The 57,671-nt window shown below is 71.2% G+C and carries 30 protein-coding genes (1 of these 30 running past the window's edge); 21 read left to right on the top strand and 9 right to left on the bottom strand.

Going from position 1 to position 57,671, the window contains the following annotated elements; genetic code table 11:
* The 3 genes from dxs to JN22_RS30250 form a co-directional block, all read left to right on the top strand.
* Positions 1-340, top strand: the end of a protein-coding gene (gene dxs / locus JN22_RS30260) for a 1-deoxy-D-xylulose-5-phosphate synthase (RefSeq protein ID WP_085557639.1). The gene continues 1,574 nt to the left of window position 1, outside the view; 340 of the gene's 1,914 nt are visible here — the last part of the coding sequence; its start codon lies beyond the left edge, outside the window; the stop codon is at positions 338-340.
* Between the two features lie 219 nt (positions 341-559).
* The gene (locus tag JN22_RS30255; RefSeq protein ID WP_085557638.1) at positions 560-1,591 is read left to right on the top strand and encodes a sensor histidine kinase; all 1,032 of its coding nucleotides are present in this window, start codon (positions 560-562) and stop codon (positions 1,589-1,591) included.
* A 93-nt stretch (positions 1,592-1,684) separates the two neighbouring features.
* Complete coding sequence (locus JN22_RS30250) at positions 1,685-2,464, top strand: TlyA family RNA methyltransferase (protein WP_085557637.1); 780 nt, start codon at positions 1,685-1,687, stop codon at positions 2,462-2,464.
* Between the two features lie 112 nt (positions 2,465-2,576).
* Here JN22_RS30250 and JN22_RS30245 read toward each other — a convergent pair whose 3' ends face one another.
* On the bottom strand, positions 2,577-3,725 hold the full coding sequence (locus JN22_RS30245) for a glycosyltransferase family 4 protein (protein WP_223677983.1): 1,149 nt from the start codon (positions 3,723-3,725) through the stop codon (positions 2,577-2,579).
* A 146-nt stretch (positions 3,726-3,871) separates the two neighbouring features.
* Here JN22_RS30245 and JN22_RS30240 point away from each other — a divergent pair, with 146 nt between their 5' ends.
* A complete protein-coding gene (locus JN22_RS30240) occupies positions 3,872-7,708 on the top strand; it encodes a glycosyltransferase (RefSeq protein WP_085557636.1) in 3,837 nt (1,278 codons plus the stop codon).
* Here JN22_RS30240 and JN22_RS30235 read toward each other — a convergent pair.
* Positions 7,689-9,077, bottom strand: a complete 1,389-nt coding sequence (locus tag JN22_RS30235) for a tetratricopeptide repeat protein (RefSeq protein WP_085557635.1) — start codon at positions 9,075-9,077, stop codon at positions 7,689-7,691. The two genes, JN22_RS30240 and JN22_RS30235, sit on opposite strands and share 20 nt — an antisense overlap.
* Positions 9,078-9,373: 296 nt before the next feature.
* Here JN22_RS30235 and JN22_RS30230 point away from each other — a divergent pair, with 296 nt between their 5' ends.
* Together JN22_RS30230 and JN22_RS30225 are read left to right on the top strand one after the other, a co-directional pair.
* On the top strand, positions 9,374-12,091 hold the full coding sequence (locus JN22_RS30230; RefSeq protein WP_085557998.1) for a glycosyltransferase: 2,718 nt from the start codon (positions 9,374-9,376) through the stop codon (positions 12,089-12,091).
* A complete protein-coding gene (locus tag JN22_RS30225; protein WP_085557634.1) occupies positions 12,091-13,863 on the top strand; it encodes a tetratricopeptide repeat protein in 1,773 nt (590 codons plus the stop codon). The genes JN22_RS30230 and JN22_RS30225 overlap by 1 nt, the downstream gene beginning before the upstream one ends.
* Before the next feature lie 2 nt (positions 13,864-13,865).
* Here the strand turns inward: JN22_RS30225 and JN22_RS30220 are convergent, their stop codons facing one another.
* Both JN22_RS30220 and JN22_RS30215 read right to left on the bottom strand, forming a co-directional pair.
* Complete coding sequence (locus JN22_RS30220; protein ID WP_085557633.1) at positions 13,866-15,746, bottom strand: tetratricopeptide repeat protein; 1,881 nt, start codon at positions 15,744-15,746, stop codon at positions 13,866-13,868.
* 34 nt (positions 15,747-15,780) lie between these two features.
* The gene (locus tag JN22_RS30215; protein ID WP_223677982.1) at positions 15,781-18,543 is read right to left on the bottom strand and encodes an O-linked N-acetylglucosamine transferase, SPINDLY family protein; all 2,763 of its coding nucleotides are present in this window, start codon (positions 18,541-18,543) and stop codon (positions 15,781-15,783) included.
* 303 nt (positions 18,544-18,846) lie between these two features.
* Here JN22_RS30215 and JN22_RS30210 point away from each other — a divergent pair, with 303 nt between their 5' ends.
* The 4 genes from JN22_RS30210 (at position 18,847) to JN22_RS30195 (ending at position 39,242) form a co-directional block, all read left to right on the top strand.
* Positions 18,847-20,334 (top strand): tetratricopeptide repeat protein, encoded by a 1,488-nt coding sequence (locus JN22_RS30210; protein WP_179166309.1) that lies wholly within the window; start codon positions 18,847-18,849, stop codon positions 20,332-20,334.
* Positions 20,321-22,111: a tetratricopeptide repeat protein gene (locus JN22_RS30205; protein ID WP_179166308.1), complete on the top strand. Its 1,791-nt coding sequence runs from the start codon at positions 20,321-20,323 to the stop codon at positions 22,109-22,111. The genes JN22_RS30210 and JN22_RS30205 overlap by 14 nt, the downstream gene beginning before the upstream one ends.
* On the top strand, positions 22,111-23,988 hold the full coding sequence (locus tag JN22_RS30200; protein WP_085557630.1) for an O-linked N-acetylglucosamine transferase, SPINDLY family protein: 1,878 nt from the start codon (positions 22,111-22,113) through the stop codon (positions 23,986-23,988). The genes JN22_RS30205 and JN22_RS30200 overlap by 1 nt, the downstream gene beginning before the upstream one ends.
* A 449-nt stretch (positions 23,989-24,437) precedes the next feature.
* Positions 24,438-39,242: an Ig-like domain-containing protein gene (locus JN22_RS30195; protein WP_085557629.1), complete on the top strand. Its 14,805-nt coding sequence runs from the start codon at positions 24,438-24,440 to the stop codon at positions 39,240-39,242.
* Positions 39,243-39,341: 99 nt separating this feature from the next.
* On the opposite strand, the gene JN22_RS30190 is transcribed toward JN22_RS30195, so the two are convergent.
* Positions 39,342-41,102 (bottom strand): tetratricopeptide repeat protein, encoded by a 1,761-nt coding sequence (locus tag JN22_RS30190; protein ID WP_179166307.1) that lies wholly within the window; start codon positions 41,100-41,102, stop codon positions 39,342-39,344.
* Between the two features lie 719 nt (positions 41,103-41,821).
* Positions 41,822-42,292: an Lrp/AsnC family transcriptional regulator gene (locus JN22_RS30185; protein ID WP_137143125.1), complete on the bottom strand. Its 471-nt coding sequence runs from the start codon at positions 42,290-42,292 to the stop codon at positions 41,822-41,824.
* A gap of 180 nt (positions 42,293-42,472) precedes the next feature.
* On the opposite strand from JN22_RS30185, the gene JN22_RS30180 reads away from it, so the two are divergent.
* The 11 genes from JN22_RS30180 (at position 42,473) to JN22_RS30130 (ending at position 52,453) form a co-directional block, all read left to right on the top strand.
* Complete coding sequence (locus tag JN22_RS30180) at positions 42,473-42,853, top strand: Rid family detoxifying hydrolase (RefSeq protein WP_085557627.1); 381 nt, start codon at positions 42,473-42,475, stop codon at positions 42,851-42,853.
* A gap of 7 nt (positions 42,854-42,860) precedes the next feature.
* The gene (locus JN22_RS30175) at positions 42,861-44,012 is read left to right on the top strand and encodes a PLP-dependent cysteine synthase family protein (protein ID WP_085557626.1); all 1,152 of its coding nucleotides are present in this window, start codon (positions 42,861-42,863) and stop codon (positions 44,010-44,012) included.
* Between the two features lie 70 nt (positions 44,013-44,082).
* Entirely contained in the window at positions 44,083-44,580 is a 498-nt protein-coding gene (locus tag JN22_RS30170) for an L-2-amino-thiazoline-4-carboxylic acid hydrolase (RefSeq protein ID WP_085557625.1), read from the top strand.
* A gap of 32 nt (positions 44,581-44,612) precedes the next feature.
* Positions 44,613-45,737 (top strand): ABC transporter substrate-binding protein, encoded by a 1,125-nt coding sequence (locus JN22_RS30165; protein ID WP_085557624.1) that lies wholly within the window; start codon positions 44,613-44,615, stop codon positions 45,735-45,737.
* Positions 45,738-45,886: 149 nt separating this feature from the next.
* Entirely contained in the window at positions 45,887-46,804 is a 918-nt protein-coding gene (locus tag JN22_RS30160) for a branched-chain amino acid ABC transporter permease (RefSeq protein ID WP_085557623.1), read from the top strand.
* The gene (locus tag JN22_RS30155) at positions 46,785-47,852 is read left to right on the top strand and encodes a branched-chain amino acid ABC transporter permease (protein WP_085557622.1); all 1,068 of its coding nucleotides are present in this window, start codon (positions 46,785-46,787) and stop codon (positions 47,850-47,852) included. Before JN22_RS30160 ends, JN22_RS30155 begins: the two co-directional genes overlap by 20 nt.
* An 8-nt stretch (positions 47,853-47,860) precedes the next feature.
* Positions 47,861-48,628: an ABC transporter ATP-binding protein gene (locus JN22_RS30150; protein WP_085557621.1), complete on the top strand. Its 768-nt coding sequence runs from the start codon at positions 47,861-47,863 to the stop codon at positions 48,626-48,628.
* The gene (locus JN22_RS30145) at positions 48,618-49,367 is read left to right on the top strand and encodes an ABC transporter ATP-binding protein (protein ID WP_085557620.1); all 750 of its coding nucleotides are present in this window, start codon (positions 48,618-48,620) and stop codon (positions 49,365-49,367) included. Before JN22_RS30150 ends, JN22_RS30145 begins: the two co-directional genes overlap by 11 nt.
* A gap of 19 nt (positions 49,368-49,386) precedes the next feature.
* Positions 49,387-49,956 carry an L-2-amino-thiazoline-4-carboxylic acid hydrolase gene (locus JN22_RS30140; protein WP_085557619.1) on the top strand — a complete coding sequence of 190 codons (570 nt, stop codon included), beginning with the start codon at positions 49,387-49,389 and terminating at the stop codon, positions 49,954-49,956.
* Entirely contained in the window at positions 49,953-51,152 is a 1,200-nt protein-coding gene (locus tag JN22_RS30135; RefSeq protein ID WP_085557618.1) for a M20 aminoacylase family protein, read from the top strand. Before JN22_RS30140 ends, JN22_RS30135 begins: the two co-directional genes overlap by 4 nt.
* Positions 51,149-52,453, top strand: coding sequence for an NAD(P)/FAD-dependent oxidoreductase (locus tag JN22_RS30130; protein WP_085557617.1), 1,305 nt, complete (start codon positions 51,149-51,151; stop codon positions 52,451-52,453). Before JN22_RS30135 ends, JN22_RS30130 begins: the two co-directional genes overlap by 4 nt.
* Positions 52,454-52,740: 287 nt before the next feature.
* Here JN22_RS30130 and JN22_RS30125 read toward each other — a convergent pair whose 3' ends face one another.
* From JN22_RS30125 to JN22_RS30115, 3 genes are all read right to left on the bottom strand, one after another.
* Entirely contained in the window at positions 52,741-53,916 is a 1,176-nt protein-coding gene (locus JN22_RS30125) for a benzoate/H(+) symporter BenE family transporter (RefSeq protein ID WP_449658118.1), read from the bottom strand.
* 337 nt (positions 53,917-54,253) lie between these two features.
* The gene (locus tag JN22_RS30120) at positions 54,254-55,027 is read right to left on the bottom strand and encodes a response regulator transcription factor (RefSeq protein ID WP_223677981.1); all 774 of its coding nucleotides are present in this window, start codon (positions 55,025-55,027) and stop codon (positions 54,254-54,256) included.
* The gene (locus JN22_RS30115; RefSeq protein WP_143268884.1) at positions 55,024-57,282 is read right to left on the bottom strand and encodes a sensor histidine kinase; all 2,259 of its coding nucleotides are present in this window, start codon (positions 57,280-57,282) and stop codon (positions 55,024-55,026) included. Before JN22_RS30115 ends, JN22_RS30120 begins: the two co-directional genes overlap by 4 nt.
* Positions 57,283-57,671: the final 389 nt, after the last annotated feature.

Below are 57,671 nucleotides of genomic sequence, written 5' to 3'. Positions count from 1 at the left end.
CGAGCTGGGCGCCCGCGGCCTGTCGACCACGCTGGCCGACGCCCGCTTCGCCAAGCCGCTCGACGAGGATCTGGTCCGCCGCCTCGCGCTGGAGCACGAGGTGCTGATCACCATCGAGGAAGGGTCGGTCGGCGGCTTCGGCAGCTTCGTCCTGCAATTCCTGGCGACCTCCGGCCTGCTGGACGGCGGGCTGAAGATCCGGCCGTTGGTCCTACCCGATGTTTACCTCGACCATGATTCGCCGGCCAAACAGTATGAGACCGCCGGGTTGAGCGCGCGGCACATCGTCGCGACCGCGTTGCAGGCCCTCGGAATCGAAAGCGCCGCGGCGCGAGCATAACCGGCCCGTCCGCTCTCCCGATTTCTCGCATCGGCCCCCGCGTCCTCTCCGGACGCGGGGGTTTCCTTTTGGCGAATCGCCTTTTCACGCGAACGAATGTCGTACCCCGATTTGTCTAGCGATGCTTCGGGTTGTTCGACTGGTGTCGGCGCGGTTGCTCGGCTTACAATTTGGACACATAAGGATGCATGCACCGGACAGGTGGAAGGAACGGGCGACATGGCGCATATGGTCGTGCTCAACACGGTTCGTGACGCCGATCCGGAAGGGAGCGGCGGCTCGTTCGGTGCTGGTTTCGGCGCCGCCGCGGCCGAACCTCCAGGGCTGAACCTGAACGATCCGGCGGTCCTGCGCTGCCTGCTGGAACAGACCCCGACCCCGACCGCGCTGCTCGAGGGCGAGGCCGGGCTGTGCAGCTTTTCCAACGCCGCCTTCCGTGCCCTGGGCGTGGTGGCCGGAGCGCCGCTGACCTCCCAGTTTCCGGCGGTTTCGTCTTCCCTGCTCGCCGCCGCCCGGCGCGGCGGCGCCCAGCGCGAGGCGGCGGCCCGCGACGGCGACCGTTTCTGGGAGGTCCGGGCCACGCCGATGATGGGCGTCAACGGGCTGGTGCGCGCCCTGATCGTCACCGTCGAGGAGACCCCGGACAGCGCCGCCGAGCAGGAACGGCACATGCGCGAGCTGAGTCACCGGGTGAAGAACACGTTGCAGCTCGTCTCCAGCCTGCTGACGCTGCAAACGCTGGGGTCCAAGGATCCCGAGGTGCGGCGCGCCCTGCAAAGCGCCGGGGGACGGATCGGCATCGTCACCCAGGCCCACCAGCGCACGCACGCCGCCCTGCGCGGCGACGACCTCGACGTGGCCGGCCATCTGCGCGATCTGTGCGGCGAGCTGGAGGCGACGCTTCCCGGTGCCCGCCGCATCCGGGTGGAGGCCGAGCCGACCAGCCTTCCGGTGGACAGCGTGATTCCGCTGAGCCTGATCGTCAACGAGCTGGTCGGCAACGCCGCGAAGCACGCCTATGGTCCCGATGAGCCGGGCGGAATCGAGGTCAGCCTCGGCCGTGCCGCCGACGGCCGCCGACGGCTGGTGGTGTCCGACCAGGGGCGCGGACTGCCGGACGGGCTCGACGTCGCCCGCGCGGCGACGCTGGGGCTGAAGATGGTGCGCGCCTTCGCCGGCCAGTTGAAGGGAGTCTTGCGCGCCGAAACCGGCCAAGCCGGCACCCGGCTGATTGTCGAACTTCCTGGTTGAGCGGCCTTTGCGCCACGGCGCGCTTGCCCTCGCCGCCGTTCCGGGTCAGGAATGCGCCCCTTGGCCGGAACGGGACGGATCGGAGGATCGGGCATGGCGCGGGTGCGGGCGGACGTGGCTCTGGTGGAGCGCGGCTTGGCGGAAAGCCGGGCCAAGGCGCAGGCTCTGATCCTTGCCGGGCTGGTCTATTCCGACACCAAGCGCATCGGCAAGGCCGGCGATCTGCTGACCGAGGACGCCCCGCTGTCTGTGAAGGGGCAGGACCACCCCTGGGTGTCGCGCGGCGGGCTGAAACTGGTCAAGGGGCTGGACGTCTTCGGCATCGACCCCGCCGGCCTGACCGCCCTCGATGTCGGGGCATCGACCGGCGGCTTCACCGACGTGCTGCTGACGCGCGGGGCCGCGAAGGTCTACGCGGTCGACGTCGGGCATGGACAGCTGGCGTGGAAGCTGCGCAACGACCCGCGCGTCGTGGTGCTGGAGAAGACCAACGCCCGCCATCTGACCACGGCCGAGATTCCCGATCCGGTCGATCTGGTGGTGTGCGACGCCAGTTTCATCGGGCTGGAGGTCGTGCTGCCGGCGGCGCTTGGGCTGGTGGTGCCGGGCGGGCGGCTGGTCGCCTTGATCAAGCCGCAGTTCGAGGTCGGCAAGGGCCGCGTCGGCAAGGGCGGCGTCGTGCGCGAACCGGAACTGCACCAGGAGGTCTGCGACCGTGTCCGCTCCTGGATCGACGGGCTTGCCGGCTGGCGGGTCCTGGACATCACCGAAAGCCCGATCACCGGCCCGGAGGGCAACAAGGAGTTCTTGATCGGAGCGGCGTTCGGGACGGATCCGGATGGAGCCACAGACTGTCACGGGAACCCCCACTGAACCGCCCTGGATTTTCCGGACAGCCCGTCTTCCCGGAAATTTATCCGATCATGTCAGCCAGCCTTATGCGCCCCCCTCAACGAATCGGGATTTCCGCTCGCCGGCATCACACTCAAGCGGCGGCCCGTGCGAAGGATTCGGCGAAGGCGCGCCAACTCCGCTCCCCGCGCATGAAGACCCGCCCCTTCTCGGCGCAGGCCCGTGCGGCGGCCCTGTCGGTGTAGACGCGCTCCAACCGCTCGACCACCTCCTCCACGGCGGATTCGCCCCAGCCCCGGCGGGCGCCCGTGGGATCGGCCACCGGGGTCTGATCGCGAAGCGGCAGGCAATTGCCTTCGCGGATCAGGTCGAGATGCCCGGTGTTGGCCGACAGGATCACGGGCACGCCGCAGGCCATCGCCTCCATGGCGACAAGGTTGGTGGCGCCTTCGCAGCGGTTGGGGAAAACGGCGGCGTGACAGTCGGCCAGGATCGCCGCGATCTCGTGCCTTGCGATGAACCCCATGTCGACGAAGCCCTCCGGCGGCACGCCGTGCGCCATCGCCCACTCCACGATCCGCAGCTTCCCGTTCTCCCCGATCATCGGGGGCTCGGGCGTCAACGGGGATTCGGCGATCGTTCCGGAGGTGTGCGGCCAGTAATTGTGCCAGGCGGTGACCAGCAGCGCGTCGGGATGCCGCTCGTGGAAACGGCGAAACGCGGCGAGCACGATGTCCTGGCCCTTGCGGAACTCCAGCTTGCCGCCGGAGAAGACGACGAAACGGTCCCCGAAGCGGCCGGTGGGAGGCCGCGCGGGCAATTCGCCCGGATCGATGCCCTGGAACGCGCAGCCGACGTCCGGAACTCCCTGCTCCAGAAGCAAATCCCGGTTGTAGGTCGAATGCACCACGATCCTGTCGTAACCGCGCGCGCGCTCCAGGGTCTCGGTGTCGAACCGGCTGTCCTCGAAGGCGATCACGCCGACGTTGCGGCTGCCACGGAAGCGCTCGGATGCCGGCCCCTCCACGAAGCCGTTGGCGAGCGCGTGCAGCAGCGTCCAGCCCTTGATGACCACCACCTGGCCCGGAACCCGATCGGCGATGGCGCCGATGCGCTCATACCCGATCATCAGGGGCGCCAGCTTCTCCCGGTTCTCCGGCCGCAAGGTGGCCAGCAACGGCTGTTCCAGCAAAAGCGGCGGGCGGCCTTGGTCCAGCAGGTAAAGCGCCGTGTGCACGCCGACCAGACCCCAGCCATGGATTTCCGAAAGCTGCCAAGTCAAAGCAAAATTCTGTTCCACGCACAGCCTTTCGACGCGCACCGCGAATGCCGGTTGACCTTCCCGCGGCAGGCTGATGCTATGCGGCAGGATGTGCCGGCATCCAGCCGGCCCATTATTTAGCGTCGGCCCACCCCGACCTTCAAGACATGACCATCAAGATCGCGTTCATAGACCCGACGAAGGGCGATTACACCCCCGAGACGCCGCGCCTCCAGCCGCTTGGCGGTTCGCAATCGGCGCTCTGCTACCTGGGGGAGGAGCTGGCCGCCGCCGGCCATGCGATCACGCTGGTCAACGGCACGCGCGCGGCCGCCACCGTGCGCGGGGTGCGCTGCCTGCCCATGGCTTCGATGAGCCTTGAGGATCTGTGCGCTTTCGACGCCGTGGTTTTTCTGAATGGATGCGATCGGGAGCTGCTGCTGCGCCTGCGCGGCAGGATGGGCGGCGGGCGCAAGCTGATCCTCTGGACGCAGCACGCCGCCGACCAGCCGGCGGTGGCGAACTTGGCCGAGCCCGAACTGCGCGACTGCCTGGACGGTGTCGCCTTCGTCAGCCAATGGCAGATGGATGGGTATCTGGACGCCTTCCGCCTCGATCCGGCGCGCTGCCGGGTGATGCGCAACGGGATTGCGCCGGCCTTTGCCGGCCTGTTCGGGCCGAACGAGGATATCCGGGCGGCGACCCCCTGGCCGCCGGTTCTGGCCTACACCAGCACGCCGTTCCGTGGCCTCGACGTGCTGCTGGACAGCTTTCCGTCGATACGGGCGGCGATTCCCGGAACCCGGCTGCGCGTCTGTTCGAGCCTCGAAGGTTATCAGGTCGCCGCCGGACAGGATCCCTTCACCGCCTTGTACCAGCGTTGCCGCGAGACGGAGGGGGTGGAGTATCTCGGCGGCCTCGGTCAGGTGGCGCTGGCCGGGATGCTGCGGAAGGCGACCTGCCTCGCCTATCCCAACCGCTTCGCCGAGACCTCCTGCATCGCCGTGCTGGAGGCGCTGGCGGCCGGCTGCCTGGTGGTGTCGAGCCAATTGGGCGCCCTGCCGGAAAGCGGGGCCGGCTTCGCGCGGCTCATCCCCGTGCCGGAGGATCCGCGGGAACACGCGCAACGCTACGCCGAGGCGGCGGTGGCCGCCCTGACCGACCTGCGGACGGATCCCGGCGCCGGCCTCCGGCTCCGCGCCCAGGTCGACCACGCCAACGCCGAGACGTCCTGGCCGGTGCGGGCGCAAGGCTGGATCGCCTGGTTCGAGGAGTTGCGCAGGCCGGCTCCGGTGAGGGCCGATACGGCGGACAGTGCCACGGCGATCACCGCCAGGATCGTCTCCGCCCAGCAGCAGCTCATGGAGGCGTTGGGCGCCCATCTGAATTCCGGGCCGACCCGCCGGCTGGCCGACCCGGCCTGGCGGGCCGAGGCGCGCGCGATGATCGATCTGGTGGAACGGTCGCTCCGCCTCGATCACAACGACGAGGAAGCGCGCACCGGCGTCTGGTCGGCGCTGCGCGGCTACGACGCCTGGCTTTCGTACCACAGCGCGCTGCCGGAGCTGCCGCCGCCGTCCCCGCTGCCGCCCGGCGGGCGCCGGATCTTCGACTGCTTCCAGTTCCACAACGAGCTGGATCTGCTGGAGGTCCGGCTGGCCGAACTCCATCCCGTGGTGGACCGTTTCGTCCTGGTCGAGGCGACCTACACCCACGCCGGCGCCGCCAAGCCTCTGCACTACGCCGACAACCGGGCGCGTTTCGCCGCCTACGCGGACAAGATCATCCACATCGTGGTCGCCGAGGATCCGGGCGGATTCGCCTGGAACCGCGAGGCGTACCAGAGGGACGCGATCCTGCGCGGCCTCGGGGAGTGCCGGCCCAGCGACATGATCCTCATTTCCGACGCCGACGAGATCCTGCGCGCGCCGGTCGTCGAGCGGCTGCGCCGGGAGCCGGACGATGGCGCCACGCTCTTCAGTCCCCATCTCGACATCTTCCTCTATTTCCTCGACCTGAAGGCGCCCGATCCCTGGGTCTCGGTGGCCGCCGCCCCCTGGGAGCTGATCCGCCGCATCGGCGCCAACCGCGCCCGCTATCTGGCCAAGCAGGGGATCGGGCGGGTCGTTCCGGACGCCGGCTGGCACTTCACCTGGATGGGGGGCACCGACCGTTTCCGCGCGAAGCTGGAGGCTTTCGCGCACCGGGAGATGATCGCCGGCTTCGACCGCGATCCGCAGGCCAACCGGGCTAAGCTCGACCGCTTCTACGCCACCGGCCGCTTCGACGGGGACGCGCCGCCCGGCATGTGGACGGACCTCCAGCCTGTTCCCGTCGACGAGCGCTATCCGGCCCGCATCCGGGAAACGCTCTCCCGCTTCCGCCATCTCGGCTGGCTCATCCCGCAGGCGGAACCCGCGCCGGAGGCCCTGCTCGAGGAAGGCTGGCTGCGGGAGGGGAATGGGGACGGAGCGGCGGCCGAGGCGCTCTGGCGCCGGGCCGCGGCCCTCGATCCCACCGACATCCAGGTCTTCCACGCGCTTGCCGAACGGCTGCTGGCGCGCAACGCAACGGCCGAGGCGCTCCGCCCCCTGCGCTGCTGCACCCGGCTGGATCCCAAGGGGAGCTTCCATCTTTTCAAGCTCGCCCACAGCCTGCTCCTGCTCCGCCGGTACGGGGAGAGCGCAACGGTCCTGAGGGCGCTGATCCCCCGCGAGCCGGAGGAGCATCGCGCCTACGGCAATCTCGCGGTCGCGCTGAAGAATCTCGGTCTTCACGAGCAGGCGGTGGCGGTCGGCCGCCAGGCGCTGGCGCTGGCGCCGGCCGACGCCGGCCTGCTGGGCAACCTGGGTCTCGCCCTGTCGATGCTGATCGGAGAAGACGAGGCGGCGGCCGGCGCCCTGTCGCGCGCCATGGTCCTGGAGCCGGACCACGCCGAGACGCGGATGAACCGCGCGCTGGTCCTGCGCAACCTGCACCGGCTGGACGAGGCGGAGGCCGAGTGCCGCAGCCTCGTCGCGGAGCGGCCGGACGACGCCCGCGCCCACACGCTCCTGGCGACCTGCCTGCTGATGCGGGGCGATCTGGTGGCGGGGTTCCGCGCGTATGAATGGCGCACCCGGCTGGCCGATGGGCAGGTGGAGGCGCGAGGCCTGCCGACGCCGCTGTGGGACGGCGGCGATCCCGATGGCCGGCGCATCCTGCTGCACGACGAGCAGGGGCTCGGTGACGGGATCCAGTTCGCGCGCTACGCGACGCTGCTGGCGCGGCGCGGCGCCCATGTGATCGTGGAGTGCAACGACGCGCTGGCTCGACTCCTCGCCACGCTGCCGGGCGTGGCGACGGTCGTCGGACGCTCCGCGCCGCCGCCGGCGCACGATGCCCACGCGGCCCTGATGAGCCTGCCGCATCTCCTTGGCACGACCCTCGCGACGGTCCCGTCGGAGGTGCCGTACCTTGCGGCCGAACCCTCCCTCGTCGCGCGGTGGCGCGACCGGCTGGAGCCGGTGCGGGCGGGGCTGCGGGGCGGGCTGGTCGTCGGGCTGGTCTGGGCCGGCAACGCGGATCTTCCCGACGATCCCAAGCGCTCGCCGGGGCTGGAACCCCTGCTGCCGTTGCTCGGCCTTCCCGGACTCGTCTTCGTCTCCCTTCAGAAGGGCGCCGGGCGGGCGGAACTGGAGCGGTTGGGCGATCGGCTTCCCGAGGGCTTCCGCGATGTCGGCGACGCGTTGGAGGATCTCGCCGACACCGCGGCCGTCGTGGCACAGCTCGATCTGGTCATCTCCGTGGACAGCGCGGTCGCCCACCTCGCCGGGGCGCTGGGACGGAAGGTCTGGACCATGGTGCGCGCGGAGTCCGAGTGGCGATGGATGCTGGAGCGCACCGACAGCCCCTGGTACCCGACCATGCGGCTGTTCCGGCAGAAACGGGCGGGCGACTGGAGCGACGTCGTGGCGGCGCTGCGCAGCGCGCTGCACCAAGCGGTCAGGACGGCTCCCCGGTAGGGGCGCCATGCACGGCGCGGCGCCGAACCTCGTCGTGCAGAGCCTCGCGGACGCGCGCGAAGACGGGCGCCCAGTCCAGATCCGGCCCCTGGCGGAACAGGCGCATCGACGGGTACCAGGGCGTCCGCTCCCCGGTGAAGCCGTAGATCCAGTAGGGCACATGCTGAACGAGGTTCCAGACCGGCGTTCCGAGGGAGCCGGTGAGGTGGGCGACCGAGCTGTCGGTCATGACGACCAGATCCAGCCGCTCGATCATCGCCGCGGTGTCGGCGAAATCCTCCATGTGGGGACCGAGCGGCACCACCAGCCGGCCGGCCGGGCCGAGCGCGTCCAGCTCGGCCTCTGGCGGGCCTTTCTGGAGGCTGTAAAGCCGTACCCCCGGGATTTCGGCGAGACCCAGGAACGGCGTCAGCCTCGTGGCCCGCCGGGCGTTGTCGGCGAAGCTGGAGCGGCCCGACCAGACGATGCCCACGCGCAGGGTTCCCGGCTCCCGCACCCCCAGCCGCCACGTGGCCTTATCCCGAGCCTCGGCCGGAACGGTGAGCGGCACCGGCGGCGGGACGGAGGCGAGCGTCGTGCGGAACAGCATCGGCAGGGCCATCTGCGACACCTCGACGTCGCAGGGCGGTGCCGGGGCTCCCCACGCCATCCATTCGTCCGGGACGAGACCGGACAGCACACGCCGCAATTCCGAATGGCATTCGTAGATCAGCCGGCCGCCAGCCGCCCTGACCATCGGCAGATAGCGGGCCACCAGCAGGGCGTCGCCGAAGCCCTGTTCGGTCGTCACGAAGACGCGGCGCCCGTCCAGGGGCTGCCCGTCCCACGGCGGCGCCGAGGGCGGTCGCGCGTGATAGGACGGTATCTGCCGCCGCGCCTCGTAATCGTCGAAGCCGTGGACGTAATCGCCGATCTGCAACCGCGTCAGCGCCCGTTCCCACCGCAGGAGCGGCGTCGGTCCGCCATTCCCGCCGATGGCGAGGTCGATCGCCGCCAGGGCGTCGGCGTACCGTCCCGCCTTGCGGAAGGCGACCACGCGGTTGAACAGGACCGTCCGGTTGCCGGGCGCGCGCCGGAAGGCCTCCTCCTGCGCCGCGACCCCCTCGGCGAGGCGTCCGGCTTCGGTCAGCGCGTTGCCGAGATTGGTCCAGAGGTTGCCGCAGAGGCCGCCGTTATCGGGTGCATGCTCCAGCCCGCGCCGGTGGCAGGCGATGGCCTCCTCCAGCTTTCCGGCGCGGCGCAGCAGGATGCCCAGGATGCTCCACGCCTTCGCGTCGGAGGGATCGGCGTCGAGCGCCGCCTCCGCGGATCGGCGCAGCCGCTCATCCTCGTCGTGCGCCGTGTCGGCATCCTTCGCTTCGACATGCATGCCGGACCGTTCCACGGGGCCAAGCCGCTCAACGCCCGCGCGGAGGAGCGGTCGTGACGATCCCGGCTTGAAGGCCGGGGGGCGTGGACGCTAGATACATGCGCGATGGAACCTTTTGGCCAGCAAGCCCATACCATAGCACCTCGCCACCACCGGCATGAAGGTCGTAATCTATTGCAAAGCAAGATCAACGCTGCCGGCGGCACCATCCGGGGCGTCGATCCCCGGAACATCCTGCGTGGCAAGCGGACGTGGCGCGCCTTTGCGGCCTCCCGCGCGCGGGGGCGGTCGGGCCGATGACGGGCGCTTCCGACGTGGTGAGGGCGCATCGGCGGGTGCTGGCCACCGATCCGGCGGAGGCCATGGCCTGGCAGCGCCTGGCGTTGGAGGCGTATCAGGCCGGGAAAGCGCCGCAGGCCCTGTCGCTTTTCGTCCGCGCCGCCTGGCTGCACGGTGACGGCGCCGTTCTGGAGCGGCAGATCGAAGGGGTGATCGTCCCCGCCCTCAACCAGGCCGTGGCGCTGGTACGGGACGGGCGGATCGACGAGGCGGCCGCGATCGTCGATCCCTTGGCCGAGGTCATCGGGCCTCGCGGCCATTTCGCGCATGTTCTGGGAGCCGTGCGCCTGATTCAGGGGCGCGACGACGAAGCGGCGCGCTTCCACGCCGCCTCCCACATGGACGGCAACGGCCTCGGCGTCGCCCTGGCCGGGATCGCCCGCCACCGTGCCGACTACGCCTTCATCGGCACGGTCGTGATCCCCGTCTACCGGATGGAGGACATGATCGAGCGGGCCCTCGACAGCGTCCTGGCGGCGGTCCGCTATCACCGCGCGGCGTCCGGCGAGGCCGACGCGCAAATCCATGTCTGCGTCGTGGACGACGCCTCCCCCGACGACAGCGTGGGACGGGCGCTGCGCTGGGCGCGGGCGCATCCGGACCAGAGCGTCGCGGTCATCGCCAACAACCGCAACCGGGGGGCCGGGCGAACGCGCAACGCGGGCGCCGCCGCCTCGCTGGGCCGCTATCTCTGGTTCCTCGATGCCGACGACTATTATCTGGAACAGCACTTTTTCCTGACGATCCGGGCCTTGGACGCGGCTCCCGAGCTGGGCTTCGCCCGCACCGGCATCGTCTTCGACGGGATCGACGCCGAGGTCACCCGGGATTGGCGGGAGGCATCGGAAAACTGCTACCCGGGCAATCTCTGCGTCCGGCGGGAGTGCCACGACCGGATCGGCGGGTTTCCGGAGGAGGCGCCGTTCCACCCGGCGGTGGCGGACGACGTGGCCTACAGCCGCGCCCTGCACAGCCGGTTCGGTGGGGTGAAGCTCTCCGAGAAGACCGTCCGCTACACGATGCGGCCGGGCAACGCGCTGGAGCGGCAGCGGGCCGAGATGATCGGCGGCCCCCCTTCGGCGGAGCGCCAGCGGCCGGACAGCCGCTTCGTGGCCATCGAACTCCTGACCCAGCGCCGCCTCTACGGCCTGGCGGCCGACCCGGCACACAGGCCACCGCCACCGCCGATGGACGCCGCCGTCTGGCTGGAGAAGGGGAAGGACCTGGCCCGGAGCCAGCAGCCGGAGCCGGCCGTCGCCGTGCTGCTCCGGGCGGCGGCCCTCGATCCCGCCGACGCGGCGATCTGGTTCGAGCTGGGGTTGGCGGCGAGCGGGATCCGGCGTGAAGCCCTGGCGCTCCGCGCCTTCCAGGTGGTGGCGAGCCTTCACCCGGACGCGGGAGGCGCGCGCTTCAACCTCGCCTCCCTGCGGTTCGAACAGGGAGGCCTCGATCCGGCCGCCCGCCATCTGCGGGAGGCGCTGGCGCTCCGGCCGGGGCACGGCGCTTCCCTGTTCCTGTTGGGGCGGACGGAGCGGCGTCGCGGACAGGCGGGAGTCGCCCGCGGAATTCTAAGCCGCGCCGCGCGGGTCGAACCGGATCGGGGGGAGATCCACGCGGAGCGGGCGGAGGCGGCTCTCAGCCTCGGCCACGAGGCGGCGGCCGCGGAGCACGCACGGCGCGCGCTGGCCCTTGTGCCCGCCCTGTTCGACGGCCACACCGCCCTTGCCGGCGCCCTGGAGGCGCTCGGCCGGTCCGACGCGGCGCTGTCGGGCTGGGAGCGGGCGATCCGCTGCAATCCGGGCCGTGCGGAGGCGTTCACCCGGCGCGCCGTCAACCTGCTCGTCCGCCGCCTTGGGCCGCCGCCGGCACCGGCGTCGAGGGCGGGGGCGGGGCGCCGGCTCGCCTCCACCCTGCTCGGCTGGCATGGCCGGTTCGGCAACCAGCTTCTGCAATATGGGGTGCTGCGCCTCTACGCCGCGTGGCATGGCCTGACCCTGGAGGTGCCGCCCTGGCCGGGGCGGCATCTCTACGGGCTGGACGATCCGCTTCCCGGCCCGCCCTTGCCCCGCCTGCCGGAGCGGGAGGCCGAGGCCAGCGTCATGGCGTCGCTCGGCGGCACAAGCGACGAGGTGCTGGCCGACCGGGACGTCACCGCCTATTTCTGCGGCGACACCCGCTTCCTGGCACGGCACCGGGAGACCTTCCGCGCCTTCTTCACGCCGGGGCCGCACATCCGGCCCTGGACGGACGCGCTGACCGCCCGCCTGCGCGCGGCCGGGGGGACGCTGGTGGCCCTGCACATCCGGCGCGGCGACTTCGGCTGGGGCCCTTTCTGGATGGCGCCGGAATCCTGGTACCTGCGTTGGCTGGAAACGGTCTGGACCGGCCTGGACCGGCCGGTCCTCTACGTCGCGACGGACGACCCGCGCTGTCTCTCCGCCTTCGCCGCCTACCGACCGCTTTGCGCGCGGGATCTGGCGGAGCCGATCCCCGGAGCCGAGTTCCTCACCGATTTCCATGTCCTGTGCGAGGCCGATCTGGTGGCGGTGTCCAACAGCAGCTTCTCCTTCGTGGCGACCATGCTGAACCGCCGCGCCCGAAGCACCGTCCGTCCCGACCGGACCCGGCAGGCGCTTCGTCCCTACGACCCCTGGTCCAGCCCGGTCCTGCTGTGATGACGGAAACCACCCCCCCCGATTCGCCGCTGCACGTCGCGATGGCCCACCATGCCGCCGGCCGCGCGGCGGAGGCGGAGCGCGCGTACCGGGCGGTGCTGGCCGCCGATCCCGGCCATCCCGGCGCCCTGCATCTGCTGGGGATGCTGGCGCTCCAGCATGGCCGGCCGGCGATCGCGGCGCAGCTCATCGGGGAGGCCGTCCGTCGCAACCCCGGCAACCCGGCCGGCTTTTCCAGCCTTGCCCAGGCCTTGCACCGGCTCGGCCAGCTCGGCAAGGCGCGGACGAGCGCACGTCTGGCGGTGGCGCTGGATCCCGGCTTTCTCGACGGCCTCGACATCCTCGCCGACATCCTGTCCGACCGGGGGGAGCATGGCACGCTGGCGGACACGCTCGGCCGCCGGCTGGCGCTCACCCCATGGGTGACGGAACCGAGGATGAGGCAGGCCCACGCGCTGCTCTTCGCCGGACGGAACGAGGAGGCGCGCGAGGCGCTGATGACGCTGCTCGGCATGACCCCTCTGTCGGTGGCGGGATACACCAACCTCGGCGTGGCGCTGCGCCGGCTCGGGCGGACGGAGGAGGCGATCGCCGCCTACCGCAGCGCGCTGGGCTTCGCGTCCGGAGAGCCGGGAACCCTCAACAACCTTGGCATCTCCCTTCAGGATCTCGGCCGCTACGAGGAGGCCGCCGCCTGTTTCCGCCTCTCCATCGCGGAACAGCCGGACGGCTCCCACGCCTATCTCAACCTCGGCCTCGTCGCGCGCGACGAGATGCGGGTGGACAACTCCATCCGTCTGGCGCGCCGCGCCGCCACGCTGGCTCCGGCCCTGGCCGAGGCGCACACGGCCCTGGGCCACGGCCTCCTGATCAAGGGCGAGTTCCGCGAGGGGTTCGCGGAGTATGAATGGCGGTCGCGCATGGCGGACTTCGCCTCGCCGCGCCGCGACTTCGCCTCGCCCGTCTGGGACGGCTCCCCCATCGCGGGCCGCACGCTGCTCGTTCATGACGAGCAGGGGATGGGGGACACGATCATGTTCGCGCGCTACGCCGCGCTGCTCCAGGCGCAGGGTGCACGGGTGTACCTGGATTGCGGGGGGCCGCTCGTCCGGCTGCTTTCGTCGATGCCGGGGATCGCCGGCGTCGTGTCCCGCCAGGATCCCGCGCCGCCGCACGATTTCCACGTGTCGCTGGCGAGCCTGCCGCACCGGCTGCGCGCCACCCTCTACACCATCCCCGCGCCGGTCGCCTATCTGCGGGCCGAACCGGCGCTGGTGGAGAGCTGGGGGGCGCGGCTTGGTCCACGGCGCGATCTCCGCATCGGGCTGGTCTGGGCCGGCAATCCGGAATTCAGGGGCGACCGGCTGCGTTCCCCCGGACTGGCGGCTTTCCGGCCCCTGCTCGATCTGCCGGGCGTCTCGGTCTACGGCCTTCAGAAGGGAGCGGGGCGGGACGATCTGGATCGGTGCGGGCCGCTGCCGGCGAACTTCGTCGACCTCGGCGCGGACATCGCCGACCTCGCCGACACGGCGGCGATCATGGACAATCTGGATCTCGTCGTCAGCTCCTGCACCGGCCCGGCCCATCTCGCCGGGGCGCTGGGCCGGCCGGTCTGGACCCTGCTGCCCTTCGCGCCGGACTGGCGGTGGCTGGAGCACGGCGTCTGCACGCCCTGGTACCCGACCATGCGCCTGTTCCGGCAGGAGCGGCGCGGCGACTGGAGCGCGGTCGTGGCGCGGCTGCGCGGGGTGCTGGAAAGCATTGCCGGCTGAGGTCAGGGCGTCCAGGGCCGGTACGGGCGGATGCATCGCGCCGCCATGTCCGGCTCGACGAAGATCCGGGCACGCCGGTTGAGCCGGGCGGCGAGCTGGCTGAAGCCGCTGGCGGCGCTGATGCCGACCACATCGGCCTGGGTCAGCACATGGAAGTCCTGGAGATACTCCAGGTTGGGCCAGTCCGGCGCCACGTCCTCACGGGCCAGCGGACGGAACTCGGCGAAATCCCGGCGCACCGCCGGCAGGTCGTCGCTGGCGAGATAGAGCACCGGCCGGTCGAGCCGGGGCCACAGCGCGCGCAGCCACTCCACATACCAGGCCGTGTCGGTGATGGGGTAGCCGAGCGGAACGAAGTCGCCGCGCCGCAGGTGCAGCGCCACCACCGTGGCGCCCCCGGCCCGGAGCCGCTCGACCGCCGGGTCGAGCCAGGGCGCCCAGACCGGACGCGGCCGCAGCCAGGACTGCACCCGCTCGCGCTGGCTCTCCTTGTGGTCGAAGAGGAACAGGGGGGAGAGGATGTCGCGGTCGAGAACGGGCGCCGCCGGGGCCGTGCCGCCGGCCACCAGCCCGTTGAGGAGGTTGCGGGCGAAGGGCAGGGGCGGCAGCGGCCTGCTTTGAGGCGGGTCGTCGAGCGTGAAGAAGGCGCCGCCCACCCAGTCCGGGGTTTCCAGCACGAGGCCGTGCGTCTCGGCGTAGAGCCGCAGGAGGATGTATTCGAGAACGTTGTGGGCGAAGCGGCCCCGGCTGGCCAGGGAGGAGGAGGTGATGCGCGGAAGGGGCCGGCTGTCCGGGGCCGGCCGTCTCAGCCGCAGCCCCTGGCCCGCCAGCGTGGCCCGGAGCCTGGCCAGCGACCGGATCGTGAAGAACCAGCCCTGGTCGCCCTCGATCCGGGCCAGACGCGCGGCGGCCGCCTCGGGCGCGTTCTCCTGGAGATCCAGCGCGGCCAGCGCCGTCAGGCACTCGGTGCGGTGGGTGTGACCCGCCAGCGGCCTGTCCATGAGGCGGGTGAACAGCTCGCGCGCCGGCGCCAGCGCGCCGCGCCGGATGAGCAGCCCGCTCAGATGCTCGATGGCGGAGACGGCATCGGTTCCCGGCTGGGACAGGCTGTCGAACAGGAGCTCCTCCGCCTCGCCCGGCCGGCCGCGCGCGTCCAGCATGTCGGCGACGCGCGTGCGGGCCAGCCCGAGCCCGAGCCGTGCCGCGCGCCCGTAGGCCCGGAGCGCTCCCTCGGGATCGTGGCCCTGGCTGGCGTTGCCGAGATTGTACCAGCATTCCGGCGTTGCCGGCCCGAGCGCCAGCGCCCGCTCCAGCCGCGCCCGCGCCTGTGCGTGGGCTCCCTCGTCGAGGAGGCCGTTGCCCAGGTTCATGTGGGCGGGCAGAAAGTCGGGCTCGGCCCGGATGGCCCGGCGCAGGCTGTCCTGCGCTTCCCCGAGCCGCCCGGCCCGGCGCAGGGCCAGCCCCAGCGCGTGATGGGCTTCGGCGGAACCGGGAGCCAGCCGGGCGGCGCGCTCCAGCGCCGCGACGGACGCGGCTGCGTCCAGGCCGGACGCGAGGGCCGACCACGCCGCCGGATGGTCGGGGGCGAGCGAAGGAAGACGCCGCCGCTGCGCCGTGGCCTCGCCGCTCCGCCCGGCATCCTCCAGGGCATCGGCCAGATCGATCCGCGCCCGGACGAGGACGGGATCGAGCCGCAGCACCCGCTTGAGCGCAGTCGCAAACGCGTCGGGCACGCCGCCGTGCCGACCGGCCAGGGCGAGCAGATGCAGGGCCGTCGCATCGGCGGGATCGGATTCCAGCACCCGCCGGTACCCCCTTGCCGCCTCGTCGAGGCGGCCGGCGCGGTGGTGGTCGAACGCGCGCGCGAGGCGCTCGCCGGTCATGCTCCAGGCCTCGCCGGCTTGTGCCCGGCGCTCGTCATGACGGCTCCACCGTGAAGGCTTCCGGCGGCAGGCCGGCCGCGTGGCGGTCCCACATGGCCCGGTAGGCGCGCTCCAGGTTCCGCGTGAAGCGCGGGCTGTCGAACAGCGGCGCCGTGGCGCGCCCGGACTCCAGCCGGCGGCGGTAGGCGGCCAGCGTCGCCGGTTCCCCGGCCAGCCGGACCGCCCGTTCCTCATACTCGGCGAAGGAGCGGGTGACCGTCTCCGGCAGGCCGGCCGCGTGCAGCAGGCTGGCCGCGACGCTGGAGGCGAAGGTCTCCCCCCGCGTCGTGAGGACCGGCACCCCCATCCACAGGGCGTCGGAGGTGGTGGTGTGCCCGGTGTAGGGGAAGCTGTCGAGCGCCAGATCGGCAAGCCGGTAGCGGGCGAGATGCTCGGCCTGCGGGCGGTGCGGGGCGAAGACCAGCCGTGACGGCGCAACGCCGCGGCGAGCCGCCTCCATCCGCAGGTTGGCGGCGGCGTCCCGTCCCGCCTCCAGGAGCCAGAGCGTGCTGCCCGGCACGCGGCCGAGGATGCGCATCCACAGGCCGAACAGGGCCGGGTCGATCTTGAAGGCGGCGTGGAAGGCGCAGAAGACGACGCCTTGGGCGGGCAGGCCGCAGGCCGCGCGCGTCGGCACGGGAGCGTCGGCCGGCCGGCGGCGGTCGTTGACCTGATAGCTGTCGGGCATGCGCACCAGCCGCTCGCGGTAGAAGGGCTGGTGCTCGGGCGGCGTGACGAAGCGGTCGCCGATCGCGTAGTCCAGCAGATCCGCGCCCAGGGTTCCCGGATAGCCCAGATAGGCCACCTGGACGGGCGCCAGACGCCGCGCCAGCAGCGTCGGCCGGGCGTCCCGGGTGTAGCCCTTGAGGTCCACGAGAATGTGCACGTCGTCCTCGGCGCACAGCGCCGCGACCTCGTCGGGGCCGGCGTGCCGCAGGTCGCGGAAGCGGTCGAAGCCCGCCTCCAGCCGACGCCGCATCGGACCTCCGTCATCCTCGCCATAGGAATAGCCGAACACGCCGAAGCGCGTCCGGTCGTGCAGTTCGAAGAGTTCCGCCGTCAGATAGGCGGTGGCGTGTTCCTGGAAGTCGGCGGAGAGATAAGCGATGTTCAGCCGCCCCCCGGAGGAGGCGGGCCGCGGTACGGGCGCCGCCGCCGAGGCCGGCCCGACGGCCGTGCGGTGGAATCGGCGTGCCGCGCGGTCCTGCTGCGCCGGGCTTGTGCCGATGAGCAGGCTCAGCAGCGGCAGCACGACTCCCTGGTCGCGGTCGATCGTCTCCACCAGCCGGCGGCAGGTCTCCCCGTGGCTTCGCCAGTCGCAGAGGGACAGGCTCGCGAACAGGCGGTCGCAGAGGAACTCCGTCCGGTCCGGGGCAAGCCGGTGGGCGTGGTCGTAGCCCCGAACGGCCTGCGCCGGCCGGTTCGCCGCACGCAGGCTGTGGGCCCTCTCGTGCCACGCGTCGGCCGAATCCGGCTGGAGCGCCAGCGCCCGCCTGTGGGCCTCCAACGCCTCGCCGTCCCGCCGCTCGTCCCGGAGCAGGGTGCCGAGCCGGGTGAAGATCAGGGCCTCCGGCTGAAGGCGCAGCGCGCGTCTGGTCAGGGCCGCGGCGCGGCCGGGACGGGCTTGGTGTTCGAGCAGGGCGAGGTTGTTGAAGGCGTCCGCGAGATCGGGTTGCAGCGCGAGGGCGAGAGCGAAGCAGCGCCGCGATTCCTCCGGCCGCCCCAGCGCGAATTCCACCGCCCCCAGCAGGAAGGCGGCCGCCGGCTGGTCGGGCGAAGCGGCGAGGATCGCCCGGCACAGCGTGCCGCTCTCCTCCGCCTTCCCTTGCTGGTAGAGGGCGAAGGCCCTGCCCAGCGCCTCCTCCGGCCGCTCCGTGGGCACGGAGGCCGGTGTTCCAGGCGGCGGTTCGTAACTGAGTCGGCGCATGACCCGGCCGCCGCCGGGGGTGGAGAGGGTGTGCGGGTCCCGCTTGCGGGGCAGGGGATAGCCCGCCAGATGCAGGATGCCGATGGGGGCGTGGGGAAGCTCCGGCTCCAGCAGCAGCCGGCCGTCCCCGGAGCTGAAGGGCGTGGCGCGGAAGCAGATCCAGTTGCAGCGTGCCGGCAACTGGCTGAAGGGCAGCCCGCCGGCGCGCAGGGCGAGGTTCAGCGCGATCTGCCCGCTGACGAAGAGCACGGTCCGGCGGAGGGATTCCGTCAGCAGGCGCGCCCAGCGCGCCCAGTGCGGCGCATCGCGGCGCGCGGCGAAGACCCCGCCGTTCAGCAGCGGGTAGGCGAAGAGCCGGCGCGCCGTGGCCTCGTCGAAGCAGGCCTTGTACCAGTCGTGGAGGTGATGGGCGTGGGGGGCGCCGTCGCAGAAGGGCGTGTAGGCGCGGTCGAGCTCCGGCACGATGGCGAAGCCGGTCGCCGCCGCACCGGCCAGCAGCAGATCGATGGCCGACCAGTCCTGCACCCAGCAGTCGGCGTCCAGCCACAGGATGACGGCGGCGTCGGGAACATGCCTGGGGAGATGCGGGCGCGACACCATCGCCTTGAAGCACTCCGGCATCGGCCGGTCGAAGGGATGGTCCCAGCCGGGCGCCGCCAGCCGCGCCCCTTCGCTCATCAGCCAGCGCCGCTCCTCCGTCCCGAACCCGAGGTCGAGCACGGTGATCGGGACCCCGGCCCCCTGCGGAAAGGCGCGGATCGAGCGGACCAGCCCCTGGAGCAGCGGGAAATAGGCGCTGTCGCCGGCCGTCGCGATCGCGAAGGGATGCACCGGTCAGCTCCCGGCCGGTTTTCCTCTCCCGCGCCGGCGGAGGCGCCGAAGAGGAAAGGCATGTGCGAGGCGGGAAGCGGCAGTGTGTTCCATTCGTCCCCTCCTTCCGGAACCGACCAGGGGGGCGACCCTGCATCATCGGCCGGGTCTTGGCAATCCTGCGGGCGCCCTGGGCCTCGGCGAGCGTGATGGCGCCTTGCGGCGGCACGGCTTCCATCCGACAATGGTTCGCATTGGCCGCCGGCCCTCGACGGGGCGTTTCCGGATGGCGCTTTTTCGGCGGCGTCCGTGAAGGGGAGATCGGTGGGCGAGGACGTTTTTCTTCAAAATTTCAACCAAGGGCTGCTTCACATCGAGCATTCGAGGCTGCCGGAGGCGGTGACCAGCTTCCAGGCCGCCGCCGCCCTGCGTCCGGAGCATCCGGTGCCGTGGTTCCTGTTGGGGGTCACCCTGCGGACGGCGGGCCGTGCGAGGGAGGCCGCGGCGGCGCTGCACGCGGCGCTCCGCCTGCGGCCCGAGCATCCCGACACGCTCTTCCACGTCGCCTCCACCCATCTGGAGCTGCTGCGGCCGGACCGGGCCCTGCCATCCCTGCGTCGCCTGGTCGCCTTGCAGCCGGACCGGACGGGCGCGGCGTTCACGCTGGGCGGCGCGCTGATGGCGCTCGACGACCCGGAGGCGGCGGAGCGCGCCTTCCGGCTGGCGGCCCTGCTGCAACCCGACGACGCGGCGGTGAACAACAACGTCGGGGCGGCGATCATGGCGCAGCGGCGGCTCGGGACGGCCGTCGGGCATTTCCGGCGCGCCATCCGTCTCGATCCGGCGCGGCCCGAGCATCGCAAGAATCTCGGCGTCGCCCAGCTCATGCGCGGCGAGCTGGAGGAGGGGCTGCGCGAGTACGAATGGCGCACCCGCCAAACGGTCTGGCAATGGAACCGGGCGTTTCCGGGCAAGCCGGCCTGGGACGGCGGTCCGCTCGCCGGCCGGACCATCCTTGTCCATTACGAGCAGGGGCTGGGCGACAGCGTGCAGTTCGTCCGCTATCTCCCGCTGCTCAAGGCCAGGGGCGCGCGAACAATCTTCGAGTGCCAGCCGGTGCTGAAGCGGCTGCTCGCCAGCGCACCCGGCATCGACGCGCTGGTGGCGCGCGGGGAACCCCTGCCCGATTTCGATTGCTGCCTGTCCCTGATGAGCCTGCCGTACCGGTGCGGTGCCCGGGCGGACGGGATCCCCCGCGACATCCCCTATCTGCGGGCCGATCCGGAGCGGACGGCCTTCTGGCGCGCGCGGGTCCCCGAACTGGTTCCCGGGCAGGGCAGGGCGGGCGAACTCCGCGTCGGCATCCAATGGCGCGCCGACGGCGGCGACCGCTCCATCCCGCTGGAGTGTTTCGAGCCCCTGTCGCGGCTTCCCGGCCTGCGGCTCTTCAGCCTGCAACGGGCGACCGGGCTGGACGAGCTGGAGCGGCTGGGCGGGCGGTTCGGAATCATCGACCCGCCGGACCGCGGCGACGGCGCGGAGGGGTTCCTCGACACCGCCGCGCTCGCGGCGTGCATGGATCTCGTGGTTGCCTGCGATTCCGTGGTCGGGCATGTTGCCGGCGCGCTGGGCAAGCCGGTGTTCCTGGCGCTGCCCTGGCTGGGCGACTGGCGCTGGATGGATCACCCCGACAGCACGCCCTGGTATCCGTCGCACCGGCTCTTCCGCATGGAGCGCCGCAACGACTGGCACGGGGTCATGGCGCGGGTGGCCGAAGCCGTTGAGGAAGAGGTGCGTCGTGTCCGATCTTGACCCCGCCATCGCGCTCTACGAGGCCGGCCGGCCGGCGGAAGCCGCCGTCAAGTGCCTTGCCCTGCTGGAGACGGGATCGCGCGACGCCGACACCCTCAACCTGCTGGGCGTGTCGCTCTTCGCGACCGGCAACGGCGATGCGGCGGTGGGGCCGCTGGAGGAGGCGGTGCGGATCGCTCCCGCCCACTTTGCGGCGCGGAGCAACCTGGCCCTGCTGCGGCAGCAACGGGGCGACTGGGCGTTGGCGGAAACGCAGTTCGGCACGCTCGCCGTGCTGGATCCGGCCTTCCGGCTCACCCAGGACCGGCTCGGCGCCATGCGGCAGGAGCTGGGCGACCTGGATGGGGCGCTCCGTGCCCTGACGCGGGCGGTCCGGCTCGACCCGGTCTCCGGGCTGGCGTGGTTCAACCTCGCCTCGGTGCGCATGCTGGCCGGCCTGTTCGAGGAGGCCATGGCCGGGTTCCGGCACGCCATCGCCGAGGATCCCTCCGGCGTCCTTGCCCACATCCAGCTTGGAGAGATGCTGCTGCGGCTGGGAAGGGTCGGGGAGGCGTCGGGGATCTTCCGGCGGGCGCTGCGGCTCGACCCGGCTTCGACGGGGGCGGGGAACGGGCTGGCCCGCTGCGGGCGCTACCGCACCATGACGGCCGCCGCGGGCATGCCGACCGGCGGCGTGGCGATACGCGGGCCCTTCGAGAGCGCCACGGGGTACGGCCACTTCTGTCAGCGCATCATCCGGACGTTGCAGGGCCGGACGTCTCACGCAGGGCAGCGGGTGCCGCTGGAGGTGATCGGGATCAACGGGCCGGAGGTCTGGCCGGGCGGCGCGCTCGACCGGCCCGTTCCGGCGCGCGCGGTGGTCAACTGCCTCATCCCGCTGGCGGTGGAGCCGGTGCCGGGCCGTGCCACCGTGACTTTTTCCATGTTCGAGGCAACGCGCATCCCGCCGGCCTGGCGGCGGATGAGCGAGTCCAGCGACCTGATCGTCGTGCCGACCGAATCCTCGCGCCGCGCCTGGGCGGAGCAGGGCTTCCCCGAGGAGCGCCTGCGCGTCTGTCCGCTCGGCGTCGATCCGGTGCAGCCGGGAGGCGTGCCGGTCCTGGCCGTTCCCGGCGGGCGGCTGGTGTCGAGCTACCGGCATCGCTTCCTCAACGTCTCGGACTTCAACGCCCGCAAGAACATCGACGGGCTGCTGCGGGTCTGGCTGCGCGCCACCGCGCCCACGGACCAGGCCGTGCTCATCCTGAAGCTCGGCCGCAGCCTCGGCCCGGCCGCGCGGGCGCGGCTCGGCGCGCTGGTGCGGGGGGCGGAGCAGGCCGTGGGCCGGCGGCTGGCGGAGGCCGCGCCGGTGGTGCTGGTCGACCGGCTGCTCACCGACGAGGAGATGACGGGGCTCCACCGCGCCGCGACCCATTACTGGAGCCTGTCGCATGGGGAGGGCTGGGACCTGCCGATGACCAGGGCCGGGGCCATGGGGCTGGGGCTGATCGCGCCCGCCCACTCCGCCTATCTCGACTATCTCGACGAGGGAAGCGCGCGGCTGATCCCCTCCTCCGTCGGTCCGGCCCGCGTGCCGGGGGAAAGCGGCTTCTACCCGCCCTTCCATGGGCTGGACTGGTGGGTGCCGGACGAGGAGGCCGCCACCGCCATCCTGACGGGCATCATCCGGGGCGGGGACCGCCTGCCATCCGCCCGCGATCGTCTGCTGGAGCGCTTCACCTGGGAGCGCTCGGCCGACCGCCTGCTGGCCATCCTCGACGAGGCGGGCCTGCGCTGATGGGAACGGAGGGGATCTTCGCCGCCGCGCTGGCCGAGCATGAGGGCGGCCGGCTCGCGGCGGCGGAGGCCGGCTACCGCGCCGTGCTCGCCCAGGAGCCCGCCCATCCGCAGGCCAACAACAACCTGGCCGTCATGCTGCGCCAGTCGCGGCGCTGGGAGGAGGCCGCCGCTTGCCTGCGCACGGCGGTGGCGGGCTGGCCGGAGGATGCGGGCGTGCGGAGCAACCTCGCCTGCACGCTCGGCGAGCAGGGGCGCGCCGCCGAGGCGACGGCCGCCCTGCGCGTCGCGCTCGCGCTCAAACCGGACGCTCCCGGTTCCTGGTTCAACGCCGGAAATCTTCTCAAATCGGCGCGGAGCCCCGAGGGCGCCAGGGTGGCCTACCGGCGGGCGATCCTCCTCGATCCGGAGATGGGCGGGGCGCTGAGCAATCTCGGCGACCTGCTGCGCGAGGAAGGGGCGCTGACGCAAGCGGTGGAGAGCTATCTGGCGGCAATCCGGGCGCAACCGGATCTGCCGCAGCCCTTCGTCAATCTGGGGGAGGCGCTGAAGGACCAGGGGCGCATCACGGAGGCGATCGGCATTCTCCAGAAGGGGCTGGAGCGTCACCCGGACATGGCGCTGATGCGCTCCAACCTGCTGCTGGCGCTCCACTACTCGCCCTGGATTCCGCCCGAGGTCATCGCCCGCGCGCACGCGCACTGGAACGAGCGTCACGCCCGGCCGCTTCTCGACGGCGCGAAGCGCTTCGCCAACGACCGCGATCCGGACCGGCGGCTGCGGGTCGGTTATGTGTCTCCGGATTTCTGCCATCACGCCTGCGCCCATTTCATCGAGCCGCTGCTGCGCGAGCACGATCGCGGCGCGGTGGAGGTCCTCTGCTACGCCACCGGGCGGCGGCGGGACGGCGTGACCTTGCGGATGGAGTCCCTGGCCGCCGGCTGGCGCTCGCTGGCCGATCTCGACGACGCGGCGGCGGCAGCGCTGGTGGAGCGGGACCGCGTCGATCTGCTGATCGATCTGGCCGGCCACACGGCGGGCGGGCGGCCCCTGCTGTTCGCGCGGCGGCCGGCGCCGGTGCAGGCGACGTGGCTCGGCTATCCCGACACGACCGGCATGCCGGCGGTGGATTATCGGCTGACCGACGCCATCGCGGACCCACCGGGCGAAACCGACGGCTGGCACGCCGAGCGGCTGGTGCGGCTGCCGCGCGGCTTCCTGGCCTTCCAGCCGCCCGCCGGCGCCGGCCCGGTCGGAGAGGCACCGGCGGCCGCCAACGGCTTCATCACCTTCGGCTCCTTCAACAGCCTGGCCAAGCTGACCCCGGAGGTGGTGCGGGTGTGGTCCGCCCTTCTGGCGCGAGTGCCGTCGGCCCGGCTGCTGCTGAAGTGCCATGGCCTGGAGGACGTCGCGGTGCGGGACACCGTCCGCCGGGACTTCGCCCGCCGGGGCGTGCGGCCCGAGCGGATCGAGCTTCTGACGCCGGTGGAGTCCGCCGCCGCGCATCTGCGGGCCTACGGCCGGATGGACGTGGCGCTCGACCCTTTTCCGTACAACGGCACGACCACGACGTGCGAGGCGCTGTGGATGGGGGTGCCGGTCGTCACGCTCGCCGGGCGCCATCATGTGGCGCGGGTGGGCGCCAGCCTGCTGACCCGTTGCGGGCTCGATGAGCTGATCGGACGGGACGAGGCCGGCTATGTCGAGGCGGCGGCATCGTTGGCCGGCGACCTCGGCCGGCTTTCCGGGCTGCGCCGGGGCATGCGGGCACGGCTGGAGGGTTCGGCGCTTCTCGACCACCGTGGCTTCGCACGGTCGGTGGAGGAGGCGTACCGGGTCCTGTGGCGCGGGTGGACGTCGGGCGGCAGTCGCGCCTGAGCGTGGCGTGCCCGCTCCGCCGGGGCCTTGCTGCGGCCGGGCGTCGTCGACCGCCCGGTTGTCCGGCCTGTGCTGGACGTCGTCGCCATCGGACATTCAACGCCTGAGTTCGATAAGGTTAATTATCATGTTGGTTTCTGTGGAGAGCCAACAAGTATTCAAGGTATTTTGCGGAATTCATAAATATTAATGCATGCTTGTAGATTTGGACGAATTCAGCCTTTGATTTATCATGGTTAATAATTCATTAATTACGAGTGCCGTCACAAATCGTTTGATTTTGTTTTTGGACTTTCTTGAAACCATTCCCCTAAGTGATCATGACCTGCCTTTTTTTGAAGCAATCGCCTTAGGGTTGTTTCGATGGGCGGATCTTCGGTGCGAGGGCCATGCCCTGGGACCATGATCGTCAAGCTTCCTGTTAGGAAGCCTCTTGAGTGGGGATTGGTATGGCTGCCGGTGGAACTCTGACCCTTGCTGCGGGCGCAACCGACTACATCTTCGCCAAGGGGGAGACCTGGTCCGGCATCAAGGGCCTTGGCACGCGTGGCGTCACGCTGCAAACGCAGGGCATCACCGCCACGGTCACCAACCTCGACCACATCAACGGTGGCGTCAACGCTCCGGCCAGTGGCATCAAGGACGTCATCACGCTGGGGGGGGCGGGCGGCAACACCATCACCGTTCGATCGCTGGAGACGTTGATCGGCAGCGGCGGCTACGACCGGGTCACGGGCACCTCGATCGGCTCGACCATGGCGGTGGAGTCGATTGAAACCTTCATCGGCACCACCACCGGCACCCATCTGATCGTCCTGACGAGCAGCGCCGGCAACACGATGTCGGTGGGCTATCTGAAGTCGATCATCGGCAGCGCCGGCAAGGACGTCCTCGATTTCGGTGCCGCCGGCGCCTTGGGAACCACCACCGCCGTCGGGTCGATGGAGACGCTGATCGGCACCTCCTCGGGCATGGACCTCATCGCGACCGTCGCGAACAGCAGCAACACCGTCCAGGTGAGCGGCATCGAGATCTTTCTCGGCAGCAGCACCGCCACGTTCAGCGACGTCGTCAGGCTCGACAGCCGGGGCGGCACCATCGGCGTGGGCTATGTCGAAACGCTGATCGGCAGCGCCGCCGCCGATGTCGCCGCGATGGCCTTCAAGACCGGCAGTCTCGACATGAAGGCGGGAACCGGCACCCTTGCCGTGTCGTCGGTCGAAACCATCGTCGGCGGAGTTGGCGGCCGCAGCGCCGCCGTCCTGCTGGATGTCGGCACCACCGTCACCGTCGCCAGCCTCAACACCCTGATCGGCGGCAGCGGCAACGACGTCGTCACCATGACGCTGCGGGATGGAACGCCCGTCGTCGGCGATCTTCCCATCGCCTGGATCACCACCGGCAGCACCATGATGGTGGAAGCGCTGGAGACGGTGATCGGCACCGCCGGCGAAGACGCGCTCATGGCGTTGAGGAACGTCGACAGCACGATGAGCGTCCGGGCGATCGAGACGATCATCGGAAGGGCCGGCAATGAAACGGTGCTGCTGGGAGCCGGCGGCAACACGGTCAAGGTCGCCTATCTGGAAACGCTGATCGGCGGCTCCGGCAACGACGTCATGTCCGTGACCGGCGCCAGCGCCAACAGCGGCATGACCACGATGGTGACGTCGGTCGAGACGCTGATCGGCGGCGCCGGCAACGACGTGGTGGTGCTCACCGAAACCACGGGCACCGTCTATGTGTCCGGGATCGACACCATCTTCGTGGGCGGTCAGGCCGTTGACCTCGGCAACGCCGATCGGCTGTTCGTCTTCCCGATGGCGCTGTCCGCGCCCTCGGCTCCCAGCCTCGGCGCCGGTTCGGACAGCGGCACGCTTGGCGATTCCAGGACGAACGCGACCCTGCCGACCCTGACCGGCACGGCCGCGGCGGGCAGCGTCGTCACCCTCTATGGCAACGGCACCGCGCTGGGCAGCGGGACCGCCGACGGATCCGGCCAATGGGCGGTCACGGCGACCACGGCGCTCGCCGACGGCACCTGGACGATGACGGCGAAGACCGTCGCCTCCGGCATGGAGAGCGCGGCGTCGGGCCCGCTGCTGCTGACCATCGACACGACGGCGCCCACCGCGCCGACCCTGTCCTACGCGCCGGGGTCGGACAGCGGCCGCTCCGCCTCCGACGGCGTCACCAACGTCGCGACGCCGACCGTGACGGGCACGGCCGAGGCGGGAAGCACGGTCACCCTGTACCTCGACGGGGCGAGCGTCGGAACGACGACCGCCAGCGGCACCGGCGCCTGGTGGATCACCGCACCGGTGGTTCCCGAGGGCGGCCACACCCTGACCGCCCGCGCGGTGGACACCGCCGGCAACACCAGCGCGGCCTCGGCCGGCCTCGCGTTCACGGTGGACACCACGACGGCGGCCCCCACGGGCGTGGCGCTGACGGCGGCGAGCGACACCGGAACCCTCGGCGACAACCTCACCGCCGTCACCACCCCGGTCATCGGCGGCACGGCGGAGGCCAACGCCGTCGTCAGCCTGTACAAGGATTCCAGCACCCTTCTCGGCAGCGCGACCGCCGACGGGAGCGGCGTCTGGCGGATCACGCTGGGCGCGCTGGCCGAAGGCGCGCACACGCTGACCGCGCGCGCGGTCGATCTGGCGGGGAACGGCAGCACCGCCTCGACCCCGCTCATCGTCACCATCGACACCACGCCTCCGGTCGCCCCCTCCGCCCCGTCGCTGACGGCGGCGTCGGACAGCGGCAGCTCCTCCTCGGACCGGCTGACGAACGTCAGAACGCCGACCTTCACCGGCACGGCCGAGGCCAACAGCGTCATCGACCTCCTGGTCTCCGGCAGCGTGGTGGGAACGGGCACCGCCGACGGGTCCGGCGCCTGGACCGTGACCGCTGGCAGCCCCCTGGCGGACGGGAGCTGGACCTTCTCCACCCGCTCGCGCGACGCGGCCGGCAACACGCGGGACGGCGTGGGCAGCCTGATCGTCACCATCGACAGCACGGCGGACGCGCCGGGCGGCCTGAAGCTGACCGCCGCCACCGACAGCGGCCGCAGCTCGACCGACGGCCTCACCAACAATCTCTCGCCCACCGTCGCCGGCACGGCGGCGGCCGGCGGCGTGGTGACGCTCTACGACGGCGCCGTGGCGCTCGGCACGGCGACGGCCAACGGCCAGGGCAACTGGGAAATCGCCACCAGCGGCCTCTCCGTCGGCGCGCACACGCTGACGGCCAAGGCCATCGATGCGGCGGGCAACACCAGCCTTCCCTCCGCCGCCTTCACGGTCACGGTGGACACCAGCGCCGCCGCCCCGACCGGGCTGGCCCTGGCGGCGGCCTCGGACAGCGGCGTCACCGGGGATTCGCGGACGAACCTCGCCACACCCTCGGTCACGGGAACGGCCGAGGCCTCCAGCATCGTCCTTCTCTACGAAGGCTCGACCCTGCTGGGCCAGACCACGGCGGGGAGCGACGGCGGCTGGACGGTCACCTCCAGCGCGCTGACCGGCGCCGTCCACACGCTGACGGCCAAGGCCATCGATCCGGCCGGCAACACCTCCGTGGCGAGCGGCGGCCTCGCGGTCACCATCGACCTGACGGCGCCGGACGCGCCGGGCGCGCTCTTCCTGAGCTCGGACAGCGGCACGCCGAACGACAACCGGACCCGTGTGGGAACCCCGGTGATCACGGGCACGGCCGAGGCCGGCAGCACCGTGCGCCTGTACGAGGGCGCCACCCTGCTCGGGATCGGCACGGCGGACGCCTCCACCGGCGTCTGGACGGTCACCTCCTCCAGCCTGGGGGAGGGGGCCCACACGCTGACCGCGCGGGCGGTTGACGCCGCCGGCAACACGGGCGCCGCCTCCGCCGCCTTCGCCATCACGATCGACCAGACCTCGGCCACCCCGAGCGGTCTGGCGCTGAGCGGCGCCACGAACAGCGGCAGCACGGCCGACACCTTGACCAACGCGCTGGCCCCGACGATCACGGGCACGGCCGAGGCCGGCGCCACGATCACGCTGTACGGCGGCGGCTCGACCGCCACCGCGACGGCCGACGGTTCGGGGCACTGGTCCGCCACGATCACCGGGCTCGGGGAGGGCGACCACACCCTGACCGCCTCTGCCGTGGACATCGCCGGCAACACCAGCCAGATGTCCGCCGGGCTGGTCATCAGCATCGACCGGACCGGGCCGGGGCTGTCGACGCCGACGGCGGACACGGCCGGGCCTTCGGGCCAGTTCACCCCGATCCTTTCGGGGACCGCCGAGGCCAACAGCGTCGTGACGCTGTACGACGGCTCCTCCGTCGGGGCGACGGTGCTCGGGGTCGCGACCGTCGACAACACCGGCCTGTGGTCGATCACCACGACGGAACTCGGCGGCGGCACCTACACGATGACCGCGCGCGCGCTGGACGCGGCCGGCAACGAAACCGTCACGACCACGTCGCTCACCGTGACCGGGCGCATCGGCGTGCCCGGCGGCCTGCAACTCGTCTCCGATTCCGGCGTGACCGGCGACGGGATCACCAACGCGACCTCGCCGACCCTGACGGGAACCGCGCTCGCGGGTGCCACGGTCTCCCTCTACAGCGGGCTGACGCTGATGGGCAGCGGCACGGCCGATGGCAGCGGCCTCTGGACCATCGTCTCGACCGGCACGCTGGCGGCCGACGGCACCCACACGCTCCAGGCCAGGATCGACGCCTACGGGACGGTCCTCACCTCCTCGAGGCTGACGGTCACCATCGACACGACGGCGCCCGACCAGCCGGGGGCGCTGGCGCTGCAAGCCGGATCGGACAGCGGTTCGGTCGGCAACGACCGCATCACCAACCTCGAGGCGGTCACCGTCACCGGCACCGCCGAGGCGCGGAGCGTCGTCACGCTGTACGGCGACAACGGGGCCACGGCGCTGGGAACGGTGACCGCCTCGGACAGCGGGACATGGGCGCTCGGCACCGGCTCGCTGGCGGCCGGCGTCCACACGCTCGTCGCCCGGACCGTCGACGTCGCCGGCAACACCAGCGCCGCGTCCGGCGGGCTCGTCGTCACCATCGACCGCACGGCCGACGCGCCGACCGGCCTCGCCCTGGCCAGCGGATCCGACACGGGTCTGGCGGGCGACGCGATCACCAGCGTCCTGGCTCCGACCGTCACGGGAACGGCGGAGGCCGGCGGAATCGTCTCGCTGTACAACGGCTCCAACCTTGTCGGCACCGCCACCGTGGCGGGCGACGGCCGCTGGTCGGTGACCACCTCCGCGCTCGGCAACGGCACGCACAGCCTGACCGCGCGCCTCGTGGACATCGTCGGCAACACCAGCAACGCCTCCTCGGTCTTCGCGGTCACCATCGACGCCTCCGCCCCCGACGCACCGGGCGGGCTGTCGATCGACCCGGCCGACGACAGCGGCGTCCGCGACGACGTCACCAACATCGCCACCCAGACCATCAGCGGAACGGCGGAAGCCGGCGCCACCGTCATCCTGTACGACGGCGCCACCGCCCTGGGCACGCAGGTGGCGACCGGCGGGATCTGGACGATCGCAACGGGACCGCTCGCCGAGGGCGCGCACACGCTGACGGCGCGGGCCATCGACGTCGCCGGAAACACGGGGGCCGCCTCGGCGGCGCTGACCGTCACCATCGACCTGTCCACCCCGGCGCCGAGCGCCATGGCCCTGACCGCGGCGTCGGACACCGGCTACAGCGCCACGGACCGCCTCACCAATTCCACGACGCTGTCGCTGACCGGTTCCGCCGAGGCGAACAGCGCCGTCACCCTCTACGACAACAACGGCGGCAGCCTGACGCCGCTGGCGACCCTGGTCGCGGACGGCGCCGGCGTCTGGTCCTACACCGGAAGCGGCTTCGCCGAGGGCGTGCACACCCTCACCGCCACCGCGGTGGATCCCAGCGGCAACACATCGAGCGGCGCCGGCACGCTGGTGGTGACGGTCGATCTGACCGTGGAGGCGCCCGGCGCGCCGGTCCTGGCCACCGCGTCGGACACCGGCACGCAGGGCGACGGGCTGACCCGGCTGCTCGCGCCCACCTTCACCGGCACGGTGGAGAGCGGCGCCGTGGTGTCGCTCTACGACGGCGGCAATTTCGTCGGGATGGGCACGGCCGACGGCGCGGGCGTCTACGCCATCGAGACGCCGCTGAGCAACGGCCTGCACACGCTGACGGCGCGCGTCGTCGACGCCGCCGGCAACGCCACGGCCGCCGCCTCGGCCCCGCTCATCATCACGATCGACGCCGTGGCGCCCGACGCGCCGTCCGCCCCGCTGCTGGAGGCGGCGTCGGACAGCGGCGCGCCGGGCGACAATCTCACCTCCAACGCCACGCCGACCGTGACCGGCACGGCCGAGGCGCTCAGCACCGTCCACCTCTACAAGGGCGGCGTCAGCGTCGGAACGGCCACCGCCGACGGGTCGGGCGCCTGGACGATCACCGCCAGCAGCCTGTCCGACGGCGTGAACACGCTGACCGTCCGGGCCGTGGACGACGCGGGCAACACCAGCAGCGCCTCGGGCCAGCTTCTGCTGACCATCGACACCACGCCCCCGACTCCGGGCGGCTTCGCCCTGACGGCGGCGACGGACAGCGGTCGCGTCGGCAACGACGCCGTCACGGCGGTGACGGCGCCGGTCATCACCGGCACCGCCGAGGCCGGCAGCGTCGTCACGCTCTACTACCCCGACGGCACCACCGTCCTGGGCAACGCGACGGCGGACAGCCTCGGCCAATGGTCGGTCGCCAGCCCGACGCTGGGCGAGGGGCTGTACACGCTGTCGGCCCATGCCGTGGATCCGGCCGGCAACACGGCGGTCGTGGCGGCGGCCCTCATCCTCAACATCGACCTCACCGTGCTGCCCTCGTCGGCGCCCAGCCTGACCGCCGGCTCCGACACCGGCCTGGCCGGCGACCGGCTCACCAGAATCACCACCCCCACGGTGAGCGGAAGCGCCGAGGCCCACAGCGTCATCACGCTCTACGCCGGCGCCGCGCTCGTCGGCACGGGAACCGCCGACGGTTCGGGGAACTGGTCGGTCACCACCGGCACGCTGATCAACGGCACCCACACGCTGGTCGCCCACGTCACCGACCTGGCCGGCAACAGCACCGCCGCGGCCTCCGCCCCGCTGATCATCACCATCGACACCGAGAACCTCATCCTGTCGGATCTGGCCCTCGCGGCCGGGGACGACACCGGGGAATCCGACCGCGACAGGCTGACGAAGCTCGCCACGCCGACGATCGTCGGCACGGCCGAGAGCTTCAGCGTCGTCACCCTGTATGATGGAAACACCAGCGTCGGCACGGCGACGGCCGGCGCGAACGGCGCCTTCTCGCTGACCACGAACGCCCTGTCGCAGGGCGAGCATTCCCTGACCGCGCTCAGCGTCGACCGGGCCGGCAACACCTCCACGGTGTCGAGCGGCATCGTCCTGTCGATCGACCTGACCACCCCGCAGCCCAGCCTGCTGATGGCCGCCGCGTCCGACAGCGGCGTCTCGAACAGCGACCGCCTCACCAACCACCAGATCCTGCCGCTGAGCGGCACGGCCGAGGCGAACAGCACCGTCGTTCTCTACAACGGCGCGACCGCGTTCGGCACCGTCCTGGCCGACAGCCTGGGCGGCTGGTCGCTGCTGTCCCCCTCGCTGGCGCCGGGCAGCCACAGCCTGACCGCCGAGGCGACCGACCGCGCCGGGAACCGCTCGACCTCCGCCGCCCTCGTCGTCACGATCGACATCGTCGCGGACGTGCCCTCGCTGGAGCTGTTGGCCGCGAGCGACAGCGGGGTCACCGGCGACCGCAAGACGAACGACTCCACGCCCGACATCACCGGCACGACGGAGGCCGGCGGCTTCGTCTCGCTCTACGAAGGCAGCACGCTGCGCGGAACGGCGACCGCCGACGGCGCCGGCCTGTGGACCATCACCAGCAGCCAGATGGGCAACGGCGCGCACACGCTGACCGCGCGCGGCACGGACGCGGCCGGCAACACCAGCGCCCTGTCCTCGGCGATCGTGATCACCATCGACACGGTCGCGCCGAACGCGCCGACCGGCGTCACGCTCGCATCCGCTTCCGACAGCGGGTCGTCGAACACCGACCGGGTCACCAACGTCACGGCCCCGACCCTGTCCGGCACGGCCGAGGCCAACAGCACGGTCACGCTCTACAGCGGCGCCACGGCCGTCGGCACGGCGACCGCCAACGGCACGGGGGCCTGGACCATCACCGCCGCGTCGCTGGCCGACGGCGTGAACACGCTGACGGCGAAGGCGGTCGACGACGCCGGCAACACCAGCGCCGCCAGCTCGCCGCTGACCGTCACCATCGACACCGTCCAGGCCGCGCCCGGCACGCCGGTCCTGGGCGCCGCCTACGACAGCGGCAGCTCCAGCACGGACGGCATCACCAACATCGTCAACCCGACGATCACCGGCACGGGCGAGGCGGGCAGCGTCGTCACCCTCTACGACGGCGGCACGAGCTTCGGCTCCACCACCGTGAACGGGCTGGGCGTCTGGTCGATCGCCACCGGAACCCTTCTTCCGGGCACCCGGACCCTCACCGCCCGCGCGGTCGATGCCGCCGGCAACAGTTCGGCGGCCTCCGCCGGGCTGGTCATCACCATCGACACCACGGCGGCGGCGCCGGGAACCCCGTCGCTCGCCGTCGACAGCGGCGTCTCCGGCACGGACCGGCTGATCAACACCGGTTCGCCGACCCTCGTCGGCACGGCCGAGGCGAACGGCCTCGTCCGGCTCTACGACGGCGCCAGCCTCGTCGGCTCCGGCACGGCCGACGGTTCGGGCGCCTGGACGATCACCGCCAGCGGGCTGGGCACGGGCGCGCACACGCTGTCGGCCCGCATGGTCGATGCCGCCGGCAACACCAGCGCCGCCTCCGCGACGCTGACGATCACCGTGGACACCACGGCACCCGGCGCGCCGGGAACCCCGTCGCTCGGCGCCGGCTCGAACAGCGGATCCACGGCCGACAGCATCACCTCGGTCTTCGCGCCGACCATCACCGGCACGGCCGAGGCGAACAGCCTCGTCACGCTGTACGACGGCGCGACGGCTCTCGGCACCGTGACCGCCGACGGCGGCGGCGTCTGGTCGGTCACCACGCCGTCGCTGGCCGACGGCGCGCACACGCTGTCGGCGGTCGCGCTCGATCCGGCCGGCAACACCAGCGCCGCCTCCGCGCCGCTGACGGTCACGATCGACACCACGGCGGCGGCCCCGACGGGCCTCGCCCTGGCCACCGTCTCCGACACCGGCCTCGTCGGCGACAACCTGACCTCCGCCACCACCCCGACCATCACCGGCCGGGCGGAGGCGGGGAGCACCGTCACCCTGCTGGAGGGAACGACGGTGCTCGGCACCGCCACCGCCGACAGCGCGGGCGTCTGGTCGATCACCAGTTCCGTCCTGACGGGCGGCACCGGAACGGCGCATTCGCTGATCGCCACGATGGTCGACTTGGCGGGCAACACCAGCGGTGCGTCCGCCGCGCTGACCTTCACCATCGACACCGTGCCGGACGATGTGTCGATCGAGCTTGCCCAGGCTTCGGACACCGGCTCCTCCAACAGCGACCGGATCACCTCCGACACCCGGCCGACGCTCACCGGCACGGTGGGCACGGTGAGCGCGGGTGCCGGCCAAACCGTCATCATCACGAGCGCGTTCAACGGCGGGACCGCCGAAGCCTTCGGAACGGTGGTGGCGGACGCCGCCACCGGCGCCTGGAGCTTCACGCCGTCGGGCTCCCTCGCGGCGGGCGTCTACAATTTCGGGATCACCTCCTTCGACAACGCGGGCAATCCCGGCGTCGGCGGCGTCACGGTGACCATCGACCTCACCGCCGACGTGCCCGGCGGGCTCGATCTCGCCACCGCGTCGGACAGCGGCCGGGGCACGGCCGACGACAAGACAAACGTCACGACGCCGACCATCACCGGCACCGCCGAAGCCGGCAGCACCGTCACGCTCTACGACAACGGCGCCTCCATCGGGACGGTCACGGCGAACGGGCTCGGCGCCTGGTCCTTCACGACGCCGACGCTGGGCGACGGCACCCACAGCTTCACGGCCAGGGCCGTGGATGTCGTTTACAACACCAGCGGCCTCTCCGCCGCGCTGGTCGTCACCATCGCCACGCAGGCCGACGCGCCGGGCAATCTGGAGCTGGCGACCGATTCCGGCAGCAGCGCGACCGACCGCCTGACCAACGTCGCGTCGCCGACGATCCGCGGCACGGCCGGGGCCTCCAACACCGTCATGCTGTACGACGGCTCGGCCCTGGTCGGCATGTCGACGGCGGGCCTCGACGGCAACTGGACGGTCCAGGCGATCGGTCTTGCCGATGGCGAGCGCACCCTGACGGCGACGACCATCGACCTGTTCGGCAACACCAGCGCCGCCTCGGCCGCCCTGCTCGTCACCATCGACACCGCCGCGCCCCAGCCCTCGTCGCTCGTCCTGACGGCGGGCTCCAACAGCGGCTCGACCGGCGATCTTGTGACCAACGACGCGACGCCGGTCCTGACCGGCACGGCGGAGGCGGGCAGCGTGGTCACGCTGTACGACGGCGCAACGCTCCTCAATACGACGACGTCCGACGGTTCCGGCGCCTGGACGATGAGTTCGCCGTCGCTGAGCGAGGGCGCGCACAGCCTGACCGTCATCGCGCGGGACGCGGCGGGCAACACCGGCGCGGCCTCCGCGCCGCTCGTCATCACCATCGACCTGACCTCGGCGACGCCCTCGGGACTGGGGTTGGGCACCGGCTCCGACAGCGGCGCGCTGACAAGCGACCGCGTCACGAACGTCGCCACCCCCACGGTTCTGGGCGTGGCGGAGGCGAACAGCGTCGTCACACTGCACGACGACGTAAGCGGCCTGAACATCGGCACCGCCACCGCCGACGGCTCCGGAATCTGGTCCATCGGCGTCGCCTCGACCCTTGCCGACGGCACGCATTCGCTGACGGCGACCGCCATCGACGTCGCGGGCAACACCAGCGCCGGCGGCGTCCTCGTCGTCACGATCGACACGGTGGCCGCCGTTCCAACCGCCCTGGAGCTGACGCCGGACTCCGACCTCGGCCGCTCGAACAGCGACCGGCTGACCTCAGACAGCACGCCGACGGTGCGCGGAAGCGCCGAGGCCAACAGCGTCATCACGCTGTACGACGGCGACGTCTTCGTCGGGGTCGGAACCGCCGGCGGCGACGGCCTGTGGTCGGTGACGGCCGGCGCCCTGACGGAAGGCGTGCACACGCTCACCGCGCGAGCGACCGACGTGGCCGGGAACACCAGCGAGGCTTCGGGCGGGCTGGTCGTGACCATCGACCTGACGACGGCCGTCCGCTCGATCATGCGGGCGAGCGGAAGCGCCGAGGCCAACAGCGTCGTCACTCTCTACGAGGGGGTGAACCTCGCCGGCGAGGGCATCAATTTCTTCGGGTCGGTGACGGCCGACAGCAACGGCCTGTGGACCCTGACGGCGAGCGACCTGGGCGTGGGCGACCTCACGCTGACGGCCGTGGCGCCCGGAGCCTACAGCACCGCGGGCGCGTTCAGTGCTCCGCTCGTGACCATCGACCTCGTGACGCCCGTCCGCTCGATGCTGCTGGCACCGGATTCCGATACGGGCGCCGCGCGCGACGACCTGCTCACCAACGACACCACGCCGACGCTCGTCGGCATGGTCGAGGCGGACAGCGTGGTCACGCTGTACGACGGCGTTCTCGCGGTGGGCACCACGACGGCCGATGCCAACGGCGCCTGGACGATCACCTCGGCGACGTTGAACACCGGCCTGCGCCAGCTCTCGGTCACCACGGTCGACAAGGCCGGGAACACGGCGACCTCCGCGTCGGGGTTGGCGATCACGATCGACACGACCGCGCCGTCGGCGCCCGGCGCCCCGGCGCTCAGCCCCGACAGCAACAGCGGCCGTCTCGACAACCTCGTGACGAACGTCCGGCAGCCGGTGCTGACCGGCAGCGCCGAGGCGAACGCGCACATCCTGCTGTACGCCAACGGCACGCTGGTCGGCGAGACCGACGCGGACGCGTCCGGGAACTGGTCGGGGGGCACCTCGACGCTGGGCCTCGGCTCCCAGATCATGACCATCAAGGCCGTGGACGCGGCCGGCAACACGTCGTCCGCGAGCAGCGGCCTGACGCTGACCATCACGCCGGAAAGCACCGCTCCGACGGGCATGGGGCTGGCTCCGGCGTCCGACAGCGGCGTCGCGGGCGACCGGCTGACCAACCTCCGGACCCCGACCATCACCGGATCGGCGGTGGCGGACAGCGTGGTGACGCTGTACGACTTCATCACCGTCGTCGGGACCGGGACGGCGGACGGCAGCGGTCTCTGGTCGATCACGACCGGAAGCCTGGGCGGGTCGAGCTACACCTTCACCGCCACGGCCCTGGACCCCGACGGGGTCGAATCGCCGCTGTCGGCGCCCTTCATCTTCAGCATCGACACCACGGCGCCCACCGCGCCGACCGGTCTCGATCTCGCCAACGACGACGACACCCTGACGAACAACGCCAGGCCGCCGATCACCGGCACGGCGGAGGCCGGCAGCACGGTGCAACTGTACGACGGCGCCACGCTCGTCGGCTCGGCCACGGTCGACGGCAGCGGCTTGTGGACGGTCAGCCCGTCCTCGGCCTTGTCCGACGCGGCGCACAGCCTGACGGTCCGCGCGGTCGACGCGGCCGGCAACACCTCGGCGGCGTCCAGCCTGCTGATCGTGACCGTCGACACCGTCGCGACGGCGCCCGGCGCCCTCGACCTGACGACGGACAGCGGCACCAGCGGCACCGACAACCTGACCAACGTCGCCACGCCGACCATCACCGGCACGGCGGACGCCGGAGACAAGGTCGTGCTGTACGCCGGTGCCACCGCCGTGGGAACGGCCGTGGCCGGAGGCGGCGGACTCTGGACCATCGCGGCCTCCACCCTGTCCGACGCGGTGCACACGCTCACCGCCATGGCCTTCGACGCCGCCGGAAACACCTCGGCGGCCTCGGCGGGGCTGGTCGTCACCATCGACACGGTCGCGGCGCCCCCGACCGGCCTCGGCCTTGCCAATGAGGCGGGCACGCGGACCCGCAACACCACCCCGACGGTCACCGGCACCGCGGAGGCGGGCAGCACCGTCGTTCTGTACGAGGGGGCCGTCTCCCTCGGCACGGTGACGGCGGACTCGACGACCGGCGCCTGGAGCCTCTCGGCGGGCCTGCTGAGCGAGGGAGCCCACACGCTGGGCGCGACAGCCCTCGATCTGGCCGGCAACAGCTCCTCCGCGTCCAGCCCGCTCATCGTGACCGTCGACACCGTGGCGCCGACGTTGCTGGCGACGTCCTCCGTCAACGGAAACCGGCTGACCCTGACCTTTGCCGAGGCGATGAGCCTCGCGGCCTCTCCCCACCGGACCACCGGCATGAGCGTCATGGTCGATGGCGCGCCCCTCGCCATCATCGCCGCCTTCGGCACGGGCACCAGCACCGTGACCCTGACGCTGGCGTCGGCCGTCTCCGTCGGGCAGGTGGTGACCTTCAGCTACGATCCGACACTCACCGGCAGCGCCCTGTCCGACGAGGCGGGCAACGAGATGGCCAGCCTCGTCGGGCAGGCGATCATCAACGCCACGCCCGCGCCGCCGTCTCCCCCGCCGCCGCCGCCGCCGGCACCGACGACGGTGGTGGACGGCGCGCAGTTGACGGTGACGACGGGCACGGACAGCGTGGGCCGCCCCACGGAGTCCGTGGTGATCGCTCCGATCACGGAGAACCGGACCGACACGGACGCCAAGACCAGCCTGGCGGATGTGCCGCTCGCCGGAACCACCGCCAACCCCCTGCTGGAGGCCAGCTTGCCCGTGGGCGTGGGCCTGACCGCCAGCGGCGCGACCTCCGGCCTGACGCTGGGCGAGCTGGCCGGGACCTTCTCCAACCTGCTGGGCGCCGCCCCGCTGGCGCGCTCGACCGTGTCCAGCGCCGGCCTCACCCAGGTGCTGCCCTCCAGCGCCCCGGTGACGCTGCGCAGCGTCACGCCCACGGTGGCTTCGGGCGTGGCGCCGGCCGTGCCGATCACCATCACCGGCCTGGCTCCGGCCGGCCAGGCCTCCGCCGTTCTGCTGGACGCGCGCCATCTTCCGGCCGGCACGGTGGTGAACCTGCAAAACGTGGACTACGCCCTCATCACCGGTGCGGTCACGGTGGGCGGTGGTGCCGGCTCCAACGTGGCGATCGGCGACGACGCCAGCCAGACCATCATCCTGGGCGCCGAAGACGACACGCTGCGCGGCGGCGGCGGCAACGACATCATCGGCAGCCGGGAAGGCCGCGACCTGCTGTACGGCGACGACGGCGACGACCTCGTGTTCGGCGGACTCGGCTACGACCGGCTCCAGGGCGGCACGGGCAACGACACGCTGCTTGGCGGTTCGGGGGTGGACGTCGCCCGCATCGAGGCGAACTTCGCCGACGTGGTTCTCACCCGCGGGCCCTATGGGGCGCTGACCATGACCAGCGCGACGCTCGGCGTGGACGTCCTGGAGGAGATGGAGCTGCTGCGCTTCGACGACCGTGTGGAACTGGTCAACGCGCCGACCTCCCCGATCACGAAATCCGGTATGGGCCTGTTCTTCGAGAGCGATTACCTCGCCGACAACCCCGACGTGGCGCAGGCCGTCGCCCAGGGCACGTTCACCAGCGGCCTGCAACATTACCAAACCTATGGTGCCGCCGAGCAGAGGCTGGGGGCCGTGTCCCTGGACGAGCAGTTCTATCTTGCCCAGAACCAGGACGTCGCCGCTGCGGTGAAGCGGGGCGAACTCGCCAGCGGCCTTCAACACTACCTGACCTATGGCGCCAAGGAGGGCCGCGATCCGAACGCGCTGTTCGACGAGGAATGGTACCGCCAGAACAACGCCGACGTCGCGGCGGCCTTGCAGGCCGGCACCTTCGAAAGCGGCTACGAGCACTACGAGGCGTTCGGCTGGAAGGAAGGGCGCCGGCCGTCCAGCTGGATGGACACCACCACCTATCTGGCGGAAAACCAGGACGTCGCGATGGCCGGCGTCAATCCGTTGTCGCACTTCCTGGATTACGGCGCCCGCGAGGGCCGCGTCATCAAGGCGGCCGACAGCGGTCTCTGGCTAAGCTGACGGCGGCCGGGGCGGGAAAAGGGAAGGGGCCGTTCCGGCAACGGACGGCCCCTTCCCTTTTCCCGCCCGGACCTGGGGACGCGCCCCTCGTCGCGACGCTCAGGCCACCAGCGTGCGCAGGGCGTCCGCGACACGCCGCCCCACGTCGCTCCAGTCCCCCGACATGGTCTGGCGGAAGAGCCGCATCGTCGGGTACCAGGGCGTGTCGTCGCGGTCCTGGAGCCAACGCCAGCAGCCGTCATAGCGCGACAAGACCCAGACCGGCTTGCCGAGCGCCCCGACGAGATGGGCGACCGAGGTGTCCACGGTGATCACGAGATCCAGCCGCAGAACCAGCGCCGCCGTGTCCGCGAAATCGGTGACGGCTCCCATCGGATCGTGGATGTCCATTCCCGCCGGCGGATCGGCAAGCTGCGCCGCCGGACCGCCCATTTGCAGGTTCACGAAGCGCAGGTTCGGCACCTCGGCCAGCGGCGCCAGATCGCGCAGGGTCATGCTGCGCCGACGGTCGGTCAGGTTCGCGCGCAGCAGGCCCGGCCGGGGATCGCCCGACCACACCAGCCCGACCCGCAGCCCGGCGCCCGGCAGGGGCTGGCCCAGCCATTTGTCGATCGCCTCGGCCGGCGGGTGAAGATAGGGAGTGCCGCCGGGGATCGTGCCCAGCTCGGTGCCGAGCAGCCGCGGCAGGCTCATCAGCGGGCAGTGGAAGTCCGGAACCGGGAAGGCCTCGGTCAGCGCATGGACCGCGGCCACACCGGGCATGCCGGCGACCAGCCGCTTCAGCGCCGGCTGGACCGCCAGCACCACGCGCCCGCCCTGCGCCGCGACCAACGGTGCGTAGCGGACGAAATGCAGGGTGTCGCCATGCCCCTGTTCGGCGTGCAGCAGGATGGTGGCGCCGTTCAGCGGCTCGCCCCGCCAGGCCCGCAGCTGCGCGTTCACCGCCGGGAGCTGACCCGTTTCCCAGCGGGCCTCGTAAAAATCCCAGCCCTCCTTGAGGCGGCCGGCCTTGAGCAGCGCCAGCGACAGGTTGAAGCGCGCATCGGGATGCGTCGGTTCCGCGTCCAGCGTGCGGCGGAACAGGCGCTCCGCCTCGTCCAGCCGGCCGAGGTCGAGGTTGACGATGCCGAGATTGTTCAGCGCCGAGATATGCGACGGCTTGAGTTGCAGGGCTCTCCGGCACAGCGTCGCCGCCTCGGCGAAATCGTCACCGTTGCGGGCTTGCGACCGCTGGATGTAGCCGAGGTTGGCGTAGGGGTCGGGATGGTCCGGTTTGAGCGCCACGGAGCGGCGGCAGAAGCCGGCGGCGCCCGGGCCGTCGTTCAATTCCCACACCGCGCTGGCGAGGTTGTTCCAGGCTCCGGGATGATCGGGGGACAGGCACAAGGCGCGGCGGTAGGCCCCGGCAGCCTGGGCGTGGTTCTTTTCCCGGGAGGCGGTCGCGCCGAGATTGACGTAGGCCTGCACCGTCGCCGGCTCCAGCGCCACCGCCGCCCGGTAGGCGAGTTTAGCGTCGGCCAGCCGTCCCGAGAGCAAGCGGGAGTCGGCGACCGCCAGGATCTCGCTCGCCGCGGCCAGACGAAGCCGGCAGAAGCGCTCCAGCAGGGCCGGCGCGTTGTCGTCCGGCCGGGGGTGCCTGAGAAGATTGGCGAGCGCTTCCGGATAGGCCGGACTGAGCGTGAGGGCCAGGCGGTACTGATCCCGCGCCTCGTCCGGCCGGCCGAGCGCGCGCAAAGCCTCGCCAAGGCTGTTGCGATAATAGGCCTGCGTCCTGTCGACCGTGAGCGCCCGGCGCAGCCAACGGCCGGCGATCTCCGCCGCCCCGGCCTGCAACGCCGTCACGCCAAGCAGGTGGAGCACATCCCCATGCGACGGTTCGGCCGAAAGAATGGCCCGGTACAAGTCACCCGCCGCCGAATCCCCCGCTTTGTGCCGGGCGACCGCAGAGGCAAGCATCGACCTTACGTCAAGCCGCGCGGCCCCTGCATGCTCCCCGCCCTCAGGCTTGAAGGCCTGCTGGCCCATGTCCTCACCCCGTCTCTGCTGCGCCAGGAAATCCATTGAAACACATATCACTTTCCACGACGTCGGTGTGGAATTCGGCCTGAGAACGCGGAACGGCGCGCGGCTGGGATCCTGCGGTGTCGGTGGTGGAGCGGTTTCCTTGCGCAAGGCCTCCGGTCGACGAGCATCGGTCGGAGGCGGGAGCCGATCGAGGCGAATCGCCACGCCTGACGATCCGGCGGCAACGCGCGTTGGTTTCGATCCGCCGATCCAGCGTCCACGGGGCAGACCAGGAGCGAGCCTGTCCGGGAAACGCGAACCCTCTCAGGCCCCGGGCGGGAAGCCGGGCCGGGACGCCCAGGCGCCCGCTCCACACCAAGCCCTCATTCATGGAAGAATTTTGCGGGAAATGAATGATGAGAGAAAAAATTTTTCATATACGAACGCCCCCTCAGCCAAAAAAGTGAAAAAATCTCACGAGAACCATGACATATTCATGATCACTACAGCGCCTTCGCGAAAGCGACAAAATCTCGAGTTAAAAAAGAAAATTAACAAGTAAAGACTCTCGAAATCTAAGTCTTTACGTAAGACAGGGGGACTTCCGTTGTCGATTTCATTTCCTCCATGGCGAACATTGACGAGACGTCCTGAAGCTCGATGCGCTCGATGAGCTTTCGATAAAAGGCGTCATAGGCCTTGATGTCCGGGATAACCACCCGAAGCAGATAATCGATTTCGCCGCTCAAGCGGTAGAGATCGACAACCTCCGGTATGTCGGCCACCACGCGGCGGAACTCCTCCAGCCATTCCGCCGAATGCTTGCTGGTTCGGACGGCCACGAAGACGGTCACGTCGACGTTCAGCTTCGCCCGATCCAACAGCGCCACGCGGCGACGGACATAGCCTTCCTGTTCAAGGCGTTGCACACGGCGCCAGCAGGGGGTGGCGGACAGGCCGACCTGCTTGCCGAGGTCGGCGAGCGACAGCGTCGCGTCAGCCTGAAGGGCGGCCAGGATCTTCCGGTCGGTGGCGTCGATGGTCATCGGGTCTGCTCGGGGCCTTCACGGTTGGGGCGGATGATTTTGCTCACCTAGCTGGGCTGGAGGAAAGCTTTTTCGCTTTGAGGATTTCGCGTGCACCCGCATGCCGCCTTCGCGGGCAGACCGCCCGGCCGTTGGGCAGGCGGGAATCGCCACCACGGGACACAGACAGGAAAGACCAGGATGACGACCGACACCATCGCCACGGACAAAGCCCCGGCCGCCGTCGGCCCCTACGCCCAGGCCCGCATCGCCGGGGGGCTGCTGTTCGTGTCCGGCCAGTTGCCGATCGACCCGGCCACCGGGGCCTTCGCGGGCCCGGACGCCCCCGCCCAGGCGGCGCGCAGCCTGACCAACATCGCGGCGATCGCCGAAGCCGCCGGAACCAGCCTGTCGAAGGCGGTGAAGACGACCGTCTACGTGACCGACCTCGGCCAGTTCAAGGCGGTGAACGAGGTCTACGCCGGCTTCTTCCAGGCGCCGTTCCCGGCCCGCTCGACCGTCGAGGTGTCGGCCCTGCCGCTCGGCGCGTCGGTCGAAATCGACGCCGTCATCGCGCTTTGAGGGTGACATGACCGCTTCCGCGCAGACCGTGCCGCTTCAACCCGGCGCCGGTTCGATCCGACAGCCGTTCCGCCTCGACTTCACCGCGCTGCCCGAGTCCAGCGGCCGCGACTGGACCCGGCGTGCGATCGAGCGGCTGGAGACCGAGGCGGCGCGGTCGCCCGACACGCCGCTGCTGACGCTCGACGTTCCGGAACTGTCCGGGATCGACATCTACCTGAAGGACGAATCGACCCACCCCACCGGCAGCCTGAAGCACCGCGTCGCGCGGTCGCTGCTGCTGTTCGCCATCTGCAACGGGCGGATCGGCGAGGGGACTCCGGTGATCGAGGCGTCGTCGGGGTCCACCGCCGTGTCGGAAGCCTATTTCGCCCGGCTGCTGGATCTGCCGTTCCACGCGGTGATGCCGCGCGGCACCTCGGACGAAAAGATCGCGGCCATCGAACTCCATGGCGGACGCTGCCATTTCGTCGAATCGCCCAAGGCCATCTACGCCGAGGCGGCGGGGCTGGCGGCCCGGCTCGGCGGCGTCTATCTCGACCAGTTCACCTACGCCGAGCGGGCGACCGACTGGCGGACCGACAACATCGCCCAGTCGATCCTCGGCCAGATGCGCGGCGAGCGCCATCCGGTGCCGGACTGGATCGTGATGAGCGCCGGCACCGGCGGCACCGCGGCCACCATCGGGCGCCACATCCGCTACCGCCACCTGCCCACCCGGCTGTGCGTTCCGGACGCCGAGCATTCGGTCTTCTACGACAGCTTCGTCCACCGCGACGCCGCCATCACCTGCGAGCGCGGGTCGCGGATCGAGGGCATCGGGCGCCCCCGCGTCGAACCGTCCTTCATCCCCGAGGTCGTCGACCAGATGATCAAGGTGCCCGACGTCGCGTCGCTGGCGGCGATGCGGGTGCTGTCGCGGCGGCTGGGCCGGATGGTCGGCGGGTCCACCGGGACCAACTTCTTCGGGCTGTGCTGGATCGCCGGACGGATGCGCGACGCCGGGCGGGCCGGTTCGCTGGTGACGCTGATCTGCGACTCCGGCGAGCGCTACCGCAACACCTACCACGACGACGCCTGGATGGGGCGGGCCGGTTTCGACACCGCCGCCGACGAGGCGCGGATCGAGGCCTTCCTTCGGGGCGGCCCGTCGCTCTGAATCAAAAAAGCCGTTGAAAACAAAAAAATCGCCACCGCAAGACACTTGGCAAGAACAGGAGCAATCACCGATGGACGAGTTTCGCACACTTCTGCGCAACGCGATGAAGAGCCGCGCGATGGTCTATGAAGCGGCCTTCGACGAAATGCGCAAGGAGATCGGCGAGGAGAAGGCCAGGGAGATCATGGCGCGCACCATCTATCGCCGGGGTGCGGCCATCGCCCACAACTTCGCGCCGCACGCCCCGTCCGATCTGGCCGGCCTGCGGGACTCCTTCCTGAAATTCATTCCCGACGCCGAGGTCCAGTTCGGCCCGGAAGTCGTGCGCTGCACCGACGAGGTGCTGGAGATCCGCTTCCACACCTGCCCCCTGAAGGAAGCCTGGCTGGAGGCCAACCTGCCGGCGGAGACGGTCGAGACGCTCTGCGAGCTCGCCGGCGCGGTCGACAAGGGCACCTTCGAGACCGCCGGCTTCGAGATCGAGGTCGATACCTGGAAGCCGGGCCGCAGCACCTGCTGCCACCTGACGATCACGCCGGGCGCCGCCGCCCCGGCCGCCGCGAACTGACCGTCCAGCCTCGCCGACAGGGGAATCGAATCATGAGGAAGCACGCCGTTCTCGGCGCCGTTCTGGGCGCCATGCTGGCCACCGGCACCGCCGTCCAGGCCACCGACCGCGAGATCGTCATCGGCTACCAGGCGCCGCTCAGCGGCGACCGCAGCCAGTATGGCGAGATGTTCCGCAACGCCGCCCAGATCAAGCTGGAGGCGTTCAACGCCTCGGGCAAGCTGGCCGGCGCCAAGGTCGCCATCGCCTTCGAGGACAGCAAGGACGATCCCAAGGAGGCGCGCAACATCGCGCACAAGTTCCTCGACAATTCCAAGATCGTCGGGGTGATCGGCGATTTCTCCTCCACCGTGTCAATGGCGGCGGGCGAGATCTACGCGGCGGAGAAGATGCCGCAACTCTCGCAGACCGCCTCGCACCCCGATTTCACCAAGCTCAGCCCCTGGCAGTTCCGCAACATCACCACCCAGGCCTTCGAAGGCCCGTACAACGCCGACTGGATCCTGGCGGCGGGCAAGAAGACGGCGGCGGTGATCTACATCCAGAACGACTGGGGAATCTCGGCGCTCGACGGCTTCGTCGGCGGCTTCAAGGCCAAGGGCGGCACGATCACCGCCACCGAGGCGTTCAACCCCGGCAACCGCGATTTTCGCTCCATCCTGACCAAGGTCGCCCGGCAGAAGCCGGACGTGATCTACCTCGCCATGTTCTACGAGGAGGGGGCCGCCTTCGCCCAGCAGCGCGAGCAGCTCGGCATCAAGATCCCGCTCTACGGCACCAGTTCCCTCTATTCGCCCAAGCTGATCGAGCTGGGGCGTGAATCGGTCGAGGGGCTGCACCTCGCCACCACCTTTACGCCCGACAACCCCGACCCGGCGGTGCAGACCTTCGTGAAGGAGTACGCCGCGCGCTTCAAGTCCGAGCCCGGCATGTTCGCCGCCCAGGCCTACGACGCGGTCGGCATCATGCTGGACGCCATCGCCAAGGCCGGCCCGTCGGTGACGCGCGAGAGCCTGCGCGACGCGCTGGCCGCGACCACCGGCTATCCCGGCGTGACCGGCGCCACCAGCTTCGACCCCGTCACCCGCGAGCCGACGAAGGCGCTGGCCAGGATGACGGTGAAGGACGGCCGCTTCCAGGTGGTCGCCGGCCCCTGACCGGCCCCTGACCGGCGAACCGCCGGGAAGCCCCGGCACGCCCCGAAGCCTTCCCGACCGCCCTCTCCGATCCGCTTTTCGGTGACACACGCCGTGGTGCGCGCTCCGCCGGAACCGGCGGGCGCGCTCCCCGAAGCCTGGAGCACGCCATGGTCTTCGATGTCTTCTTCCTTCAGCAGGTCATCAACGGCCTGTCCATCGGGTGCGTCTATGCCCTGATGGCGATCGGCTTCACGCTGATCTTCGGTGTCCTGAACGTCGTCAACTTCGCCCATGGCGAGGTCTACACCATCGGCGCCTTCGTCGGCCTGATGGTCATCACCGCGCTGGCCCCGCCGCTGCTGGCGGTGGTGCCGCTGGTGCTGGCGGTGGGGGCCGCCTCCGGCGTCGGGCTGGAGCGCCTCGCCTTCCGTCCCTTCCGCCGCTTCACCGACGAGGCCAGCCAGAAATCCCGCGCCATGCGCGAGGCGACGCTGCTCTCCTCCCTCGCCGTGTCGATCGTCGCGCGCGAGATCATGATGCACATCTTCGGCGGCGACATGCAGGGCATCCCGTCCGGCTACCTGCTGCAACAGCCGGTCGCCATCGGGCCGATCATGGTCGCCAGCGGCAGCCTGGTCATCTTCGCCACCTCCGCCGTCATGCTGGGCGCGTTGCAGTTCCTGCTCTACCGCACCCAGACCGGCCTCGGCATCCGCGCCGTGTCCAACAACCAGCTCGGCGCGCGCTACGTCGGCATCAACACCGACCGCACCATCGTCACCACCTTCGCCGTCGGCTCGATGCTGGGCGCCACGGCGGGAATCCTGGTCGGCCTCTACGACGGCGCGATCTCGCCGCACATGGGCTTCGCGCCGGGCGTGAAGGCCTTCGTCGCCATGGTGATGGGCGGCCTGTCGAGCATTCCGGGGGCGGTCGCCTGCGCCCTGCTGCTCGGCGTGTCGGAAAGCATCGCGACCGAGTTCCTGTCGAGCGGCTGGAAGGATCTGATCACCTACAGCCTTCTGGTCATCACGCTGGTCTTCTTCCCGCAAGGATTGTTCGGACATGGACGTGAACGTGCCTGACGCCCGGCTGATGCCGGACACCCTCGCGCCGCCCGCCGCGTTTTCCGGGCGGGGCCGGCGGTTCGCCTGGACGCTGCTTCTGCTGGCGGTCGCCTTCGGCGCCGTGCCCGCCGCGATCGTCGGGACCGGGTCCAGCTACCTCGCCCAGATCGCCATCACGACGATGATCTTCGTGATCCTGTCGGCCAGCCTGAACCATGTGACGGGCACCGCCGGGCTGCTGTCGATCGGCCACGCCGCCTTCTACGGCATCGGCGCCTACGCGGCGGCGCTGCTGTCCACCCGGCTCGGCCTGCCCTTCATCGTCACGCTGCCGGCGGCGGGGCTGATCGCCGCGCTGTTCGGTTTCCTGGTGGCGCTGCCGACCATGCGGCTGGTCAGCATCTATTTCGCCGTCGCCACGCTGGGCATCGGCGAGATGATCTACGTGATCCTGCTGAACTGGATCGATCTCACCCGCGGCCCGATGGGCATCCGCGGCATCCCGCCGATCGGGCTGCTCGGCTGGCAGGCCGACACGCTGCTCAGCCGCTATCTGGCGGTCGCGGTCATCGCCGTCGCCTGCGTCTGGGTGCTGCACCGGCTGACCCACTCCTACTACGGCAACGCGCTGCGGGCGCTGCGCGAGGACGACCAGTGCGCCGACAGCATGGGCATCAACGTCGAGCGGCTGAAGATCGAGTCCTTCGTCGTCGCCACCTTCTTCGCCGGCGTCGCCGGGGCGCTGCTGGCCCACACCTCCGCCTACATCGCGCCGGACAATTTCCGCTTCATGGAGTCGATCCTGATCCTGGCGATGGTGGTGGTCGGCGGGCTGGGCAGCCTTCCCGGCGCCGTCGTCGGCGCCCTGTTCATGATCGTCCTGCCGGAGGCGCTGCGCGACATCGGCGATTACCGCATGATCGCCGTCGGGGCGACCATGTTCCTGTCCATCCTGCTGCTGCCCAAGGGCATGCTGGCCGAAGGCACCGCGCTGGGTTTCGTCCGCCGCTCCTTCTCCCGCGGCTGGGCCACCATCGCCGGCGGCACGCCCGTCGGCTGGAAGTGAGGCGGATCATGAGCAACACGCTTCTGTCCATCCAGGGGCTGACCCGGCGTTTCGGCGGCCTGCTGGCGGTCAGCGACGTCAGCGCCACCATCGCCAAGGGCGAGCTGGTCGGGCTGATCGGCCCCAACGGCGCCGGCAAGACCACCCTGTTCAACCTGATCACCGGCTTCACCCCGCCGTCGGACGGCACCGTGACCTTCGACGGGCAGGACGTCACGGGCCGCAAGCCCTGGCAGATCGCCCGCATGGGCATGGGCCGCACCTTCCAGAACCTGCGCGTCTTCCCGAACATGACGGTGTTCGACAACGTGTCGGTCGGGGCGGTCGGCGCCTTCGGCCAGTCGCCCTGGCGGGCGCTGTTCAACGGCGGCGCCCACAGCCGCGCGGTCAGCGAGCGGAGCTGGGAGGCGCTGGAGCGCGTCGGGCTGACCGCCCAGGCGGGGGATATCGCCGCCAACCTGTCCTACGGCAAGCGCAAGTATCTGGAGATCGCCCGCGCCCTGGCGACCTCGCCCCGGCTGCTGATCCTCGACGAGCCGGCGGCGGGCCTGAACGACACCGAGACGGCGGAGCTGGCCGACTTCATCCGCCGCCTGCACGCGGGCGGCGTCACCGTGCTTCTGGTCGAGCACGACATGGGGCTGGTGATGGGAAGTTGCAGCCGCGTCATCGTCCTGGCCTCCGGCCGCAAGATCGCCGACGGCACGCCCGAGGCGGTGCAGCGCGACCCCGCCGTCCTCGAAGCCTATCTGGGAGTGGAAGACGATGCCGCTTGACGGAGCACAGCCCGCCGCCACCGCCGTCGCCGGGCGCCGCATCCTGGAGGTCCGCGACCTGACGGTGCGCATGGGGCCGCAGGAGATCCTGCGCGGCGTCTCGCTCGACGTCGCCGAGGGGGCGATCGTCGCCGTGCTGGGCGCCAACGGCGTGGGCAAGACCACGCTGATGCGCGCCTTGTCGGGCATCTACCGGACCAGCGGCGGCGCCACCGTCTTCGACGGCCAGGACATGACCGGCAGCCCCAGCCACGAGGTGGTGCGGCGGGGCCTCGCCCAGGCGCCGGAGGGACGGCAGATCTTCGGCACCATGACGGTGCGGGAGAACCTGCTGCTGGGGGGGCGGACGCTGCGCCACGACCGCGCCGCCCGGATGGAGCGGATGCTGGAGCTGTTCCCCCGCCTGCGCGAGCGGCTGGTCCAGAAGGCGGGATCGCTGTCGGGCGGCGAGCAGCAGATGCTGTGCATCGCCCGCGCCCTGATGTCGAAGCCCCGGCTGCTGCTGCTGGACGAGCCGTCGCTCGGCCTCGCGCCGATGGTGGTGAAGCAGATCTTCGACCTGCTGGTCCAGATCCGCGGCGAGGGCACCTCGATCCTGCTGGTGGAGCAGAACGCCCGCGCCGCGCTGCGCGTCGCCGATCACGCCTATGTCATGGAGGCAGGGAGGGTGACATTGTCGGGCAACGCCGCCGATCTGGCCGCCGACCCGCGCGTGCGGGCGGCCTATCTCGGCGGCTGACGGAGAAAGGACCGCAGCGATGACCACCGACACCGACAGCGCCACCGACACCACCACTGACAGCGCCACCGGCACCGGAAACAGCCCGGCCGCCGCTCCCCTCCCCATCCTGGAGCGGCGGCGCATCGAGGCGGCCTTCGCCAAGGCGCTCTACGACCAGCTCCTGCCCGAGATCGGGCGGGAGCGGGCGCGCGCCGTGCTCGCCCGCGCCATCGAGGCGATGGCCCGCGAGGCCGGCGCCGCCATGGCCGCGGAGGACCGCGCCACCCGTGGCACCGCCGACCTCGCCACCTTCCACGAACGGCTGGCCCTGTGGACCGCCGGGGACGCCCTGCGGCTGGAGGTGATCGAGAGCGCGCCCGACCGGCTGGGCTTCAACGTCACCCGCTGCCGCTACGCCGAAAGCTACCGCGCCATGGGCGTGGAGGAGATCGGCGACATCCTGTCCTGCAACCGGGACGGCGAGTTCATGTGCGGCTACCGGCCCGACGTCCGCTTCACCCGCACCCAGACCATCATGCAGGGCGCCAGCCACTGCGACTTCCGCTACAGCCTGCCGGCGGGCGGATCCCAGGAGTCTCCGGAATGACCATCCCCGCGAACGTCCGCCCGCATCCCGCCGCCGAGGCCCTGGCCCCGGAGATGCGGCAATGGCGGCATCATCTGCACGCCCATCCCGAAACCGCCTTCGAGGAGCATGAGACCGCCGCCTTCGTCGCCGACAAGCTGCGCGCCTTCGGGCTGGAGGTGGCGACGGGGCTGGGGCGCACCGGCGTGGTCGGCACGCTGAGGGGCCGCCGCCCCGGCGGCCGCGCCATCGCGCTGCGCGCCGACATGGACGCCCTGCACATCCACGAGACCAACGGCTTCGCCCACCGCTCGGTCAATCCGGGCCGGATGCACGCCTGCGGCCATGACGGCCACACCGCCATGCTGCTGGGGGCCGCGAAGATCCTGGCCGACGATCCCGACTTCGCCGGGACCCTGCGCGTCATCTTCCAGCCGGCGGAGGAGAACGAGGGCGGCGCCCGCGAGATGATCGCCGAGGGGCTGTTCGAGCGGTTCCCGGTGGAGGGCGTCTACGGCATGCACAACTGGCCGGGCCTGCCGCTGGGACGGATCGCGCTCCGGCCGGGACCGATGATGGGCAGCTACGACATCTTCGAGGTGATCGTCCACGGCAAGGGCAGCCACGCCGCCATGCCGCATCTGGGCCACGACCCGATGACCGCCGCCGGCCATCTGCTGACCACCCTGCAAACCATTCCGGGCCGCAGCCTGCATCCGCTTGACAGCGCGGTGGTCTCCACCACCTGGATCACCGGCGGCGACACCTGGAACGTCATCCCGGCGGAGGTCACGCTGCGCGGCACCGTCCGTGCCTTCAAGGAGGAGGTGCAGGACGTGGTCGAGGCGCGGCTGCGCGCGCTGGCCGAGCACACCGCCGCCGCCTTCGGCTGCACCGCCAGCGTGCGCTACGAGCGGCGCTACCCGGCGACCGTCAACAGCGCCGCCGAGACCGCGCTGTGCGCCCGCGTCGCCGCCGCGCTGGTCGGGGAGGAGAACATCGACCACGATCCGATGCCCTCCATGGGGGCGGAGGACTTCGCCTTCATGCTGAAGGAGCGGCCCGGCTGCTATGTCTGGCTCGGCAACGGGCCGACGGACGGCGGCTGCCTGCTCCACAACCCGGGCTACGATTTCAACGACGCCAACCTGGCCATCGGCGCCAGCTATTGGGTGGCGCTGGCGAAGACGCTGCTGGTGGAGGAGGAGACGCGATGAGCGCGCTTCTCAAACCGCTGCCGGATGCCCCGACGCCGGAGTCCCACTGGGCGGCGAGCGCCGTCGCCGGTCCCGAAACCGGCCCGCTGGACGGGGCGCTGCGGGTGGATGTGGCGGTGGTCGGGGCGGGCGTCACCGGCCTGTCCACGGCGATCCATCTGGCCGAGCGGGGCGTCCGCACGGCGGTGCTGGAGGCGCGCGAACCGGGCTTCGGCGGGTCGGGGCGCAACAACGGCCAGATCATCCCGACACTGTCGCGGCTCGATCCCGTCAACCTGACGGCGGCCTACGGCGAGGCGAAGGGGTCGGCGCTGGCCCGCATGGTTGGCGGAGCGGCGGCCTTGGTTTTCGACCTCGTCGAACGCCACCAGATGCGGTGCGACGCCGTGCAGAAAGGCTGGATTCAGCCGGCCCACCGGCCGGGCCGCATGGCGGCGGCGGAACGCCGGGTCGCCCAGTGGCAGGCGCTGGGAGCGGAGGTCGCCCTGCTCGACACGGCGCAGACGGAGCGGGCGCTGGGCACGCGCTTCTGGCACGGCGCCATGGTGGCCCCGACCGGCGGCCATGTGAACCCGCTGTCGCTGGCCCGCGAAATGGCGCGGGCCGCCATCGGGCTGGGCGTCGCCGTCCACGGCGACACCCCCGTCGCCGCCATCGACCGCATCGGATCCGCCTGGCGGCTGACCACGCCGCGGGGCTGCGTGACCGCCGACCGCGTCGTTCTGGCGACCAACGCCTACACCGACGATCTGTGGCCGGGGCTGCGCCGCTCCATCGTGCCGGTGCTGAACTTCCAGATGGCGACGGAACCTCTGCCCGCCGCCCTGCGCGCCAGCGTGCTGCCCTCCGACATGGCGTGCAGCGACACCCGCGGCGACCTGCATTTCTTCCGCTGGACCGCCGACAACCGGCTGGTTTCCGGCTGCACGCTGGTGCGGTCGGCGGATGCCGAACGGCGGGCGCGGGAGCGGACGCGCGCGCGCATCCGCCACGTCTTCCCCCAGGCCGGCGATCCGGCCATCGCGCGGAGCTGGAGCGGTCATCTGGCGATGACCGCCGATTTCCGGCCCCATTTCCACGAGCTGGCGCCGGGCGTGACCGGGGCGGTGGGCTACAACGGCCGCGGCATGGCGCTGGGCACCGCCGTGGGCCGGGAGCTGGCGCGTCACGCCATGGGAACGGGTGCGTCGGAGCTGGCCTTGCCCTTCACCCCGGTGAAGCCGCTGCCGTTCCATGATCTGGTGACGCGCTTCGCCCGGCTCTACATGCTGCATCTGCGCCGGCTGGACCGGACGGATTGAGGACGGGCGGCGGACAGGCCGGGCCTGCCCGCCGCGCCAGGTTCATGGTTCGCTGAACCTCACCGGCGCGCCTTCGGCGCCTCCGGCGGCGCGCGTCCGGACGGAGCTGCAAGCCTTCATGAGCGATGCCTACGCCGGCGAGACCCTGAAGGCCGTCACCGGCTGGGCACGCTATGCCAGACTGTTCACCTGCGACGACGAAACCGAAAGCTTCGCCTTCGATAAGGCGGGATGATGGCCGTCTCCGTGAAGAGCATGGACGAGACCGCCACGGGAAACCCGCCGCCTCACCTTGCGGGCTCCGCGCCGACGGACAGACCGCCGCGCTCGCGGCGCGGCAGCCGCCCGTTGAGGATGAGGGAGGCGATCAAGCCGATCAACAGGCCCCAGAACGCCCCGCCGATGCCGAGCAGCGTGATGTTCGCGGCGGACGCCAGGAAGGTGATCAGCGACGCCTCGCGGGTGGTCGGATCGGCCATCGCCCCCGCGAGGCTGCCGCCGATGGTGCCAAGCAGCGCCAGACCGGCGAGCGTGGTGATGAAGGTCGCGGGGAACGCCATGAAGACGGCGGCCAGCGTCACGCCGAACAGGCCGACCAGCACATAGAAGCAGCCCGCCGCAACCCCGGCGATCCAGCGCTTGGACGGGTCCTCGTGCGCCTCCTTGCCGGTGGCGATCGCCGCCGTGATGGCGGCGATGTTGAAGGCGTGGGAACCGAACGGGGCCATGACGAGTGAGCCGAGCCCCGTCACGGTCACGATGGGGTTGGCGCTGGTCGTGAAGCCGTCGTTCCGCAGGACCAGCATTCCCGGCATGTATTGGCCGGTCAGCGTGATCAGGAACAGCGGCAGCGCGACGGACAGCAGCGCGTTCAACGAAAATTCCGGCATGGTGAGGACCGGGGCCGCGAACTCCAGCCTCAGGCCCGACAGATCGACGCGGCCCTGCGTCAGCAGGAAGGCAAGCCCGAGCACCAGGATGCCGACGATCGCGTAACGGGCGGAGAAACGCTTCAGCGCGACATAGGCGACGATCAGCAGGCCGACCAGCAGCGGGTCGACGCTCGCACCGCCGAAGGCGCCGATGCCGAACTGGAGCAGGATGCCGGCGAGAAGGCCCGAGGCGATGCCGGACGGGATCAGGCGGATGACCTTCTCGAAACACCCCGACAGGCCCAGCGCGACGAAGGCGGCCGCCGAGATCATGTAGGCGCCGACCGCCTCCGCATGGGGAGTCGTCGCCAGCGCGGTGACGAGGAACGCCGCCGCCGGGGTCGACCAGGCGGTGATGATCGGCTCGCGATGGCGCCAGCTCAGGAACAGCCCCGTCAGTCCCACGCCGATGGACACCGACCAAACCCAGGAGGCCGTGAGTTCGGGGCTCAGGCCCGCGACCTTCGCCGCCTGAAAGACCAGGATGAAGGTGCCGCCGTAGTTGACGATGACGGAGATCAGCCCCGCCACGATGGGATGCGTGAGATCGCGGGGACGGATGGAACATGAACCGGAGGGCATGGTCGTCATGGGCTCCCTGGGGGTTTGCATGGCAAGAGCGATGGGTTGCCTTGACAACTACCCAATGAATGGCCGGATGCACCCATCCAATCCGGCAAGGTGATCCAGACCATTTCCCCAACCGTGCCCAGCCGGAATCCGGCGGCGTGGATTGCCCGTCCCGCCCACGCGGCGTTGCCGCTTCATGCCTGCCTCTCCCCGGCGGCGGTCACGGATTTACCGGACCTCCTCCCGGAGGTCCGCAAGCCACCGGAGCCACGCGGCCGGAACGCCGCGTGGGCCGATGTCAGGCCAGCCCGCGGTTGCGGGCTTCGAGCGCCGCCTCGGCGCGGGAGGAGATGTTGAGCTTGCTGTAGATGGCCTTCACGTGGCTGGCGACCGTGTGTTCGCTGAGCTTCAGCACCCCCGCCACCTCGCCGGAGCGCAGGCCGCGCCCGAGCAGCGCCAGCACGTCGCGCTCCCGCGGAGTCAGCGTGTCCGGCGGCGGGAGAGGTGGGGCAGGGGAAGGCTGGACGGGCGGCGAGGCGGGCAGGGCGGGGGCCTGCCGGCGGAAATGCTCCAGAATCCGGCGTGACAGGGACGGGGACAGCGGCGGCTCGCCGGCCTGGATTCGGCGCAGGTAATCCACCATCACCGTGGCGCTGCAATCCTTCAGAAGATAGCCGGCGGCCCCGGCGGCGATGGCGTCGAACAGATGCGTGTCGTCGTCGTAGATGGAGGTCACCACCGGCAGCGCCGCCCAGCCGTCCCGGCAGGTGCCGCCTTGGGCGCTTCCCTGGGTGCCGCCGGCCAGGAGCCGGATGATTTCGATCCCCGACCCGTCGGGCAGGCCGAGGTCGATCAGCGCGATCAGGCTGCCGCCGGGCTCGGCATCCGCCCATCCGGCCAGCCATGCCCGGGCCGAGGCCACGTCGGCGGCGGTGGCGACGGGAATGTCGCCGAAGGCGTCGCGCAGGCAATCGACCAGCCACGGACGGGTGCCGGCGTCGTCCTCCACCACCAGGCCGGTCAGGGGCGGCGCCGGCCCGTCGGCGGAAAAGGGTGTTGCGGACAGGCTCACGGAACGCCGCCGGTCCCCTCGGCCGCCACGGCCAGAGGCAGCGGCAGCGGCAGCGGCAGCGAGAGCTCCATGCGCGTTCCCTTCTCCGTCGCGGTGATGTCCAGGCGCCCGCCCAGATCGGCGGCGCGGGCCGCCATGTTCCCCAGCCCGAATCCCCGTCCCTGACCGGCGGCGCGGGCCGGGTCGAACCCCGCTCCGTCATCGGCGACCGCCAGCGCCAGGGTGCCTCCGGCGACGCCGGCGGAAACGGCCAGCGAGGTGGCGCCCGCGTGGCGGATGGCGTTGCTCACCGCCTCCCGCAGCGTGGCGGTCAGGGTGCGGCAGATGGCGTAATCCACCGGGAGCCCCTCCGCCGGGTCCGCCTCGGCGGCGACCGGCCAATGCAGCGCGATGCCCGTGCCCTCCAGCCGCTGCGCCGTCTCGTGGCGCAGGTCGCCCAGCACCTGGCCGAGCGGCAGCCGCTCCCCGCTCAGGCCTCGGACGATGGTGCGGACGTCGGCCATCGCCTCGCGCACCATGCCATGGGACCGGTCGAGGTCGGACTGGTGCATGGCCGACAGCAGCCGCGCGCCCAGATCGTCGTGCAGGTCGCGGGCGATCCGCTGCCGCTCGGCGGCGGCCCCCCGGACATAGGCCTCGCGTCCGCTTTCCGCACGCGCCATCAGCTCGCACAGCCGCGTGGCCGTCGAAAGCTGCGCCGGGGTGAACAGCCCGCGCCCGCCCCACGGGTAGCGCAGCCGCAGGCCCGGCGCCCCGGCGGTGGGCGGCAGCTCCAGCATCAGACCGTCCTGCCCGACCGAGGGACGGGACGGAGGGGTGCCGAAGGGCTCCATCTCCAGGGGATCGAACAGGCGGCGCAGCAGCCCGGTCCAGGCGGCGGCGCGCTGTTCGGCGGTGGCGGTGAAGGCGACCTCCATCACCACGTCGAACAGCTCGTCGTCGGGAATGGTGCGCCGGCCCACCAGCCGCCGCATCAGCAGGTCGCGCAGGGGCAGATAGAGGAAGCCGACCGCCAGCAGCGACAGGCCGAGCGCCAGATTCTGGTCGAACTGCAACGTCGCCACCAGCGCCATGTCCAGCAGCAGCAGCGCCACCAGCCCCAGGGCGGCCAGCATCACCCGGAACGCCCAGTCGCCCAGTTCGAACAGCCGGTAGCGCCGCAGCCCCAGAGTCAGGCCGGCGTGGATCAGCAGGAAGAAGCCGAACGCATAGCCCTGGGGGATCGGCGCCGTCAGCCCGGTCAGCAGCGGCACCGACATCAGCGTGACGAAGGCCCCGGCCCCCACCGTCACCGACAGGCCCAGCCAGGACAAGGCGGCGCGGCCGACCGGATCGCGGCGGGTCGCCCACCATTGCGCCCCGATGGCGCCGACGATGCACAGCATCTCCAGCAAGGTCGGCAGATGCGCGCCATCGCCGTGCCCCTCGGGCAGCCGCAGCAGATGGGCCAGCAGCCACACGCCGAACACCGCGAAGGGCAGCGCGAGCACCGCCGGTCCGGCGATGCGGCGCGGGTAGCTGAGGAAGACGCCGATCATCGCCGCGCCGAAGGTCATGGCCCCCGCGGCGTTGAGATCCGACAGCGCGCGGAACAGGGAACCGTCCAACGCCAGCTCGCGGGTGCTGTAGATGGCGGCGGGCAGGGTGAAACCCAGCATGGACAGCCCCACCAGCGCGAACAGCCGCGCCCCCCGGTCGTTCGGCCGGAGCGCCCACACCCAGCAGCTCATCAGCAGGCCGATCACGCCCACCGCCGCCTGGAACCAGAAGACGGCGGGAAGATCGCCCAGCCCGCGCCGCTCCTCCAGCGTCACCACCACATGGCGTTCGGCGCCGGTTCCGTCGCGCAGCAGCAGGACCACCGGCCCCTGCCGCAGCAAGGCCGCGTAGACGCTCTGCCGGCCGAAGAAATCGGCGAGGACCGCGTAGGTGGGAAGGGCGTCCGGTTCCGGGATCAGATCGTCGGCGGTCAGGGGATGCAGCGGCCCGGCGCCCGCGCCGCCGTCCGCCGGGGCGGAGCCGATGGCCAGCAGCCGCAGCGGGACCGGCGGTTCCCGGCCGAAGGCGGCGGCGACCGCCGCCGCGCTGCGGCCATGCGCCGGATCGAGGATCACGCTGCCGTCGTCGCCGGCGTGCAGCGACAGCCCCAGCGACGGCTGAAGGACGGCGAGACCCGTGGCGGATGCCGCGCACAGCAGGGCGAACAGGGTTGCCACGACCATCATCGCAACCGGGCTGCCCCAACGGCGCACCATCCTCGCCCCTCGCGTGTTGGTTAAAACTTTCTATGCCAAAGGATACCGCATCGCATCATTTCTCCATCACGAAATCGCCTTGCCCATTGCTACATCTTGCCGCTTTGACGCAAAGGGCATCCCCTGTTCCGGGGATACAGCCACTGGTGGTTGCCATGATAAGCCCGGCCCAATGGATCAACGCAAAGGGACGGCGCCACCGCCGTCGGCTGGGGGAGTATTGGGCATGGCATCATTGTTGCGCAGCGGTCTGATGGCGGGTGTGTTCCTGACCTCGGTGGCGAACGGGTCGGACGCGCTGGCGCAGACCTCGGCCACCGTCACCCGCCCGGACGGCACGAAGATCGAGACCGCGATCTTCGGCCCCACCTCGATGCGCATCACCGTCA

Source organism: Azospirillum agricola, from assembly GCF_020005195.1.
GTDB classification, from domain to species: domain Bacteria; phylum Pseudomonadota; class Alphaproteobacteria; order Azospirillales; family Azospirillaceae; genus Azospirillum; species Azospirillum agricola.
This window is presented reverse-complemented; position numbering and strand designations above follow the sequence as displayed.

Bases quoted from the DNA above. Each gene is read 5' to 3' on its own strand.
- JN22_RS30255 (WP_085557638.1), top strand. From the start codon at position 560: ATGGCGCATATGGTCGTGCTCAACACGGTTCGTGACGCCGATCCGGAA.
- JN22_RS30115 (WP_143268884.1), bottom strand. From the start codon at position 57,282: ATGGTGCGCCGTTGGGGCAGCCCGGTTGCGATGATGGTCGTGGCAACC.
- JN22_RS30220 (WP_085557633.1), bottom strand. From the start codon at position 15,746: ATGACCGGCGAGCGCCTCGCGCGCGCGTTCGACCACCACCGCGCCGGC.
- JN22_RS30230 (WP_085557998.1), top strand. From the start codon at position 9,374: ATGACGGGCGCTTCCGACGTGGTGAGGGCGCATCGGCGGGTGCTGGCC.
- JN22_RS30185 (WP_137143125.1), bottom strand. From the start codon at position 42,292: ATGACCATCGACGCCACCGACCGGAAGATCCTGGCCGCCCTTCAGGCT.
- JN22_RS30130 (WP_085557617.1), top strand. From the start codon at position 51,149: ATGAGCGCGCTTCTCAAACCGCTGCCGGATGCCCCGACGCCGGAGTCC.
- JN22_RS30135 (WP_085557618.1), top strand. From the start codon at position 49,953: ATGACCATCCCCGCGAACGTCCGCCCGCATCCCGCCGCCGAGGCCCTG.
- JN22_RS30195 (WP_085557629.1), top strand. From the start codon at position 24,438: ATGGCTGCCGGTGGAACTCTGACCCTTGCTGCGGGCGCAACCGACTAC.
- JN22_RS30235 (WP_085557635.1), bottom strand. From the start codon at position 9,077: ATGCATGTCGAAGCGAAGGATGCCGACACGGCGCACGACGAGGATGAG.
- JN22_RS30225 (WP_085557634.1), top strand. From the start codon at position 12,091: ATGACGGAAACCACCCCCCCCGATTCGCCGCTGCACGTCGCGATGGCC.
- JN22_RS30240 (WP_085557636.1), top strand. From the start codon at position 3,872: ATGACCATCAAGATCGCGTTCATAGACCCGACGAAGGGCGATTACACC.
- JN22_RS30145 (WP_085557620.1), top strand. From the start codon at position 48,618: ATGCCGCTTGACGGAGCACAGCCCGCCGCCACCGCCGTCGCCGGGCGC.
- JN22_RS30250 (WP_085557637.1), top strand. From the start codon at position 1,685: ATGGCGCGGGTGCGGGCGGACGTGGCTCTGGTGGAGCGCGGCTTGGCG.
- JN22_RS30155 (WP_085557622.1), top strand. From the start codon at position 46,785: ATGGACGTGAACGTGCCTGACGCCCGGCTGATGCCGGACACCCTCGCG.
- JN22_RS30160 (WP_085557623.1), top strand. From the start codon at position 45,887: ATGGTCTTCGATGTCTTCTTCCTTCAGCAGGTCATCAACGGCCTGTCC.
- JN22_RS30175 (WP_085557626.1), top strand. From the start codon at position 42,861: ATGACCGCTTCCGCGCAGACCGTGCCGCTTCAACCCGGCGCCGGTTCG.
- JN22_RS30150 (WP_085557621.1), top strand. From the start codon at position 47,861: ATGAGCAACACGCTTCTGTCCATCCAGGGGCTGACCCGGCGTTTCGGC.
- JN22_RS30140 (WP_085557619.1), top strand. From the start codon at position 49,387: ATGACCACCGACACCGACAGCGCCACCGACACCACCACTGACAGCGCC.
- JN22_RS30165 (WP_085557624.1), top strand. From the start codon at position 44,613: ATGAGGAAGCACGCCGTTCTCGGCGCCGTTCTGGGCGCCATGCTGGCC.
- JN22_RS30200 (WP_085557630.1), top strand. From the start codon at position 22,111: ATGGGAACGGAGGGGATCTTCGCCGCCGCGCTGGCCGAGCATGAGGGC.
- JN22_RS30170 (WP_085557625.1), top strand. From the start codon at position 44,083: ATGGACGAGTTTCGCACACTTCTGCGCAACGCGATGAAGAGCCGCGCG.
- JN22_RS30180 (WP_085557627.1), top strand. From the start codon at position 42,473: ATGACGACCGACACCATCGCCACGGACAAAGCCCCGGCCGCCGTCGGC.